Origin of the sequence: Proteus vulgaris (genome assembly GCF_016239305.1) — a bacterium.
In the GTDB taxonomy this organism is placed as follows: Bacteria; Pseudomonadota; Gammaproteobacteria; order Enterobacterales; family Enterobacteriaceae; genus Proteus; species Proteus vulgaris_C.
In genome coordinates this window covers 1-57671 of the sequence record NZ_JAEHOQ010000002.1, presented here as the reverse complement: position 1 = coordinate 57671, position 57671 = coordinate 1, and the positions used below count along the sequence as shown (strand labels likewise).

Here is a 57671-nt window from a genome sequence, read left to right as displayed (position 1 = left end):
CACATAATATTTGAAGATGTTTTATATCACCAGACCAGAAACGTGATTGCCACTCCCCATTTTTAGCGCTACGGCGTTTTAATAGTGCTTGGTCATTCTCAATAATTAACGAAAGAGTATCAGAAAAATGAATAGTAATAGAGCCAAATAGTTGCAACTCCAGCTCAATTAAAAATTCATTAATTGTGGGGGCATTATCAGCAATACCCTGCCAATATGTTGGTTTTTGTCTGAGTTGTTGTAACTCTTTTACGGGTTGTTGATAAAGCCTCCCTTCTTTTATGTGTAATTCACGAGGGCAAGTCATTTGATGTATCCAGCCATTAGTAATTGTCGGTTGATACATTTCCTCACCATCAGGAACCCCCATCCAACCAAATAATAAACGTCTGCCATTCGCTAATGTTGTTTGGGGTGCGTAAAACTCAAAACCTGCATCTAGTTCGATTAAATCACCATGCTGAAATTGCAATGTTGAATAATCAAAATCCCCTATTAGATAAGCACTAGGATGCGAATTTAAAAACCGTTGTTGTTCTCTTTTTATACCTTGAGGACATGTTAATAAAATAAAGTGATCATCTAGCTCAAAGAGATCTGGGCATTCCCACATATAACCCGCATCAGCTAACCCGCCTAAATAACTTCCAGCTAATTCTCCCACTAATCGCCAGTGATAAAGCGTCGATGCACAATAAAGTAAAACTTTACCTTGTTTATCTAAATTTTGTGCACCTAATACCATGTACCACATATCATTATATTGCCAAATCTTTGGATCACGGACATGACCACTATAACCATCAGGCAGCCCTAAGACAGGCCCTAACTTATCAAAACCTCCCTGTTGATTTTCAACGGCTAAACATTGCCATGCAGTGCGAGATCCATCTTCAAATTTGACATTACCGGTATAACAAAGGGTTAATTGCCCTTGGTGGAACACTGCACTACCTGAATAACAGCCATCTTTGTCATAAAATTCATCAGGTAGTAAAGCAATTGGTTGGTGTTGCCAAGTAATCAGATCCTTTGAACGCCAATGCCCCCAACATTTATGTTTATGCTCGCAAGACAAAGGGTTCCATTGATAAAATAGATGATAATATTCGCCATCAAAACAAAATCCATTAGGATCATTTAATAATCCGGTTACTGGCGCTAAATGCCAATGTGGATAATATTTATCTTTTACAGCTTTAGTGCTATTACGCATAACCGACTGTAAAATCGCAGATAACCCTTCGTTTTTGTTCATTTATGCAGACTCCACTTTGTATTTCAGCAAAAGAGAGATAACAAACGCCGTCACAAAGGCAATCACAAGGCCAATAATATAATTCATAATTGAACCGGCTTGCACGATTGCAATACCAGGAATAGCGGTCAATCCTACGGCTGTCATATAAACATGTGAGCCTACAACCCAGGCACCACCAGCAGCACCACCAATTAAAGCCGCAATAAAAGGTTTTCCATAACGTAAATTAATCCCAAAAATTGCAGCTTCAGTTATACCTAACATAGCTGAGAAACCAGAGGGGATTGTAATGGCTTTAATTTTTGCATCGTTGGTTTTAAACCAAACGGCAATACAAGCACCACCTTGAGCAATATTCGCCATTGCCCAAATCGGCAATAAAAAGTTAACTCCAATATTAGGGTTACCTAATAAACCCGCCTCGACAGCATGAAAACTATGATGAATACCCGTAATAACAATCACAGAATAGAGCCCGCCAAAAATCAGCCCTGCTATCCAACCCGCCTGTGTAATTAAGGTACTTAATAGTAATGAAATACCATCACCTAAAAGGCGACCAATAGGCCCTATTACTAATAACGCCACAAAGCCCGAAATAATAACGGTTAAAAATGGCGTGATAATTAAATCGAGAGCATTAGGAACAACTTTACGTAATTGTTTTTCCAACACACTCATAAACCAGACGGCAAGCAATACCGGAAAAACAGTACCTTGATAGCCAATCATTGCTACTTCTAACCCAAAGAAATTCATGGTGTTAAAACCAGCAGCAACTCCCCAGGCATTAGTTAATGCAGGATGCGTTAAAATTCCACCTAATGTAGCACCAAGATAAGGATTTCCGCCAAACTCCTTGGCCGCAGTAAAACCTATCAAAATAGGTAAAATAATAAATGCCGCAGAGCTACACATATCTAACATGATATACAGTGCATTATCAGGACTTACCCACTGGTTAGTTTTCATTAACCCGAGTAATCCCATTAATAAACCTGACGCCACAATGGCAGGAATAATAGGCACAAAGATATTAGAAAGCAGTCTAGCTATTCGCTGAAATGGGTTAAGCTTTTTGGCGGCAATATTTGCCGCCTCAGATTTACTAGATTCACCGATACCTGCTGCGGCAATAAAGGCGGCATGCACTTTATTGACTAAGCCAGTACCAAAAATCACCTGAATTTGTCCTGCATTACTAAAACACCCTTTTACACCTTCTAATTTATTGATTGCTTCTTTATCAGCTTTAGTGTCATCGACTAATACAAGTCTTAAGCGGGTAGCACAATGCGCCGCACTGGCAATGTTTTCAGCGCCTCCCAATAAAGGCACTAGTTGGCGAGCAATATTCTCAATATTCATCATAGCCTCGGTAAGTCTTGCTTCGTTTATAAACGAACATTAATAGTAATTAGAAAAACTAAAACGGTTTAGCTAATAATATGATTAAATAAAAACCTATCTTAAATGGCAATAAATATACGAATAAAAGCGCTTTATTTGTGATCTAAACGACAAAAAAGATGTATTTTTAGTCTTATTTAGATGATTAAAAGGAAGTCGAAAAAATCCAACTGCTAAACAAATTATTTTTTATTTAGCAATATAAATTAATATAATGTTAAATAATTTTATTTTAGAAAAAAATATTCCTTTCATTAATTTTATTGGCAAATAATCCAGTTAAATCTGACGGATAGTACATTATTATTTCGCCCATTCTCTGTTATCAGTAACATTATAATACTTCATTAATCGCTATATATTATATTACACTTCGATATTAATGGATTGATTAAATTTAACTAATACAAAAACTTAAGTTAACCTTAAAAATTGGTAACGCTTGTAATAAATCACTTTTCTTTGATGTAAAGCAACTACAACTTTTAGAAAATACGTAGTATCCACATTAACAGTTGGGTTTTATTGCCTACGTTAAAGTGCTTATTTTTTAACAACAATAACAATAATTATTTCTTTATAAGCTTGTTAGCTTCTTTTTTTTCTTAAAAATATAAATAATCAAGTGAGTAATGTATGAAAAACATCAAAGAGATGGCGTTACTTTCCACTCCCTTATCTCGCCGTCGTTTTGTAAAAACAGGTGCTGCGGGTGGTTTAGCAATAACTGCTGGGGGATTATCTCTCCCCTTTAATCAAGCCATCGCCACCGAGACAAAACCGACAACGAACAGCGAAAAAGTGGTGTGGAGTGCCTGTACAGTAAACTGTGGTAGTCGATGCCCATTACGTATGCATGTTGTTGATGGTGAAATTAAATATGTAGAAACCGACAACACTGGTAATGATGTCTACGAAGAATTACACCAAGTTCGCGCCTGTTTACGTGGTCGCTCAATGCGTCGTCGTGTTTACAATCCTGACCGTTTACGCTACCCCATGAAACGAGTGGGTAAGCGTGGTGAAGGTAAATTTGAACGTATTTCATGGGATGAAGCCTTCGATACGATTTCAGATACCATGAAACGTTTGATTAAAGATTATGGTAATGAATCTATTTATTTAAACTACGGTACTGGAACATTAGGTGGCACCATGACGAAGTCTTGGCCACCGGGGGCGACATTAATTGCTCGTTTAATGAATTGTTGTGGTGGTTATCTTAATCACTACGGTGATTACAGTACGGCACAAATCGCAGCTGGATTAAATTACACCTATGGTGGCTGGGCGGATGGTAATAGTCCTTCAGATATTGAAAACACCAAACTGGTTGTGATGTTTGGTAATAATCCAGGTGAAACACGGATGAGTGGTGGCGGTGTCACCTATTATGTTGAGCAAGCCCGTGAGAAATCTGATGCGCGAATGATTATCATCGATCCGCGTTATACGGATACTGGTGCAGGCCGTGAAGATGAGTGGATCCCTATTCGTCCGGGAACTGATGCCGCATTAGTCAATGCATTAGCGTATGTCATGATCAAAGAAGACTTAGTTGATAAGCCTTTCCTAGATAAATATTGCGTAGGTTATGATGAAACCACTCTACCAGAAGGCGCGCCAAAAAATGGTCACTACAAAGCTTATATTTTAGGTGATGGCGCAGACGGCCAGCCTAAAACGCCAGAATGGGCAGCGCAAATTACAGGTATTCCCGCTTCTCGTATTGTGAAATTGGCTCGTGAAATTGCGATGGCAAAACCTGCTTATATCACTCAGGGTTGGGGACCACAGCGTCGTTCTAATGGTGAATTAGCCTCTCGTGCGATTGCAATGCTCTCTATTTTAACTGGTAATGTGGGTATTAACGGCGGTAATACTGGTGCTCGCGAAGGCTCTTACAGCATTCCTTTTGTTCGTATGCCTACCTTCACTAACCCTGTCACCACCAGCATTTCTATGTTTATGTGGACGGATGCAATCTTACGTGGTCCAGAAATGACGGCAACACGTGATGGTATTCGTGGTAAAGATAAACTGGATGTGCCTATCAAAATGGTTTGGAACTACGCAGGTAACTGTTTAGTTAACCAACATTCTGAAATCAATCGTACTCATGACATTCTGCAGGACGATAAAAAATGCGAAATGATTGTGGTGATCGATAACCATATGACAGCATCTGCTAAATATGCCGATATTCTACTTCCTGATTGTACTGCATCAGAGCAAATGGATTTCTGTATGGATGCATCGGCGGGTAATATGGCGTATGTAATTTTTGCTGATCAAGCAATTAAACCTCGCTTTGAAAGCCGTAATATCTATGAAATGACCAGCGAAATTGCAAAACGCATGGGGGTTGGTGAAAAATTCACTGAAAACAGAACTCAAGAAGAGTGGTTACGTCACCTTTACGAACAATCTCGTCAAAACTTACCTGAACTTCCAACTTTTGAAGAGTTCCGTACTCAAGGGATCTTCAAAAAACGCGACCCTGAAGGCCATCATGTTGCTTATCGCCAATTCCGAGAAGATCCTGAAAACAACCCATTAACGACACCATCAGGTAAAATTGAGATTTATTCTTCTCAACTTGCTGACATTAAAGCGACATGGGAACTGGCATCTGACGATGTCATTGATCCACTGCCGATTTATTCTGCTGGTTTTGAAAGCTATGGTGATCCGGCAATGGAAAAATATCCATTACAAATGACGGGGTTCCACTATAAATCACGTACTCACTCAACTTATGGCAACGTAGATGTTTTAAAAGCTGCATGTCCACAAGAAATATGGATAAACCCTGTTGATGCATCAAAACGAGGCATTAAACACGGTGATTTAGTGCGTATTTATAACGATCGTGGTGAAGTTAGGATCAACGCAAAAGTGACACCTCGTATTTTACCCGGTGTAGTCGGTTTAAGTGAAGGTGCTTGGTATAACCCAGATAGTAACCGCATTGATCACGCAGGTAGCATTAACGTGTTAACGACACAACGCCCTTCGCCACTTGCCAAGGGTAATCCTTCTCACAGTAATCTTGTTGAAGTCGTCAAGGCGTAAGGAGTCTGGTTATGTCAACGCAATATGGTTTTTACATTGATTCAAGTCGTTGCACCGGCTGCAAAACCTGTGAACTGGCGTGCAAGGATTTTAAAAATTTATCCCCTGATGTCAATTTCCGCCGTATCTATGAATATGCTGGTGGCGATTGGACTGAACAAGACGGCGTTTATACACAAAATGTTTTTGCCTATTACTTATCCATTTCATGTAACCACTGTGACGATCCTGCTTGTGCAAAAGTTTGCCCAAGTGGTGCAATGCATAAACGTGAAGATGGCTTTGTTGTCGTTAATGAAGATATTTGTATAGGTTGCCGCTATTGTCACATGGCATGTCCTTATGGCGCACCGCAATTTGATGAAGTCAAAGGTCATATGACCAAATGTGACGGTTGCTATGAGCGTGTAGCTGAAGGCAAAAAACCGATTTGTGTTGAGTCTTGCCCACTACGTGCATTAGATATGGCACCGATTGAAGAATTACGCGCTAAATACGGTGATTTAGCTGAAATCGCCCCACTTCCTTCAGCAAAATACACCAAGCCAAATATTGTCCTTAAATTAAATGCCAATAGCCGTCCTGTGGGTGATACCACTGGTCATCTGGCAAACCCAGAGGAGGTGTAAGATGGTGGGATTGCATGAATGGCCACTGATGTTCTTTACTGTTATCGGGCAAAGTGTTGCTGGCGCTTTTGTTATTATGGGATGCGCCATTCTTTCGGGTAAGCTTTCTCCCGAAATGAACAGAAAAGTACATTACAGCATGTTTGGTCTTTGGGCATTAATGGGAATCGGTTTCTTATTATCCATGATGCACATGGGAACCCCATTACGCGCATTTAACTCATTACTTCGTCTTGGTCACTCATCATTAAGTAATGAAATTGCCAGTGGTTCGATTTTCTTTGCCTTGGGAGGTATTTACTGGTTATTGGCTGTACTTAATAAAATGCCTGCTGCATTAGGTAAATTATGGGTCGCGCTGGTTATGGTATTAGCCGCATTATTTATTACAGCAATATCTCACGTATACCAAATTGATACCGTTCCAACGTGGTATACCAGCTACACTACATTTAATTTTGTGCTAACCGCCTTTATCGGTGGCCCTATTTTAGCAGCTCTTTTGTTGCGTATTGCAGGTTTTAACCTCAATTGCATCAGCACATTACCATTATTAAGTGTTATCGCGATTGTTGTAAGCGCTATTGTGGCAACATCACAAGGCTTTGAATTAGGTTCTATTCAAACCTCTGTACAAAAAGCTGTGGATTTAGTGCCTAACTATGGTGCTTTAATGGGAACTAAATTAGTAGCTTTAGTTTTAGGCTTAAGTTGCTGGATTGCACCACTTCTGCGTAAAAATAACCCTTCTGTTGCTTTATTAGCGTTGGGCTTTATTTTAGTGTTTGCCGGTGAGTTTATCGGACGCGGTGTTTTCTATGGTTTACATATGACGGTCGGTATGGCGGTCGTTGGTTAATTAAAAGCGCTGCCTTTAAACCGCTGTAATAGCCAAAAAGCCCACGCTTTTTATCTGTTATGGCGGTTTTCCTTTTATAATGCGGTATCACTCTTTTTTAATCTTCGTCATTATGTTTAGATAGAAAATCGCATATAGTAAAGACAATAAATCTAAGCGGATTATAAAAATATTATGGAACAACAACTTATTACTGACATTTCTCTCACCGCCCGTATTTTAGGTGCGGCGTTTTATTATGCACCCACAGAAAAAAGTGACATTGTCGAACTACTGTCGAGTCAAAAGTGGATTGAAGAATGGCCTTATGGCAGTGCGGAAGAAAAACAACGTATTGCAAGCCTACTTTCACAAACTTCATTAAATGAAGAAACTTTAGCACAAGCGTATCAGCGTTTATTTGTCGGCCCTTACGCACTTCCAGCGCCGCCTTGGGGCTCGGTCTATCTTGATCATGAAAATGTATTATTTGGCAATTCAACATTAGATTTACGTGAATGGATGCTAGAAAATGGCATTGATATTGCGTTAACTCAAAATGAGCCTGAAGATCACTTTGGTTTAATGGTAATGATGGTGGCATGGATTGCAGAAACTCGCCCTGAAAAACTCAATGAGCTATTAGCAGAACACCTTCTGCCGTGGGCTTATCGTTATTTAGAGAAGTTATCTTTGCAAGGGGCATTCCCTTATTACGAAGGTTTAGCCATGTTGGCGACATTAACGCTCAAAAGTTGGCAGTCGCAGTTAAATGTTATCCCCGCTGAAAAACAATTGTTTTGTTGATTAATAATAAATAGTAAAAATAAAAAGTCCTAAAAGTATCTAATTTTTTGCAGTTACTTTAGTTCTCTCTTTTAGGACTTTTATTTATAGAAAAATTGACTTCGTTAAGATTGCTTTGACCAATATTGATAAAGCTCGGGTTGCATTTCATCTTCAGTTTTTATCTGTACAAATTGAAGGCCTTCTTGTTGTTCTGGTAACTTTCTTAATACCTTGGCAATACTGGCTGTCGATAGTCCGTATGGCTCTGCATCCTCATTAGAATAGGCATAAAAAATTTTAGAAATTCCCGCCATACGCATTGCGGCAAGACACATTGGGCAAGGTTGCCCACTGGCATAAACGACACAATCATCTAATTTTGTTCGCCCTAATACTTTACCTGCTTCCCGTAATGCTAATAATTCAGCATGGGCTGTGGGATCATTCGTCGTTATTATTTGATTAACGGCACTTGCAATCACTTGACCATTATTCACAATGACCGCGCCAAATGGCCTTCCACCTGCTTTCACATTATCCATTGCAAGCGATATGGCTTGTTGTATAAATTGATTATCTGACATTATTTTGCCCCCGCTTGTTCAAGTATATTAACAATGTTTGTATAGCCTTTATCTTTAGCTAAGGTTAAAGGTGTATGGCCAGAGCCATCGGTAAGGTTAACATTAGCTCCACCTTCAATAAGTAAAGTCACAATCTCTTCATATTTTTGACTACCATCACCTAAAATAATTGCTTCGATTAAAGCCGTCCAGCCTAAACGATTAATATGATCAACATCTACACCAGCATCAATCAATGTTTTTACTGTTTTTACATGGCCTCGCTCAGAAGCAGGAATTAATGCTGTTCCACCGTAACGATTAACACTTTTAAGCGAGGCGCCATGCGATAACGTTAATTCTAAGATCTCCTGTAACCCTCTTGCACCCGCATAAAGATACGGTGAATCATGAATAGCATCACGGGCATTAACATCTGCACCATGCTCAATCAGATATTTTGCAACCTCAATTTGGTTGGCATGTGTGGCCGCCATTAGCGGTGTGCGTAACTTTAGATCACGTTGTTCAATATTTGCACCTTGTTCTATCTGACGTTTTAATTCAGATAAATTTCCCTCTTGCGCCAGTGTAACTAGGTATGCCTTATCAGAATTTGCCATCGCTTTAACCATGCAGATAGATGAAATGATTAATAAGCTTAAGAAGTATAAAAACCATTTGGTCTTTAGATAGAGAGTATTCATTCAATATCCCCTAGAGAGTGCTAATTTCTATTCACTTAATTTAAACCTAACTTAGATCTAACAAAGGCATGACATTATTTCAACCAATCAAGGAGTCAATGAATCACCTATCAGCCATTTTTATACTTTTTTTACACCACCCATCCCTTTTTTATCAACATCTTTACAGCCCATTAAGTACGCTCACTAATCTAAATAGTAAAAGGATTGTTCTGATGCTGATATTCGGTGCTGTGACATTGTTTTTTTGATTACACTATTTGTAATGAGAAAAATACTTGGGGGATTATTTGGCTCGCCTGATTGAAGGTGATTTGCCTCATTGGGTTATTCAAACTGAATCATGTTATTTGGCGTTGCTGTGGTTTTAAAACCTATTACATGTTTGAAGGCCTAATTTTGTTGAACATAGCCATTATTTACGCATTTATATGGGCCATCTGCGTCAAAAATTAGAAGCCGATCCCACATATTCTGTACACTTAATAACAGAAACGGGGATCAGTTATCGATTTATGCCTTAACTGAGGCTACTTGAGGATGGGTAAAGTTAATCTATTAATTAATCAGCTTTCTTGTTTATACAATATATACATACCTAATCCTCGCAATATCTCACCTGACCAAAAACCATAAAACATACCATTATCGCTTCCAACTCTTACTGCTGGGGACCAACTGCCATTCATGGGGCTTGTTGGAGACACAACCTTATAATGTTCAATAAGTTCAGTAACCGATTTTTCAATAATCCAATCTAATTTACTGTTTTCACACCCAGACATTGCTGCGAAACAAAGGCCACATAGCCACAACCCAGTCATATGACCGACAAAATTTCGATTTTCTGGTGGTGGAAAATCTGCAGGAAATTCACAAGGAAATCCACCGACTTTTTCAAAGAAATGAATAAGATAATCAACCCAATTATTTGTAAATTGAATAAGGTTTTCAGGAATGCTTTTCTGACATAAAACTAATTCATACCATGCTCTAGCGGCTGAGGCAAAAGCCCGAGGTTGATAGCCTGCCCAAGCATCACTCCCCCAATGATTAAAAATAAAGGTATCGGCCTCACCATATTCAACGTTATCCCAGCGATCCCAAACATAGGCCATAGCAACAGGCCCTTTTACCTTAAACTTATCTTCATAAGCCTTTTGGGCATCAAACAGAAACTGACACATATTTTCTAAATGAGTTTGTGAATTTTCTTCATGGATATAAATAAAAGGATGTTGATAGCCAGGATAAGGTAATCCACGCCATGAATCGAATTGAGAGGAATCTTTTGTAGAATTATTGGAAAAAGGAATAATGCCGGGGGTATAAGCGAGTCTATTGAGATCATTATAACTAATATCACAATCACCAATAAGCCCTTCAAAACTATCATCACCTGATAAGGTTATTGAAAATTTATGCGTCCAACCATCAAGATCATTAAAATGAATGGGGATATCGTTAAAGCAATACCAAACAAGTTCTGAGCTATTCTCTTTTTCAAATTCATTTATAGCAAGAGTAACGCTAGATACCGCTTGTAATTTTGGATATTTGGGCTTAATTTCGCTATCAGAGTAATAAGGTTGATAAGTCGTTAATGCAAGAGTTTCAGGCGTTAGCTGAATGGTGGACCACTTACCTCCTGTTATAGGTAGTATCCAATGCCAACGCCAAGATTCAGCATCATAAATAATAATCTCCCATTTACTTCTAGCCAATTTATACGTAAATGATGTCGGAACCGCCTTTTCTTCTTTTGTTAGCCAAAAACCCACCATCATTTTACTATTATTTTTAAGTTCCACGTGTTGTACAACGGCTGAACGGCCATCAATAACATTATCCTCAAACTCAAATAAAGTTTTGATATCTTCACCAAGTTCAACATACCCTACATCATTAACAGTAAGATATTCAATCTCTTCATTTTTTTGAATAAACGAACTCATACTGAGTTCATATTTTATTACGTTACTATTCGTAGAAGTATGAGGAAGTGGTAAAAACCAATTTTTCACAATATTACTGCTTTTTTGTGGAATAATGCCCATATTAATTCTAACGTTTAATGGCGCTTTATTTTTATCTACTCCCCCTACATTAATGGTTATTTTAGAGTTCTTATCAATTTTTTTTGAAATACTTTGTTGCTCTAAAGTCACCGTAGCATTTCCATCCGTTTTTATTCTAATAAACCCCTCTTTATCCCTATCAAGAGAAATATGGCGATTTTTGGGATAATGATATTCATAGGAGATCCCATCAGTAAACGGGCTTAATTCGGTAGTAGATTGTCTGAAGAACTTATCGTTAGAATCAATATTTGCATATCTCATGCACATTAATGCGCTATTTCGCCAAGCTAACCAATAACGGCGTTCATTCGTTATTTTCCATAATGTATAACTTGCCTCTAAAAACCACTCTTCTGCATCAGCAGCATTTCCATAGTTTCGTTTATCGATAATAGGGATATTAAGAGGCCTATTATGCCATGCCATATTTCGTTTTATCAGAAAGCCACCTTTCTCTACAGGTTGAATATTTGCATGACACAATTTCCATAATCCATTAATTGGCGATGCCATTTTTACATAGCCTTTGGGTTCAATCGCATTTTTTTCTAATACATTACCTTGCTTATCAATTTTTCGTCCGTATAAATCAATCAACCATGCTAATTCAACAGATTCACCCTTTTTACTCCAATTAATACTGCCATCATTATTAAGTCCGACAACTCTGGCATTTATATTTGAATAAGATAATACGCCACGATAGGCTTGTGTCACTATATCAAGGTATTCTCCCCAATAAGACGCACCATGAGGTATTTGACATATACCATCAACAAACATAATTTCGGTATCAACAAATCCTGAATTAGTAGGTTCATCAAAGTTAATTGGCCAATTAGATAACGTGGGCTCTTTACCATTAATAATCCATTGGCTTAACCATCGATTATGAGGAGGATCGGGGATTGCTTGATCTTGATAGAAATATTTAATATAGGCATCAAAGCACCAAATTGCTTTATCTAACCAATATTTATCTTTTGTTGCCTTATATACATAAAGATAACCCAATATTTGTAAGGATTGACCTTCCGTTGTTGCATCTCCATTAGGCTGTGATTCTAAACGTGTATATCCTATTGTATGTCTATTATTTGATAAAACACCATCAAGGTTAAAGACAAAATGTTGTTTACTTCTATCCATTGTTAAACCGGTATTATTGTCTAAGAATCGTTGATGCCCAAATAACAAATTATAGACAGACATTAAATTATCATTCTGATACATGCATACCTCCACCAATAAATCGCCCCAACCACTTCCCATTAAGTGCAATAAACTGGATCATATCAATAGCATCTTTATTCCATGATAATAGAGGCTTACGGCCTAAGGGCCATAATACATCATCAACAAAAGCTACTTGATTTGCACCTGAGCCTTGAGTGATATGAAGTAAAATTTGAGAGCCTGATGTCACTGTGGGAAGTTGAATAAATGTCATCGGTTCATTAAGCGTTGTGGTATACCAAGCATTTATAGAGTAAGGTAAATATAATTTATCTCTAATTGGTTTAATATCCATTATATCTATACCAATTTGTTCTTCTTTATTAAATTTACTTTCTCTTGTTGCTATTTTAAATATTCTTGTTACTTTCATAAGATCAACCTTAATTTAAATACTTTCAAAATACTCGATAAAAAATACATTAATTTCATTGTTCTGATCGTAGACAAGGTTATTTACTAATGAGTTTTACTTAATGCCTTACCATAAATATATTATTTACCCTTGCAAATATTATTTATTATAATCTAACAATTAAGTAAAAATACCAAGAAGAGATATTTTAATTAATAAAAAACCTATTCCCTTCTATATTTAATAATAGAAGAAAATAGGTTAACTTATCGATTAATATTTAAATTTTATTAGGCCATAGCCGAAATGGTTTTTCTAAAACGTAACAAAGCCAATAAGAAAAATACAGAGCCAATAATAATTAAGACAATAAATTGAGGCCACACAATTGAGAAATCAGCACCACGATATAAAATGGCTTGAGCTAAACTCACGAAGTGTGTCGTTGGCATTGTTTGCATTACATCTTGTACAAACTGAGGCATACTTTCTCGTGATGTCATACCACCAGATAACATATTTAATGGTAGTAAGACCATAATCATCAACAAACCAAATTGTGGCATTGAACGCGCCATTGTACCTAAGAAAATACCAATGGAGGTTGTCGCAAATAAGCTTAAAGCAACACCACACATAAACAGTAAAACCGAGCCTTCAATAGGTACATTAAGCAAGGTTTTTACCACTAAGACTAACGACATTACCGATGCCAATAGTACAACCAAACCCATTGACCATATCTTAGAAAGCATAATTTCAAAGGGAGTTACAGGCATAACCAGTAAATGCTCAATGGTTCCGTGCTCTCGCTCTCTTATTAATGCGGCTCCTGTTAATACTATTGATAACATAGTGATATTATTGATAATTGCCATCACAGAACCAAACCAAGATTGTGTTAGGTTAGGGTTAAAGCTCATTCTTACTTCTAAATCAACAGGTAATGGATCGTTAGTTCTGTTTTTGGCTAAAAAGGTTTTCGCCTCTCCCATTACAATATTTTGTATATAACTATTACCTAAAAAAGCTTGGCTCATTCGTGTCGCATCGATATTAACTTGTATTTCCGGTTTACGACCTGCTAAAAGATCGCTCTGAAAATTAGGTGGGATATCTAATGCAAACGTATAAGTACCTCTATCTAATAGACCATCTATTTGCTCAGGAGTGATATCTGCTGGTGGCAAAAAATAAGGCATATAAAAACTATTTACAATACGTGCAGATAATTGTGATTTATCCTGATCAGCAACTGCAATAGGCGCATGATGTAATGAACCCGGTGTTACCGTTGCTGATGAGTAAATCGATACGGTAAAAGCAAATACAATTAATGCCAGCATTGCCTTATCACGCGAGAGACTTCGTAGCTCTTTTATACCTAAGTTAAATACATTTTGCATTGTGTGCCACATTTAAGCCTCCTGCTTTTTCAAGAAAAAGACACTTAGCCCAACTACAATAGGGATGGTAATAAGCAAAGGAATAAAAGACCAAGGTAAATCAAAGAGATTTAATCCTTTAGAAAAAGTCCCTCTTGCGATAGTTAAAAAATGAGAAGTCGGATAAATATGCCCTATCCATTTACCAATACCTTCGAGTGATGAAACAGGATCAATAATTCCTGAAAATTGTGTCGCTGGAATTAAGGTAATAATTGAAGTACCAAAAATAGCGGCAATCTGGCTTTTCATGAAGCAAGAAATTAATAACCCCATTCCTGTTGCGATCGTAATATAGAGCAATGCCCCTAAAGAGAGCGTAAGCATACTGCCTTTAAAACTGACGCCAAATACAAAGACCGAAAGCGCACAGAGCATAAAAAAGTTAAACATTCCCAATAAGATATAAGGAAATTGTTTACCTAATAAAAACTCAGCTTTGGTAACAGGTGTAACATAAAGATTAATAATAGAACCCAGCTCTTTTTCACGTACCACACTCAATGCACTTAACATTGCAGGGATCATCATTAATAAAAGTGGAATAACAGCAGGTACAATAGCAGGTAAGCTTTTTACATCAGGATTATAACGATAACGTGTTTCGATATTAATCGGTGATAATTTATCAACCACGTTTGTTGGTTGACGCATTGCCATATCAAGCATCCATGTTAAGTGCATTGCCTGAATATAACCCCGTACTGTTTCAGCTCGATTTGGCATCGCGCCATCTATCCAAACTCCTATTTTTACAGTATTTCCCTTTGCAACATCACGAGCAAAATTAGGCGGAATTTCAATTGCAACCGTGATATCACCACTACGAAGTCGACGTTCAAGCTGGTCATAATCAGTGATTGGTGCTTTTTCAATAAAATACCGAGAGCCTGACAGGTTTTGGCTATATGCTTGACTTAAACCCGTTTGGTCTCTATCCATAATACCAAAGCGTAAGTTTTCAACATCCATGCTAATCCCATATCCCATAATAAACATCAGGATCACCGTTCCTAATAACGCCAATGTTAGACGTACAGGATCACGGCGCAGCTCCATACCTTCACGAATACTATAGCTAAATAAACGTCGTAGACTAAACCGTTGCTTTAATGCTTTTTCTGCACTTTCATCACTAGATGCAGGAAGTTGCAAGCTTTTTTCATCAAGTTCAGGTGTTTCTTGTTCGCCTGATGCTTTTTTAAGGTAATCAATAAAGACTTCTTCAAGTGTATCAAATTGGCTATTTTTAACTAAATTTGCAGGTGTATCTGTCACTAATACTTTACCTGCATGCATAAGTGACATTCGGTCACAACGCGCTGCTTCATTCATAAAGTGAGTTGAGATAAAAATAGTGACACCGTCACGTCTAGATAGATCAACCATCAAGTTCCAGAACATATCTCGCGCAATGGGGTCAACTCCTGAAGTGGGTTCATCCAGTATCAACATTTCAGGTTTATGGATAACAGCGACAGCAAGCGACAAACGTTGACGAATACCTAATGGCAAACCATCGGGCATTATTTCTTCTACGTCAGTTAAATTAAAACGCTCACTCATGTCCTTAACACGCTGAGGAATTTCCTCTTCTGGAATATGAAAAAGTTTGGCATGTAATTCTAGATTTTGTCGTACCGTTAATTCACTATAAAGTGAAAAGGCTTGTGACATATACCCCACTCGACGACGAGTTTCGATATCTTTAGGATCAACTTCTTGACCAAATAACCAAGCTCGCCCTTCACTGGCTTCTAACAATCCCGTTAGCATTTTCATTGTGGTTGATTTACCACAACCATTTGATCCCAAGAAACCAAAAATTTCGCCTTTAGGAATACGGAAGCTCACATGATCAACCGCAACAAATTGACCAAAACGCATGGTTAAATCTTTAGCTTCAATAGCAATCACATCATCGTCGCTTTTATCTCTTGGAGGAATAATAACTTTTTGATGATTCTTTTTCTTTTCTTCAGGTAATAATTCGATAAAAGCAGCTTCTAATTCATCCGTATGAGTTTGTGCTTTTAACTCATTGGCATGACCCGTTGCTAAAATTTTTCCAGCATCCATAGCGACAAGCCAATCAAAGCGCTCAGCTTCTTCCATATAAGCAGTCGCAACTAACACGCTCATGTTTGTTTGGCGTTTACGTATACGATTAATTAACTCCCAAAATTGTGCACGAGATAAAGGGTCAACTCCCGTTGTCGGTTCATCCAGAATAAGTAATTCTGGATCATGAATTAATGCACAACATAAACCCAATTTTTGTTTCATCCCGCCTGAAAGTTTACCTGCGGGTCTGTCGCGAAACGGCGCTAACCCCGTACTTTCAAGTAAGTCATTTATACGTTCTGCTCGTTCTTGTTTTGATTGACCAAACAGGCGACCAAAAAAATCAACGTTTTCAAAAACAGAAAGTGTGTGATAAAGGTTTTTACCTAATCCTTGTGGCATATAAGCAATACGAGGACAAACAGCCCTTCGGTGTTGAACATCATTCATATCACCATTTAAAACGATTACTTGCCCTGTTTGAATTTCTCTGGCTCCCGAAATAAGAGAAATTAAGCTCGATTTACCTACACCGTCAGGGCCTATTAGGCCGACCATTTTTCCTGCTGGAATAGTCAATGTCACATCATCAAGTGCTTTGGTATCGCCATAATGTTGGGATACATGAGTCAATTCAATGATATGAGAATGACTTTGCGTTCTCATTATTTGACTCATTGTGGTAGTTTCACCTCTAAATCAGTTGGCCAAGATTGATTGTTATCTAGTCGAATATAAGCACGACCTGGTAATCCTGTTTTTACATATTCAAGATGTTTTTCAAGTAATTCAGGTGAAATTCTTGCCCTTACACGAAACATTAGTTTCAGTCTTTCATTATCCGTTTCAACGGTTTTAGGCGTAAATTGGGCAACACTAGCGACATAAGTCGTTTTTGCAGGAATAACAATATGAGGGGCTGCATCTAAAATAATATGAACGTCACTACCTAAAGCGGCTTGACCTGCAGCTTCAGTTGGTAAAAAGAAGGTCATATAAACATCACTTAGATCAACCATATTTAACACACGACCGCCAGCACCTAAAACTTCGCCAGGCTCAGCAACACGATATTGAACACGACCATTACGAGGGGCTTTTAAAATACTGTCATCTAATTCAGCCATGATGCGTCTTTCTGTTGCTGTTGCGGCATCTACTTTTGTTTTTGCTTGAATAATACCCGCTTTTGCCGATTCAATAGCCGCTACGGTTGCAGTTTCCTGTGCTTTGGCTGCTTCAACAGCTGCTCTTGCCCCTTCAGTTCTGGCAATATCATCATCTAATTGTTGAATAGAAATAGCATTGGTTTTCACTAGTGCACGAGAACGATTGAGTCTTTTTTGTGCTGCATCCAGTTCAGCAATACGTTGACGAACCACCGCTTGAGCGGCAAGCTGTTCGCTGTTACGTTGTGATAATGCCGATTGAGCAGTAACAACACTGCTTTTGGCTTGATTTAATTGTGCTTGAACTTCATGAAGTTGTTCTTTAAGTGTACGAGTATCCATGTTGGCTAAAACTTCACCCGCTTTAACAAAATCACCTTCTTGAACTAAAATAGAGTCTATTCTTCCTGGACTTTTTGTTGATATATCAATTTCTGTTGCTTCTATTCTCCCATTACTTTGAGCAAATCCAGAAGGAAGTGTCGGTGCTTGAGATTTCCACCAAAAAACACCGGCCGCAATTATCGCGATAAGAATAATACCGTAAACAAAAAAACGACTCTTTTTTTGATTTTTCATATAAATTATTTAACCTTCCTTTAGCCATAAAATAATACCCAAAATGTGTTTATCTGCTGTATGTCAGAAAATAGTTAAATAGTTAAAACTGATTAATTTTTTATTTTATCTATATTTAAAAATAGTTCATTTGCATTAATAAAGCTAACTCATACCTAATAAAAAAATAAAATATTAAAAGCTAACCTTATGAATTATAAATATTATGTCATTATAATAGAGCCTTAACTTAAATTAATGTAGTACTTTTATCACAGAATCCATCATCCCTTTTTGATTGTTCGAGGAAGCACACAATTTGTATATAAAAAACACCTTTTTATTACATTCAAATACAAACGAAATAATAACAATTGGTTATCAAGTGTTTATCAAAATAAAAACGACATTCGTATTTTTATTTTCTTTTAGAAAATAATTAATTATCAGTTAACTTCAATATAACCCTCAGTGGCAATAGGTTGTATTTATTATATAAATTAATTAAAACCAGCTTTTAGCCACTATTTTAAATAAATAGAAATAATCAGTAAAAATAGCATTGTTATTTTTAAAGTTTAAATTAGATTTATTATCACTATATTTAATAGATTACTTTTGATATAAAAGCAATATCTAAATAACATAACCAATTGAATATATTGTAAAATAAATCCTAAAAAAATCACTCTATGACAGAGATCGACAAATCAAAAATAAATCCAAGTGTTCAGACCACTTATGCTTTAAAATTTTTATATAGTGATTATTGCAGTTAGTTATTACACCCAATTTATGTAATTAATTAGAACTTAGAAACACAGCGGTAAGAAAATATATGAAAATATCAAATTAATTTTAATCTAAAATAAGAAGGGTTATATGAATAATATTAAGTATAAACTCGCCACAATGACACTCTGCACTCTGTTTGCCACCTCTGTTTTTGCTAATAATCAATCCCCTATTCGTCTTGTTATTCATGGGGGTGCAGGCACAATTACTAAAGGTACGATCACCCCTGAACAAGAAAAAGAATATAAAGAAAAACTGACTGAAGCATTAAATGCGGGATATACAGTATTAAATAGCGGAGGTACTAGTATAGAAGCAGTTCAAAAATCTATTAACGTAATGGAAGATTCCCCTCTCTTTAATGCTGGAAAAGGTGCTGTTTTTACACATGACGGACGCAATGAACTTGATGCTTCTATTATGGATGGAAAAACGCGCAATGCCGGCGCTGTTGCTGGAGTCACTACAGTTAAAAATCCTATAAATGCCGCTATTGCGGTAATGGAAAAAAGCCCTCATGTTTTAATGGTATCAAATGGTGCAGATCTTTTTGCTAAAGAACAAGGACTAACAATTGTAGACCCTTCTTATTTCCGTACTGAATATCGCTGGCAACAACTTCAAAAAGCGATAGAAAAAGAACAGGTCGTTTTAGATCACGATGGAAAAACAGCTGCACTTTTTATTGATCCAATGATGTACGATTATAAATATGGCACAGTAGGTGCCGTTGCACTTGATCAACATGGTAATTTAGCCGCAGGAACTTCAACTGGCGGAATGACTAATAAACGTTATGGCCGAGTGGGCGACTCCCCTATTATTGGTGCTGGAAACTATGCCGATAATGAAACAGTTGCTGTATCCGCAACGGGTTCTGGTGAAATGTTTATCCGCACATTAACTGCCTTTAATATTGCTGCCCAAGTTAAATATCAAAATTTACCTTTAGAAAAAGCGGCACAGAATGCACTTGATGAAGTTAAAGCTATTAATGGAAGTGGTGGTGTTATCGTATTAGATAAATCAGGCAACTATACGATGAGTTTTAATTCTGAAGGTATGTATCGTGGCACAATTGGTAATGATGGAAAACCGGTTGTTGCTATCTATAAAGAGTAAATTTAAATAGTCGTTTTTCTATTTCGTACCCAATTTCTCCCTTGTTTTTAAACAGAGAAAAAGTGAAGATCTTGGGTACGATACCTTATCTAATCCCCTGTTACTCGTAATATTTCCTATCTTTTTTTGAAATAAATTTATTTTTAATTTTAGCGCTAACTCAACTCGGTTGCTATTCATACAAACCATGTTCAATTAACACACTGATTGATGGTAAAACAAACACGATCTGCTCTACTTATTAAAATGATCCTTTGAAAAAGTAGCTTTTTTCTTTTTTGGATCTGTTAGAATATTCATCATGGTTATGTTGATTTAATAAGGAAATCACAGTGAAATTTCACCACGACGATCAGGATTTAACACCTGAAACATCGCTAGTGCTGTCTGAAAAACAAGCATTATTGGATCTGAATACAACATTCACCTCACCATCCCACACGGATCCAGCAATGGCTTATTTAATGAGTTTGGGATCGAAACGTAGTCGTCAAACGATGGGATCATTTTTAACTATTGTTGCCAAAATGATTGGTTTTACTTCTCTTAAAAATTGCCAATGGGGTGCACTTCGTCGTCATCATATCCAAGCTATTATTGATATGTTATCTAATGCCAACAAAGCCCCTGCCACAATCAATACTTATCTTGCTGCATTAAAAGGTGTTGCCTTAGAAGCATGGGCAATGAAACAGATGGATACTGAAAGTTATCAGCATATCCGCCAAGTTAAATCTGTCAGAGGAAGTCGATTACCTAAAGGTCGCGCATTAACAAGTCATGAAATTCGTGCTTTATTTAAAAGTTGTGAAAAAGACAACTCATCGAAAGGTTTAAGAGATGCGGCAATATTAAGTGTGCTATTGGGGTGCGGATTACGCCGTTCAGAAATAGTCGCTATTAATTACGAGCATATTCAATTTCGTGATCAAGCCTTTCTTGTCAGAGGTAAAGGTAATAAAGAAAGAATGTCTTATATGCCCGATGATACTTGGGATCGTGTTCAGTTATGGATTGATGAAATAAGAGGCACTCAAGATGGCCCTCTTTTCACTCGAATTCGTCGTTTTGACGATGTAACAACTGAACGAATAACAGACCAAGCTATTTACTATATTTTAGAAACTCGCCAGCAAGAAAGTGGCATTGATAAATTTGCGCCTCATGATCTCCGAAGAACTTTTGCTTCCGCAATGCTTGATAATGGCGAAGATATTGTGACTGTAAAAGATGCAATGGGCCATGCCAGTATAATGACAACTCAGCGTTATGACCGACGAGGAGATGATCGACTAAGAAAAGCAGCTCGCCATTTACGTTTTTAACGTTTTATTTTTTAATAACTTACTTTTGATAAAATCAAATAGAAATCCCAAATTATTAAACTGATTATAATTTGGGATTTATTATTACTTACAATTTATCTGAAAGGTGGTTCATTAAATGTTCTCAATTTTCGAGAGTGTAAGTTACTTTCTTCTTGCTTAAGTAACTCAATAGCTTGAATACCAATTTGCAAATGTTCTGACACAGCCCCCTCATAAAAATGATTCGCTTGGCCAGGTAATTTAATTTCACCATGTAATGGTTTATCAGATACACATAATAATGTGCCATAAGGAACACGAAAACGATAGCCCTGTGCTGCAATAGTGGCACTTTCCATATCAACAGCAACCGCACGACTTAAATTAAATCGTCTGGCTGAAACCGAAAAACGTAATTCCCAATTGCGATCATCCGTTGTAACTACAGTTCCTGTTCTTAATCTTTGTTTTATTTCATGTCCTGGTTTTCCACTGACTGCTTTAGTGGCGTCATAAAGTGCACGTTGTACTTCTGCAATATTTGGGATCGGGATATCTGGTGGTAAAACATCATCTAAAATATGATCATCACGTAAATAAGCATGGGCTAAAACATAATCACCAAGTTGTTGGCTTTCACGTAATCCGCCACAATGACCAATCATTAACCAAACATGGGGCCGTAAAACTGCCAAGTGATCACAAATTGTTTTCGCATTTGAAGGACCAACACCAATATTAACTAATGTTATTCCGGGGCCTTCTTTTGCGATCAAGTGATAGGCAGGCATTTGATATTTCTTCCAAGTTAAATCTGATATTAATTTTTCAGGATCAACGGTTTCTGCCGTAATTCGTTGAAACCCAGCGCAGGAAAGTGCGCAATATGGACTATTTTTATCCGCAACTTGATCACATGCCCAACGAACGAATTCATCGACATAACGATTATAATTCGTATATAAAATATAGGGTTGAATATCTTCAGGCAATGTTCCAGTGTAATGTTTTAAACGTGCCAGTGAGAAATCAGTACGTAAAGCATCAAAATGAGAAAGTGGCAATATTTCCCTATCACAAATTAAACCATCGGTAATTTCATCACCAATTTTAGATAGATCAGTTGTTGGAAAATATTTTGCTAAAGAGGCACTCATTTTTCTATCAAAACCAATACCTGTTCCATCAATTACAAAAGGATAAGGGATCTCTTGTTTTGAGGCGCTGACTTCAAAAGTTGCATGATAGGTATCAGCAATAAGTTGTAATTGTTCTGACAAATAGTTTTCAAATAAAGCAGGATTAGTAATAGTAGTGGAATAAGTACCTGAACGAGACAAACGTCCATAAGCTCTCGTTTTATCTTCTGTTTTTATTTCACCTGACCAATATACTGTTAATTGAGGATAAGCAAATAACCCTTCAGCTCTTTGCTTTACATCAGGTAATGTTCCATTTTGTGCATAATCAACAATTGCATTACGTAAAGCGTCAACGGCGCTTTGATATTGCTGTTTTAGTTTGATAATAATATTTTGAATTTCAAGGTAATGAAGTTGTGACATAAAAAGAGCCTTTTGCTTATTATTGATTTATAGCCATCATAGCAAGAAGCTCTCTTTATCCCAAGATCAAGATTTTAATAAACTATATTCAACTTTACTTTCATTAGAAAAAACGGTTAGTTTTTTTATTAGGTCAGGATTAAATTCAAATTTGATATTCATACTTTCTTCCAGCAAAGCAAATCTATTTTGTTTATAATTAAATTTATCACCAATACTATCTTCCATTCTTTTTACTATTTCATTTTGATATTCAGCTAATGCGGCATCTAACTTTTCTCTTGACATAGGAGCATCAACAAAATTTTTAATGTATAAATTCATAGAGTTATAATCAAAGTCATTTAAAATAACACCTGATAGCTGACTTACTTTTTCAATATCAGACTCTATAATTTCCTTTTTATTGTTAACAGTTATAGTATATATGTTATCTTTCTTTTCTATATTAATAGATGTCTTTCCTGTAAAGGGCGAGTACATTGAAGCAATAGGCTCATATTTTTCAAAAGAATCTTTTATTATTGGAAAAATACCTTGATTAAGCAATTCAAAGATAATCATAGTGTCTTTATTATTTAATGATTTAAATTTATCTTCTAATAAAGTAATGTCAGATATATTTTCACTATTGAATTTCAAAACATATCTTGAAATATCTTTCGCTACCTGATCTCTCAGTTTTTCATAATTATGCTGATACGTGGAATCATATATATTTTCGATTAATTTCTCAGTATCAATGTTGACTAAAAATTTTTTACTATTTTCTTTTAAATATTCATATTTATCATTGAATGTTCCTTTTGCTTCAAAGGCATTAAGAGTAAAGCTTTTTTCATCAAGATGATTTTTATTATTAATACACTCCATAAGAATTGCTCTAAATGCTATAAATTTTTTCTCATAATCTTTTATGTCATTACTTAATGTAGATAATTTATAGTAATTATTAATAAATGCATCTAGTTCTTCACTACTATAATTTTTTAAATCCAAATTAAGTTCATTCTTTATAGTTTCAATAAATGGTGTAATATCACTGTTAAATTCAATAAAACCATCATTAAAATCAATCATATAAGATATGGCATCATTATCCAATTTATATTGAAAATTATTTCTATACTGCTCTCCAGCAAGTTTCTTTAAATGAAAAAAATCTCTGTTTTTTTCTAGGGTTGTTGTTTCTTGGCTAAAATAAACATTCTTAATTAAGGTTAATACTTTTTTTCCTGACTAAATCCAAACCAATCTTTTATTTTCCCCCAAATACTCATTATATCAGATGGTGAATTATCTGATAATTTACTTATTTTTTCCTGACTAATATTCGCATTTAAAATTTTCATGTTAATTTTTATTTCCATCTTAAGCAAATGAAAAATAAAGATAATAAAAAATAAAATTTTTTAATATAAAAAAACACCACAAAACCATGCTTAATTAAATACAAATAATATTTTACTTAAATATGTGTTTTAAAAATCACACTGATAGCAAGCTTAATACAATAGGCAGTGTAATTGCTGCAAACATTGTTTGAGAAGTAATAATCCCAGCCATTAGTTCAGAATCCCCGCCAAGTTGTCGAGTTAAAATATAGGAAGTAGGCGCAGTAGGAATAGAAAAGAAAATAACTAAAAGTATTGTTACCAGTGGTGATAAATCAAGAAGATAGGCAATACCATATGCTATTACCGGTACAATAAGTAAACGAGTCACAGTATTAATGCTAATCATTTTACTTTCTGCTTTTAACGTTGATAGATGTAACGCTGCACCAATACAAATTAGACCTAAAGGTAAACTGGTTGCGGCTAATAACTTAAGAAATTGATCACTACCCAAAGGAAGCCCTATTCCAGATAAATTGATCACTATTCCTATAATGCAAGAAATAATTAAAGGATTTTTAATAATAGGTAATGCCAATTGACGCAATGTTACATTTTGCCCAGCCGTTAAACAAAGTACGGAGGTCACATTTGATAGTGGAACTAACGTTGCCAATATTAATGCAGCTATCCCTAATCCCTCAACACCAAATAAATCAGCAACAATCGCTAAACCTAAATAAGTGTTAAATCGAATATTACCTTGAACAATTGCACCAAAACGCCCAGCATGCCAACCTGTAATTTTTTTCAATACAGTACATAATAGAGTGATAATAATGACCACAGAAAAAATAGCCCCAGCAAGGTGGGGTAATTGAGGATCAGATAAAGGTGCATTTGCTAGGCTATTGATCAGTAACGCAGGAAAAAGTAAAAAGTAATTTAGCTTTTCAGCACCGACCCAAAAAGCAGGTTCAAACGTTTTATTTCTTCTTAAAATTGCACCTAGCGCAATTAACGCAAATAAAGGCCATAACGTTAATAACACATTTTGCATAATATTTATCCTAAAGATGTCTTGATACTTTACAATATCGTAACATCAGAGCGATTGCTATTTTATGTTGTTAATACAATAACCAACTCAAAATATGATAAAAATATACCAATATCGCACTTTCAGAATAGCATTTTTTATTCTAAGCTCATTACGTACAAACTTTCTTTTTATGAGCATAAAACCCAAAGCTAATCTAAATCAATGTACATTCGATAACAATGGAGGTTTGCCTTTGCTAAACTTGAATAATAGTCGCGCTCTTCTAATGCTTTAAAACCTTGTTTTAAATAAAATATTACTGCGTTAGGTGTTGCGTCCAAAAATAACCTTTTTTGCCCTCTCTTTATTGCTTCATGTTTTAACTGTTTTAAAATAAGTCCTGCAAATCCTTTCCCCATATATTCTGGCAATGTAAAAATCGCTTCAGCAAAACCTGTTTTGACATCTAAAAAACCAGAAGCTACAGGAATTTTATATTCTTGGTAATCAATCACATAAAATGGATTATCGAGAATAGCTTGTCGATATCCATCTGGCATTTCATCGGGTGTCCAAGCAGCTAAAATATCTTTTGGGTAAACATTTTCACAGCCAAATCGTAGAGCTTGATTTCGTAAATACCACAATCGTTTTGCTTCCTGTGGTTCAGCAAGTCTAAGTTGAATCATACTCATTTCCGTCTTATTCATTAGAATTAAATGCCTCAAAGCAGTGAAAAATTTTATTCTAATAGTGCATTTTAAATTTTTTAGTGTTACTTTTTTCTAGAGCATGATATGTTTTTGTAGAAGGAATAATGTAAGGAAATCTTATGCCTAATTCAATATTACCTTCACCAATAAAAAAAACCTCCTCTTTTGTTGCTGGTTCCGAACTTCCTTTTTATTATCAATTCATATCCACCTCAATTAGAGAAATCTATTTTTCAAAAATTTCACTTATTTACCATAATAGATATCAAATCGAAAATACACATCCAAAGCTAATTCTTTGTAGTCATCGGAACAGTGCTTTTGATGGTTACATTGCATTGAAGGCATTTCCTAAAGCTCAGGCTTTAGCATCAATACAATTATTAAATAGTTACATAATGAAGACTTTTTTCACGGGTATTCCCGTAGTTAGAAAAAAGGATAGACAACGTTTAGGTATAAATGCAAATATATTTTCAAGCCCCTCAGATGCAGCAATTGCACATATAAAAGCAGGTGGAGATCTACTTTTATTTCCAGAAGGCAGCAGTGAGTGGGGTTTTCAGCCATTACCTTACCAACGAGGAGCAGCAAGAATTATTAGAACATTAATCAGTGAGGGAGTAGATTTTGATATTATTCCTATGGGATTGTTTTATATAGCTCCTGATAAATTTAGTTCAAAAGTTGAGGTTTATATTGGTGAAAATATATGTATAACCTCACAAAAAGATAATTTATCAATCAGAGAATGGGAACAAAATATTCATACAGAAGTAACTACATCACTAAATAAAATCTCTGTTAATTGCCCAAACATTGATATTTTTGAGAAAGCATCAGCCTATGCTTTTAATAAAAACAAGGACGGTGATTCTTATGCTGAATCCTTTATTGACTATCAAAACAATCTATCACAATCAAATAATGACAATCAAAATATAGAAATAAATTCTCAATCTTCTATATTAATTTGGCGTTATATTTCATTTTTATTTATGTATATTTTATCCCCAATATTACTTTCATCATTTATTGCATCTTATTTTGCTGATGCCCGTAATACCGTTAGCTTCTTTAAAATATTAGGTGGTGCTATTGCCTCAGCAATTTGGCTTCCTATCTTAGTCATGCTCCTATTCTTTTCCCCCTTATTTATTGGTATAAGCTTAGTTAGTGCACTATTCGGCTTCATATTGATAAGGAAGAAAGGCGCCCAAATATGTTAACGACTAAAGCTAGGATGCTTTTCAACCACCTATTCTCTGTACAACTCTTTATTATTTGGGGACTTGGCACTTATGGTAGTTGGTTAACTCATGCTACCGAGATGCTAACGCCTATTTTCTTAGGTTTGTTCTTATGGATTTTATTGGTTTTTGTTGGATATAAAAATCAACATTCAACATATCATTCACGATTTTATTGGTTAGGTTTGTTACAACTGATTGTATGCTGGACTATTTTTCCCTTATTTAAGTCAATTCGCTATGGATTATACCAATGGAGTTTTGATGATATTTTATATACTTTGGATAAATTCTTATGGTTTGGAAAAAGCTTACCTGAATGGTCCATTTTTTTACAATCAGGATGGTTAAGTGAATTTCTTTCTTTTTGCTATTTTAGTTTCTACTTTTTGATTATTGGCAGCGCCCTTTTCTTCTTTTTTAGCCAGAATAACACACTGACTAAAAACTATTTTTTCGGTTTAATGCTGATGTATTTTTTTGGTTTTATTGGTTACTTCACTATTCCAGCCGCAGGCCCTTACTCTGCATTCCCTTCTGATTTTAACTATCCTGTTTACTCTGGCAGCATGACACTATTTCTGACTGATCTCGTTGATAAAGGCATTACAGGAATGGATGTTTTTCCTTCATTACACACAGGGATAACGCTCTATATTGTTGGTTATTTCTATTTGTCTGGTTATCAAAAAACAGCTTATTGTTTATTTCCTATCCTAATAGGGCTGATTTTGGCAACTGTATATTTACATTACCATTATGGCATTGATGTTATTGTCGGTGCTTTACTTGCATTATGGGTGCTTTACATCACTGGTAAAAATAATAAGGTCGAATATGGAACTCATTTATAAAATTAACGAGCCTATTGCTTCAGAAGTTTCTATTAGCGGAGGTAAAGGTGCAAGTTTAGCGAAAACCATTCAATCATTGCCTGTTCCTGATGGTTTAATTCTTTCTTGCCAAGCTTATCAGCTATTTATTACGCCTTTGCTCCCTAAAATTAATCTTTTATTATCAGATAAAAAGCAAGAAATTGAATCAGTTAGTAATAATATTCGGCATCTTATTTTACAAGCACCTATGCCTGAAAATTTAATTCATTCTCTAAGCACAATGTTAAATAGTCTTCAGCTGAATGATGTCGCTTTGGCCGTACGATCATCCGGAACATTGGAAGATATGCCTGGAGCAGCTTTTGCTGGCCAGCATGACACGTTATTAGGAATTAAAACGTTACCTCATTTGCTAGACGCCATTCGCCAATGTTATGCCTCTTTATGGCATACTCACGTTATGCTCTATCGCCAGCATTTAAATTTACCGCATACTCAAGCATCAATGGCTGTTGTATTGCAAAGAATGATTGATGTTCAAAAAGAAGAGGCTGCAGGCGTTGCTTTTTCTGTTGATCCTGTTCAAGGTTCTCTTTCTACCGTATTAATTAATGCAGCCTTCGGTTTAGGTGAAACCGTAGTTGCAGGTGAAGATCCTGTCGATGAATTTCTCGTTGACAGAGAAAGCTTAGAATTAAAGCAAACAACAATTTCTCAAAAAATAAATGCCATAGTGATGATTAATAATGGCACTAAAATTTTACCTCTCGAACCTCAAAATCAATCTATACCTTCTTTAACACCTGAACAGTGTAAACAAGTGGCTGAGCTGGCTATTTTAGCCGAAAAATATTTTGATTTTCCACAGGATATAGAGTGGGCATTTCATGACGGTAAATTATGGCTTTTACAATCACGAAATGTAACACAAATAGCCCCAATTTGGACTCGCGAGGAATCAGCAGAGAGATTTCCTAATCCAATTACACCGTTAACTTGGGATATGTGTGAAGCAGGTTTTCATTCATCATTAAATTTTAGCCTTAATCTTATGGGGCTTCCTTCATTTAATGGTAAGTGGTTTGGTATGCAAGATTACTATATTTATGGTAATCAAAATGCAGTTTCTTTGTATAGTAATCGGCTTCCAACCTCAATGATGAATGATTTACCTACCCTATTAAAATCTTTGCCTGAAATAGCGCAAAAATTTAGTTGGGTACAAGAATTACCTATTACTTGGATGCGCGATTTAGATAAATATTTAATCTCAATCGGAGCATTAATGAATGAACCATTAGAAGACAAAAACTTGTCCCAATTATGGGATTATGTGCAAAGAATTAATAAATTAGGTGCTGATTACTTCTTACCTAATATTGCTATATCCTTGACCCAACGCTCTCTCTATTCAGCATTAATGGCCTTGTTAAAACTCTTTTTTAAAGAAGAAAAATATGCACATACTGCATTCGACAATTTAATTGCAATGTCTGAAACTAAGACAGGGCAAGTGAATGCGGAACTTTGGACTCTTTCTCGTTATGTTCGTCAGCAACCTAAACTTCTCAAGCTTATAACATCTATTATTCCCGAAAGCATTATGCAAGAAATTGAAGAATGCGATCCCCATTTCCACCAGCAATTCTCCTTATTTTTAGCAAACCACGGCCATCGAGAATTAGATTTTGATGCGTATCATCCAACTTGGTTAGATGCGCCACACATTGTATTGACTCAAATTAAGGCAATGGCAGATTTAACTGATGATAAACAAGCGGATGATCCATTAGGTAAAAAAATTCTACAATCAGAAACTGAATTTTCAATTATTTCTGATGCTCCCGAAGAGTTACGTTTTTTCTTACAAGAGATTATCCGATTAGCTAGAGTTTATACTGCACTTGATGACTTAGAGCATTATCAAACAACACGATTGGCCTTACCTATGCGTCGCGGATTAAAAGCATTAGGAGAGCGACTAGTTATTCGTAGTGTTTTAGACTGCCCAATGGACATTTATTTCGCAAATGAACAACCTTTAGCTGATGCAATTCTTGCAGATACCCCTAATGAGTGGAATCAGCTACGCCATCATATATACCAAAATAAAGCTGGGTATTTAAAAGCAAAATCAGTTACCCCACAATGGGTTTATGGCGAAGATGGCAGTGATGAAATTAATACAAATGAGCACCTACTAAAAGGGTTGGCTGGAAGTGCGGGCATTATTGAAGGTGAAGTTTATCTTGTTCATGGCCCTGAAAATTTTGCCGAATTTCCACAAAATGCCATTTTAGTTGCAAGAACGACCAATCCAGCTTGGACAGCACTTTTTTATCGAGCCTCCGGCATAATCACAGAAAGCGGTGGACCATTATCTCATGGTGCTGTTACTGCCAGAGAATTAGGATTACCAGCTATTATGGGCGTTCGTAATATATTGAATATTTTAAAGAATGGGCAAAGAGTGAAAGTTGATGGGCAAAAAGGAGTTATTGAGATTTTATCTTAAATTTTTGAAAAGTCATTCGCCTTGTTTAGAAAAAGTATCTAGAAAGATGCTTTTTCTAATTTTATATAACATATTTTTAACTAATTATTTTCTTTGGGATCTTTATTAATGTCGATATCGACTTTATAAGCAGAAGGTGCAAGTAAGGCAATCAACCCACCTATTAATAAAATAACAAAAAATACCATCAACACGTTTGGTGCATTAAAGAGTAAATATGGCATTAATAATATAGGGCTAATAGTGAAGATAAGTGAAATAATGACTGGATAACTTATACCAATATCTCTAACTCGTTGTGATAAAATCAAAGTGAATATGTAAATTTGTATTATTAAAAATACGATTTCAATTAAACCATATGGAGTAAAAGAAAATTGATAATAAAAGACACTTCCAATTATTGAATCCACACTATCAGGGTAAAGTAATATATACCATCGATATACTAAGTTTTCGACAATAGCAAATAAAATTGACCAAGCAATTTCTAAACCTAAGAAAGAGAGTCTTCCACGTCTTTGTTGTTTCCATTGATAAGCAAGTTTAGCTTGCATCATAAATCCCTTCATTTTTTAAATGGCAATCTTTATCTTTTTTATCATAATACACTTAATACCTTTCTCCAAAAAAATGTTATTTTAAATTAGCGTTAGCACAAAAATACCTTTAATATCTAATGATTAGTGTAATAATATGTTTTATTATCTTTTATAATAATTAAATATTTAAGGATTTATTATGCTATCTATTCAGACAACCCGTTTAGCCCTTCTTCGTTAAAAATACTTATCACTTAACAAGAAGGGCCTAAAAAATGAACTATGAAAAAATCGATTTAGAGCAATGGAATAGAAAAGAACACTTTTTACATTATCGTCATAACTTGCAATGTGGTTTTAGCTTAACAACAAAAATAGATATTACTGCCTTAAAGAGTGTAGTAGCTAAAAATAATCTTAAGCTTTATCCTGCAATGGTCTATTTGATTGCGAAAACGGTTAATTATTATCCTGAATCTAGAATGGCAATCAAGGATGATGAATTGGTTATTTGGGATTATGTCAATCCTGCATATACGATTTTTCATCCAGAAACGGAAACTTTCTCAGAATTATGGAGTAACTATTTTGAAGATTGGTGTTCTTTTTTAGAAGGATACAGTCAAGATTATCAAAAATATAAAGATAATCTGAATCTATCTGCAAAACCTAACTTACCTGAAAATCATTTCTGTATTTCGATGATCCCATGGGTAAGTTTTGATGGATTTAATTTAAATATTGCTAATGTAAGAGATTATTTTCCTCCTATTTTTACTATGGGAAAATTCACTCAACAAAATGATAAATTTTTATTACCAATATCCATTCAAGTACATCATGCTACTTGCGATGGTTTTCATATAGCAAGAATGATTAATAAACTTCAAGAGTTATGTAATGAGTTTTCAGGTTAATCATATTGATTTTTAAATAAATAACTTGCTCTTCTATCAATTAAATAAAAGAGCAAGTTATTAAAATAAATCTTTTAAGTATAAGCTAAATTATTATCGAACCTGTTTATTTATCCATTTAATTTCTTCATTGGTAAATCGGATATTGCTTTCTTGATTTGTATCAATATCTTGTAAAATCTTATCTTTAATTAATTTACTGACAGGAACAATAATATTGAAGTGATCACCATTTTTAATATTATATATTTTTAATGGGATGTCATGCATCATTGCAACGGTACGTAACTCATTAAATTCATTCCAAAAATAGTCACGACCTTCGAAATAAAATGTTGGTGTTTTTATCGATTTAATATAACGATATACTGAGCGAACATTAAATTCTTCTTCGTTATTTATATCAAAAGGTAATTCAACTATCATATTTCCTTCAGCTCGTAATTTAAGATCAGGTATTCCGCCCAAAGAAAAAACCGCTCTAAATTTATCACTATACTCACTCGCTAATAATGCTCGTGTTCCGCCAGTGCTATGACCAACTACATAAATACGTTTAGGATCAATATAAGGTAATGATGCTAAATATTCTCTAGCAGAATCTAAATCTTCCAGTTCACCATAAAACATTTCATAACGACCAGGATTAGTATTTTCACCACGAAAAGATGGGATCATTAGCACCATATTGGGGTCACGGAAAGTAGCCCCTGTTTGGTCATTATCAACCGGTTTAGGTTGCCAAAAGTAATCATCTCCCCCTATTCCACCGTAACCTCCATTTAGCCAGATCACAGCAGGTAACTTCGTTTTTTTATTTGTCGGAGGTGGTGTTAAATAGGCATACATATCACCGGGTTTAGCGGGATATTTAACAACATTAAATATTTCTGATGGCGCTTCCCAAGGTGGATCAATATTATCAAAACTGTCATTTATAATATGAGTTTTAAAACGCTGATGCGCTTCAAATAAGGTTTCATCACGAACTTCGATATCTGCATTGACAGAAAAAGAGCTAACACTTACCAAAGAAAAAAGAAGTGCAGGAACAATTTGTCTAAAACTCATCATTTTTATATTCATATCAATCAACTTCCCTATAGATTATTTAAGTCGTGAGATAATAGCATAGGTTGTTTGGGGTTGATGAATAGAGATTTTTCGATAAATTAAAAATTGAAGATAGAAAAAAAGCATCTCAATTGAGATGCTTTTTACAATACTAACTAGTTTATTTTTAAGTCTAGTTTGCTTATTTTGCAGTCGTGCGAATCAAGTAATCAAATGCGCTAAGTGAGGCTTTAGCACCCTCGCCGGCGGCGATAATGATTTGCTTATAAGGTACTGTTGTACAGTCACCCGCAGCAAAAACACCTTTAATATTGGTTTCACCACGAGCATCAACAATAATTTCACCCATCTTATTACGCTCAACAGTACCTTCTAACCACTGTGTATTAGGTAATAAGCCGATTTGAACGAAAATACCTGCTAGCGCAATATCGTGCATAGAATCATTGGTGCGATCTTTATATTTTAGACCAGTTAATTTAGTACCATCACCATACACTTCTGTAGTTTGAGCATTTAAGATAACCTCTACATTGCTTAAGCTACGCAGTTTTTTCTGCAATACAGCATCGGCTCTCATTTCTGGCGCAAATTCTAATACTGTGACATGTTCGACTAAGCCTGCTAAGTCAATTGCAGCTTCAACACCTGAGTTACCACCACCAATTACAGCGACTCTTTTACCTTTAAATAGTGGGCCATCACAGTGTGGACAATAAGTTACACCGCGAGTACGGTACTCATTTTCACCGGGAACATTCATATTTCTCCAGCGAGCACCTGTTGCAATAATTAAGCTACGGGTTTTTAAAATTGCACCTGATGCTGTTTCAATTTGGTGTAATTCCCCTTCTGATGCGCCCGGGATTAAACGACTAACTGTTTGGCTATCAATCACATCCACTTGGTAATCATCAACGTGAGCTTTTAATGCACCTGCAAGTTTTGCACCTTCTGTTTTTGGTACAGAGATATAGTTCTCAATATCAACAGTATCAAGAACTTGACCACCAAAGCGCTCACCAATAAGACCAGTATTTAAACCTTTACGTGCTGAATAAACAGCAGCTGATGCACCTGCAGGGCCACTACCAACAATCAATACATCAAATGCATCTTTTTGGTTTAATAATTCCGCAGTACGCTTTTCTGCATTGCTGTCTACTTTGTTAACGATTTCAGCTAAAGTCATACGACCTTGACCAAACTCGTTACCATTTAAGAATACAGCAGGAACGCCCATAATATTACGTTCCTGAATTTCATTTTGGAACATGCCTCCGTCGATCGCTGTATGTGTGACCTTCGGATTTAAAATCGCCATTAAGTTTAATGCCTGAACAACATCAGGGCAGTTATGACAAGAGAGCGAATAATAGGTTTCGAAATGAAACTCACCGTCTAACTGACGAATTTGTTCAAGTAATTCTTGTGCTTCTTTTGATGGGTGACCACCGGTTTGCAGTAATGCTAAAACCAATGACGTAAATTCATGGCCTAATGGCGAGCCTGCAAAACGAACACCGGTTTTTTTTCCTGGGTTAGTAATAAGAAAAGATGGTTTACGTACATTAGCGTTATTATCTTCACGATAAGTGACTTTATCGGATAATGGTTCGATTTCTTTTAATAGCGCTTGAATATCAGCTGAATGTTTACTGTCGTCTAATGTTGCTACTAACTCAACTGGCTGGGTTAATCGTTCTAAATAAGCTTTCAATTGAGCTTTTAAATTATTATCTAACATTTTTGCACCCTCAATAAAATCGGGTGCCGAAACACCCGATAAATAACTTTTTTAGTGGCTTAATTCTTATTTAGATTTTGCCAACTAAATCTAGTGATGGAGCTAAAGTTGCATCACCTTCTTTCCATTTTGCAGGGCAAACTTCGCCTGGATGGCTAGCTACATACTGAGCAGCTTTAACTTTACGTAGTAGGTCTGATGCATCACGACCAATACCTTCAGCTGTGATTTCAATTGCTTGGATGATACCTTGTGGGTCAACAACGAAAGTACCACGGTCTGCAAGACCTTCGTTCTCACGCATATTTTCGAAGTTACGAGTTAATGCGCCAGTTGGGTCACCAATCATACCATATTTGATTTTACCAATAGTTTCTGAGCTGCTGTGCCATGCTTTATGGGTAAAATGTGTATCGGTAGAAACTGAGTAGATTTCTACGCCCATTTTTTGGAACTCAGCATAATGATCCGCTAAGTCACCTAATTCGGTTGGGCACACAAAAGTGAAGTCTGCAGGGTAAAAGAAGAAAACGCTCCATTTGCCTTCGACGTCCTTTTCAGTCACTTCTACGAATTGACCGTCTTTAAATGCCATATTTTTGAATGGTTTGATTGGGGTATTAATTAAAGACATTGTATTTCCTCCTGTTTGGTATGGGAACTAATGTACCTATTCCACTTGAGAATAGCTAATACATTCCTACTATCAGTTCAATAGGTTTTACCTAATGAGTTGAAGAAATTGATAGAGATAGGTTAACGAAATGTAGCTATTAAAGCAACAAAACAACAATGACCGTATGCCTTATTTACTATCAACTACTCTCTCTATTTAATATCCTTGCCTTAAATGGCGATATACTTACAACATTATGAATTATAAAAATAATAACTCAACCTATCACAGATTAGCTCAATATTATTGTGCTAATTTAGCCGGCTTAAGAATAGTATATGTACACTTAAATGCTGCTTTTTGAATACGATAAATATCTTGGCTATCCGTTGTGGATTGAACGACCGCATCACCCGGTTGAAAGCGTTGCAATTCTCCCCATGGAGCTTTCATTGCAAAAGCTGGTGTAGATACTGGCACAATAAAATAATTCATTTCGATCCCTTTCGGGATAAAAGGTTGATAATCATTAGGATAAGACACTAAATTAATTTCATTCTTTTCTACAGTATTGTAACGTTGAGCAAATTTAGCTTTTCTTACCAATATTTCTTCATTACCTGTTTCTGGACAGATATTTTGCACTACCCAATCCCCCACTTTTGCAGGTTCAGAGACCGTTTCAACACCTTCACCTTTAATAATGGTTGTGATGATTTCGCCTTCTTTAGCTGGCCTTGCCAATACAGGTTTGGTTTTAATAGCAACACCTGTGATCCCCGCTTGCTGAGCTTGAGTAAAATAAGCTACTCGCTCTTTTTTTGGTAATTGTGAAAGGTCATCTGCAGATACGAAGAAAGGAATTAAGGCCAAACCTATTAATAGTATTTTTATTCTATGGTTCTTATAGATCTTGTTATTACCCGAATAGCTGTTTTGTGTATTGAAAGGCATTGAATTGTTTCCTGCTAAATATTAATCGTACTTAAACACGTTATTTACATCTGTAATCGTTAAACCGATTATGGCAGGAAATAAAACAATGGCACGAGTAAAATCAGTTATCTAGCCGAGAAAGATCAAAAAATCGAGAGATCTCACAACTTAAAAAAGAGAACATGTAATTAAGGGGAAAAGGTTCAAGCAATTAAGTAAAGCGTTAAGATTCCTTTCATTAAATCTATTAGCCTTCCTTTTATCAGGTATTTGAGGTTTTATATGCTTATCGCTATACATATATAAAGAGAGAAAGACTCCAATTAACAACAGTACGTTAAAATTTGAAGTCTTTAGGTATGGGACTAATGCCTAATTTAAAGTATCAAAAATAAAATTAAAATAGATACTTAAAGCGAATACGAGCTCCGTAACGATCTTTATCGCTACTATGTACATTTATCTCATCTTTGCCATCTATCCGCGAATAGTAAGCACCTAGATAGGTTTTAAAATTATCCATATCTAAGATATTAGGCAACTCATAAGAAGCAAATACTGTATTGATATTGTACTTGCCAGGATTAAGCGTTAAATAGGTTTCATTTTGCTCATTATTTCCACTTGTTTGATAATAAGCTTTAATATCATTATGTGCATAGATATAACCTAATTGGAATTTACGCCACAACACATTACTACCAATTGAAAAATCATTTTCGTCTTTAGCATCAAGATAAGCAGCACTTAAATTTGCAACAATGCCATTAATAGGATCATCAGTTAAAGTATCCCATTTTAACGTTAGACCATAACCAGTACGACGTGATTGATCTTGGAATTTCCCATTTTCATCTTCGTAACCATAAGCTTTACTTATTACGTTTGCGTCTATTGCACCTGCAATTGTTAAGTTATCTTTCTGCCATGCAACAACCGGTCGCATATAAATAACATTTTTACGATTATCAAGTTTACGCCCATGATACTCGCCATCTTTAAAAACAGAAGTTCCGTCTTCAATTAACGCATTTAACTCAAAATACCAGTCGTTATAATGTGTGTTAACCATCATGCTACCACCATCACTACTACGGCCTCGCCCTTCTTTCATCATATAAATATAACCAAAGCCATCACCATATAAATCATTTGCAGTATTACCTGAATACTCGACGAAAGTATCTTGATTTAAAGGGAACATATCATAAGCTTCATAACGGCCAATTTTATATTCCCATTTATTATGTTGACCAAAGTAAAAGGCAGCATCGTCTAAATTCATTTTACCTGTCATGTCTGCCATAGGCTGAACACGAAAACCAGCATAATTACCGTTTTTTAATTCTCGCTCACCATCGATTCCGATTAAAATACGCCCGTTAAGTGACCACTTTTCATTATCATCAAAGTCTTTTTGCTTACCGGACATCATTCTCATTGATGTTAATTGACCTTTTTTACTTGCCGCATCAATATTATATTCAACATCGCCATACAATTTGAGATCGCCCCAATTTGTATTAGTAGAGAAAAAACCTGTACCTTCTTTATTGTTTGTATTAGCAAGCTGAACTGACTGTTTTTGTTGAAGTTCATTTAGCTGAGCCTGAGCGATATTGGCTTTGGCTTGAGCCTCATTTGATTGCTTTTCTAATATAGTAATGCGTTGCTCCATATTAATTGAAGTAACGTTATTTGTAGGTTTTCCTTTAGATTCATTATTTGAATTCATGAGTTGTTCAAGACGAGCAGCTTTTTGCTCTGCCACAGCTGCTCTTGCTTCAGCCGCATTCGCACGTTGTTCTAATGCATTTAATCTTGCTTCAATAGCTCTTATGTCAGTTTGTGCATTAGCACATAACGGTGTAGCGAATATCAAACTTATCACTACAGATAACGCTTTCACTTTCATTCGAATATTCCTAAGTTAGCAAATGTTGATTCAACAGGTACAGCAAATACATAACAATCAACTTAGTTGATCGATTATTCTATTTGATGAGCGTATTGTTATTTTTATGCGGCGATACTTTTATAAATATCAACCGCTTATTCGCATCGTTATTTCTATTCTTAACAATAAATAAACCACTATCTATGTTACCTTTCTCTTATTTATGCGCATTAAACGCACGTATTATCAAGTAAGGTATACGTTTGAAATAATGCACTTATTCTCGTTTAAGTGCTTACGAACGTTTATTATTTTAATTTGGTATTTTATTGTTATTACAAGCATATCTCTGGTTTAGGTTTTCTATTTTTATAATGGCTTACTAACCTAAATAAAATAATCGCTAATGTGGAACATTTCCACAATCATTTGTGATTTTTTTGATATCAGTACAATAACTGAAGAAAAACGCCATAAATAGCCATCAAAAAATGATGACTTACAAAAAATAAAGGTAGTGATAGCTAAGATAGTAATTAGGAAGTAAAACGAATTTTATAAGGAAATTATTGGGTTCTGTTATTTAAAAACCATTTTGTAAAGCAGTCGATGGGAAGGAACAACCGATAGAAGAAAAACTGACAGAGGTCATATCATGATAACCTCCGTCCATCATTATCATATTCTGCCAGGTTTACGTAATGCTCTACGAAAGTAGGAAACTGGCATTTTAGGGCAAATCTGTTCTTTTACCGCTGGATTATTTTCCAAATCCTCTTTTGCTATTTCATTATGTCTTCTTGTATTTTGTGGTTGAGTATCTGTTTTATTCATCTTCTCTTTCCTCTGAGATCAATGCCTCATTAATAGCTTCAATTTTCTCAACTGCTTCATTAAGAATAGAAGCAATACGTTCCGCTTTTTCCACAGAGAGCTCTTTTAATACCAGTTTATGGCGTAATACAGCCTTTAATTTTCCAACAGCAGATTCAATCTCTTCTGAAACCCCTCCCGCGTTTTGAGACAAGTCTCTCGCATAAGCAAGTTTTCTTTGAATATTGACATCTATTTCCTGATGTTCAGCTAAAAATGCAGAGCCTTCTGGTGTAATACTGTAATTTTTACGACCTTTTTCAGCAATGCTGGCAACCAGTAGATCTTGTTCTTCAAGTAATGTTAGTGTTGGATAAATAACACCGGGGCTAGGTACATATAATCCTGAAGAGGCTTCATCTATTTCACGAATAATTTCATAACCATGACTCGGTTTTTTCGCAATCATACTGAGCAATAGAACTCGTAAATCACCATGATCAAACATACGTTTTAATTGGCGACCTTTACCTCGTCCACCGCATCCACGACCGCGTTGTTTACCTTGTCTTTCAGAATTATGTTCCCCATGACAACATTCACCACGACCGTCATGTCTGTGACCATGTTCGCCATGACGGCATTCACCGTGGCCTTCATGTCCATGACCATGTTCGCCATGACGGCATTCACCGTGGCCTTCATGTCCATGAGCATGCTCACCATGACGGCATTCACCGTGGCCTTCATGTCCATGAGCATGTTCGCCATGACAGCATTCGCTGTGATTTCCATGGTGTCGACCTTGTTTACCTTTACCTCCACAACCTCCTTTTCCGTGACCATGACTACCATGTTCACCGTTTTCGGCGCGCTGTTGATAAAGTGAATGTAATGCTCGAATCATCATAAATATTCCCTCATTGTTTTAGATATATCGAATTTATACAATGCAATATAAACCGATATATCTAAATGATCAAGCTTTAGATATATCTAAATATATTTTATCTTTAACAACATGATTTATTTATGATTAATTCGTATAAAACGAGATAGTATTATGAATGATTCTCATTCTCTAACTTGCTTTTATGTGCTATCAATGAAAATAAAAGAAGAAAAAATCAAAATAGATATAAAAATGAATTCTAAGTAAGTCGTTATCGCTCTATTTTGGTTAGTACCACAGTGAGGTATTAGGATGTGTCGTCTTAATTTTTAGTTTTATTAGTCTACTTTCCTTACTATCAGACTAATGTTCACTTTTATTCAGCCACTCATCATGTTGTTCTTGATCTTCTTATCCCTTATTACAGGCTAAAATGCCATAACCCAAAAACTGATCATAGGGAAAAGTAAAGACAAATTGATGGCTACAAGCAGTAAAGAGAAAATAATAAGTGACGATGTCACTTTCTTTATAAAGAGGACAATTAAATGCAGACAGTGAACCACCAAAAAACGAAGATAATGAGATATCACTCATTTCTTCATTTTTTAGGATATTTTTAATGATAAAAAGTTGTTGTTATAACTATCTATCTAACGCAGATAAAACGACCTTCTTAATATATTGGTACCCTGCCTCAATTTGTTGTTTATCACCTATCTGCGTACTTTTTATGGTAAGTTGTAACAGACTTAAATGCTTGATTGTTTCCCACTCATTTTTATCAAGATCACACTCATGACAAAACTGTGTGGGTGCATCATCACTATTACGAGCACAAAGTGTAAGTAAACTTAAGTCTTGCCTATAGTGACTTTTTACAACTAAGTTTTCATATATTTCTTTATTCAACTTATTTTGTGTTTCTAAACACGTATTCCCTCTTTTCACAATTGCAAAATTTAATTTATTAAAATCGGATGCTGATAAAACTCGAATAAAATAGTGCTCCCCTTCTTTTTCAAAGGCTTGAGCTTGATTAAAAAATTGTTCAAGTTTGACTCGTGTTTCCCATTGAATTTGGGCATATTTTCCATATCCCGATAAAGTAAAGGGATAGAGTTGATGCACACTCCACATCGAAGCCACTGCAGGTGCTGATTGAATACCATCAATTTCGGGAACACCATCAGCTTGCTCTGGGCATAATCTTGGTGGATTAGTGAGAAAACGGCTCATGCGTGCATCTTTAATACATACGACTCCCGTGGGATAAGGTGAAAAACCAGCTTGAAAAGGCTCAAAAGAGACAGAGTCAGCGAGAGAAAGTTGTGTGACGCTCTCATATATTTCTGGCGTTAGTTCAAGTAGAGGTGCTTCTTTTTTTAATTTTTTGCACAACGTCTTATAAGGAATAAGTTCGTAATTATCATCAAGAAACAAGCTTTTCATATAGCCAAATTGAGAAGCATCAATATGAATATAAAAAGAGTTTTTGTATTTTTCCTCACACTCTTTTCTTAATTCAAAAAGTGGTTTTAACTTATCAATACTGCCATAAGATGGGGAGCCTAACATACCAATAATACCCAAAATAGGTTCACCCTGTTCAATAAGGCGTAAAACAATACTACGCATTTTTTCAGTATCTGTTTTAAATGATCTATCAATGGGCAATGCAATAAGGTTGTCATATCCTAATCCCAATATGTCCATTGCTTTTTTCCAAAATTCAAAACGTGAAATAGGGACAAGTAATTTTCCTAAATGCATTGTTTTTGTCATGCCTGTTCCCCGGCATGTCAAATAACTAACATCATCAAAAATCTCACGTTTATGGAGTTGTTCACCCATAGCTAGAATATCTGAGATAGACATATTGAATAACTCAAATGCTTTTTTATCTGCAACCAAATCTCTTGATTTAGGATGACGGGCAATAGCCATTGGTAATGTTTTTAAATTTCTAAGTGCCCATAATATTTCATAGCACGCAAGGGTATGGCTTGTTGTGATATGACCAAATACATCTTTTGATGAAAAACCAATTAATTTGCAGAGATCATCTATAATTTTCTTTTCTTGTTGTTTTTGTAAGGGTGAGTGGTGATTAAAAACATTGTCTGAATTGTAAGCCAATGCAGAAAGATAGCCGAATTTAGCCAACTGCATCACCTGTGAATGATGATGAGAAAAATAAGGCTCAATATCTGATTGAGTAAAATTACTTTGCTGTTTTAGCGTCTCTAAAATATTGTCATAAGCATTATCTACTGCTTTTTTTTCAATTGTACAATTTTTTATTTTAGTCTCTAAATTATCACTATTATTTCTTTTTGCTTTATTTGCATTAGGAAAAGAATACTCACTATTCATTAATATTTTTGCCATCTCTCGATGATAACATGCTAGGGTATCAACGGTTCGGGTATGGTATACACGCTCTGTAGCACTCAGACAGGTTTGTTTATGATTTGCCATCATCGCACCTATATATAAATTTTTGTTATTTGTTTTAATGAGAATTGTGTTTATTAATCGTAAATAATTAATCTCTATTCAAATGATATACTACATGATGAGTAAGAATCTTCTTTATTTTATTGATATCAGTTAAGATTTTTTCAATTCAATCTAAAGTTTTCTCTATTTAATGATAAATGATTTAGTTTTATTTGTTAGTTTCTTTATTTTATTATTAATTTTGATTTAAGTTACTTTTCTGCCAATGTGATATTATTTTTACTAAGGTTAATACTTAAATCTACCTTAATTAGAATAAATGAATATTTCTATCGCCTAACATCCATTAAAAGGGATAGATATTAAATTTCATGCGCCACCAAAAATATATTTATTTAATTGTTATTCATTTTTACTTCAATATATAAAAAACACATGTTCAATTGAACATGTGTTTTTCGGAATATTCGCTTTTTTAAACAAAAAAAATCATCATTTCTTATAACAAATAAGATTTAATACTCTTAGTTACTATCATTTAAGTTATAAGTCGTACTTTCTAGCATAACTTTACCAATTAAATCACCAGACTCCATTAACTGATGAGCTTTTCCCGCTTCTGTTAATGGAAAAATGGCATTAATTATTGGCTTAATTTTACCTTCAGCAATCAATGGCCACACATGTTGTTTTAATTCTTGTGCAATGTGTGCTTTTTCTTCTACTGAACGAGAGCGCATCGTTGAACCAGTATGAATTAATCGTTTAATCATCATGGGCATCATATTTAAATTTTTAGGCATCCCTTTCATCATGCCCACTTGAATTATGCGTCCAAATTTGCTCGCAACTTGATAGTTCTTCTCGACATAATCGCCACCGATAATATCAAATACAACATCTACCCCTTTGCCGTGAGTTAGCATCGGAATTTCTTTAGCAAAATCGGTCTGTTTGTAATTAATGACATAGTCTGCACCAATTTTGTAAGCTACTTCCATTTTTTCTTCTGAGCCAACGGTTGTATAAATGGTCGCTCCTATAGCATGAGCGATCATAATCGCTGTAGAACCGATCCCAGATGTTCCACCATGTATAAGGACTGATTCGCCCTGCTTTAGCTTGCCTAGCTGGAATAAATTGGCCCAGACGGTAAAGAAATTTTCAGGTAATGCCGCAGCTTCAATATCCGTTAAATTCATGGATGGTAATACGATATCTTCATGCGCAATACAATATTGAGCGTAACCACCACCCGCAACTAAAGCGCATACCCGCTCACCCAATTGCCATTTAGTACAGTTTTCACCTAAAGCCACTACTTCTCCAGCGACTTCAAGGCCCGGAATAGGTGAAGCATCTGCTGGTGGCGGATAGCTTCCTTGCCTTTGAAAAATATCAGGTCGATTAACACCTGAGGCTGCAACTTTAATTAAAAGATAATGAGGAGGAAGTGAAGGAATGGGTGATATTTTAGCTTGTAATTTGTCTATATCACCAGGTTCTGTAATAGCAATCTCTAACATGTTTGCAGGTAAAACAGTATTCATCATATGCTCCCATTTAATTTGTCCACTCTCAGATTTTAACGCTAATTAAGCTGTTTCTGTCACTTATCTTATTTATTTCAAGAAAAGTGTTCGCCTATTGAGCAATAAATCAAGTGTATTTAAAGGAAGATTATAACCAACCTTGCTTCTGATGTTGTATGCAAATCGGACACAATGTTGCGTCAGCTTTCCATGATAAAAAAGCTAACCGACATTTTTCACAGTGTGCATCATAATAATGATAAAAAATGGGTTCGTTATTTTTAGCAACATGTTCTTTAACATGAATAGATTTAGGAAAACAAACGACTTCACAATTCATACAACCAGTGCAACGTTTTTCATCTAGTGTGAATATATTGTTTTCGAGTTCAATCGCACCTTCATCGCAGACTTTGGCGCATGCGGAACAAAGAATACACCTTTCGTTATCTAACTGAATCTGGAACCAACTATCTTCTGGATATAGTTGTTTTCTTGCATTTAATCCTGTTCTTACTTGGTTTTTATTTAATGGTTTTTCATCGAGTTTTTGACGAAAAAGCATAAAACGACGTCCACTATCAATATCAGTAGGTTCCGTGATCATTAATTGCCAAATAGGCTCTTGTAATGTTTTTAGTTGCAGATTTAAATTCGCTAAAACAGGAAGCCATTTATCCACTAAAGGTTGTGCTATTTTCATTCCTCTAATGTGATATTGACGATGCCACACTAATAACTCTTCTGTGCTTGCTAGTGGTTCATCATAATTAACAACAAGATAATTATCCTGATATGTTCTTTCATGAGGTGCAATGTTTTCTATTGCATCTACAGGGCAAGTAAATAGGCAATTACCACATTGAAAACAGCGTTCATTATCTATTTTTACATCTAAGTGACCAAAAGTGATAGCGCCCACAGGGCAAACTTTAGAGCAGCTATCACATAGGCTTTGTTTGAGGCGTTTTCTAACACATTTATCATTAATAATTGGTTCAGGAGGAAGATCCACCTTAATAAAACGCCTCATACATCACTACTCCACTACTTTACAATAAAGAATGCAAAACGATTGAGAATTTCTGCAATCAGTATTATTGCGCTACTTGCTAATACCATACGCAATCCTGAAGTAAATACAGCATTACGATATTTCCATACGCTGTATCCCATCATTAAAATGCCAAGAATTGACAAAATCCATGCAGATATTCTTAATCCGAATGTTTCATTATACGCAATGATAGGCGTATGAGGGAATGTTATTGCATCATTTGTTGAAATGACTGATGACATCCATTCTAAATAAAAGGGTTGCTCTGCCATTCGTAATGTCATTGCAAGAAAAATAACGACTAATGCACTGATTACAATTTTTTTTGCTAGTTCACTATTTACAAAGGCTTTAACACGAACTGCTGTTATTAATAGTGCTATAGTTGCCCCTGTTGAAAATAGTGCGCCTATAAACATAAAATAAGTATTAATGTGCATCCATGTCAGCATCGAAGTGTTGTAATACAATGATGCCATACAAATTATATCAATGATGCCAAGTAAACCAATAATCGCTAATAAGGTTTTGTTCATTTTCCCTTTAATCAAAACCACTAAGGTATAAAGGCATAATGCACCAAGATAAACGGCGGCAAATATGATTTCACGACTCAACCATGATGAAGAAATATGGCGCAATGCATGAAAAGCATTCCATGGATATCCCATATGTAGCGTTGATGCTAATAATCCTAAACATCCTAAAATAGCGGCAGTTAATAACACGGGTCGCATAGCAACCGTGGCTCTTTGATTACCAATTTCTTTTTCCAGCCAACAAAAATAAAGAGCTGAGAAAAGAGTCACGCCAACAGAACTCTGGACGAATAAAGTAAAGGTCACTAATGGCCATTCATTCATGCTTGAACTCCTCCCTTTTTCGTCGCACCAGTATGGGGCTTGATAACTAAATTTGGATTTGTCATCGTAAAGTCAGGTAATCCTTGGACTTGGCTTAAATGTCCATATTTTGCTCTTAACTCTTTAATCTTGCCGAATTTAATCGCATTTAGTGGGCATGTATCAACACAAATTGGATTTTTACCTTCTGATAGTAAATCGATACAAAAATCACATTTTGACATTTGCCCGGTCTCTTCATTCATTTGTGGTGCACCATAAGGACATGACCACGCGCAATAACCACAACCTACACATTTAGATGTATCAACACGAACAATGCCATCACCTTCACGTTTGTGCATTGCTGTTGTAGGGCAGTTTTTCACACAAACGGGTGATTCGCAGTGGTTACAAGAAATAGTTAATGTATATGCAAACACATTATTAACTAGGCCACCTTGTCCTGTTGGTGCAAAACCGCCCCCTTTTACTTCATAAATACGGCGAAAACGGCGACCAACGTCTAAATTGTTTTTATCTTTACATGCTACTTGGCAAGCTTTGCAACCAGAACAACGAGAGGAATCAATAAAGAAACCGAGCTGTTCATCGCTCACCGGTGCATATTCTTTAAAGTCACTCATGCTTTGGCTACCTCAACTAAAACAGTTAAATGTGAATTACCATGTGATAATGGTGTCATTCGTGTCGATGTTAAAACGTTAGGACATCCACCATGATCAACCCCGTTTTCATCGGGAGCCCACCAAGCGCCAGCTTGTAAACCAACAACACCAGGAATAATACGTTGTGTTACTAATACTGGAATTTCAGTGATCCCGCGATCGTTATAAATACGCACCATATCACCATTTTTGATGCCTCTATTTTCAGCATCAATTGGATTTATCCACGCCTCTTGACGTTGTGCTTCTTGTAACCAAGGATTGGCATACTGTGTTGAGTTAGCTCGGTTTTTTCCTTTCCAAGTCAACATTTGCAATGGATATTTTTCTGCTAATTTGTCTTCAGGACCTTCAATTGCAGGTACATAATGAGACAAAGCCGGAATATCAGGATCATTCATGTCATAAAGACGTTTAGAAAAAATCTCAATTTTACCTGAAGGTGTCGGGAATGGATTATTTTCAAAGTCATTAATGTTTTTTTCAAATGCAACAAAAGGAGCATCTTTAAAAAGATAACGGCGTGTTTTTTGTAACTGTTCAAAATTAGGGAAATCAGGTCTATCTTTAAAACGTGCTTTGTTGATATCAACAAGGTGGGCAATCCACTCTTTCTCACTACGACCTTCAGTGAAAGCTTCTTTTACACCCATTTTTTCAGCAACTTCTGTAATCCATTCATAATCAGAACGGCGCTCAAAAGCGGGCTCAATAACTTTTTCAGAAAGTAGGAAATAATTACCTGTTCCCCATGTATTTCCGATGTTCCAACGCTCCAAGAAACTGGTTTCAGGTAACACTAAATCAGCATATTTTGCAGAAGGTGATAAATAGAGATCACTGACAACAATAAATTCTACTTTTGAATCATCTGCTAATAACTTCGCTGCCGCATTCACATCGGGATTTTGGTTAACTAAATAATTACCCGCTAATGAGAAGATCATCTTAATATTAGTATCAAGCTTATCTGCATCAAGAAGCCCATCTTCAGCACGAACTTTACTTGCATCTTCAACAGCCTGCATCCAATTCATAATAGAGATTTTGGCTTTTACTGGGTTTTCGCCAATATTAGGTCCACGCATAGATTGACGGTTACCAATACCACCATATCCAGCGGCCCATGCCCCCTTTTTACCAACGTTTCCTGTAATAGCAGCGAGTAATGACGAGCCTCTGGCACTACGCTCACCACAAATATGACGTTGAGGCCCCCAACCTTGAATTAATGCGGCTGGTTTCGTCATGGCATATTCGCGTGCAAGTTGACGGATGGTATTGGCGGGGACTTTTGTGATGTTCTCCGCCCATTCAGGTGTTTTTTCTATGCCATCTTTTTTACCAGTTAAATAAGCAACCAATGATTCATTAGCGGGAACACCTTCTGGCATATGTTCTTCATCAAAACCGATAACATATTTATCAATAAATGGTTTGTCATGAAGATTTTCGGTGACAATGACATACATCATTGCATCCATTAAAGCATTATCTGTCGTTGGTAAAAGCGGTATCCATTGATCAGCGAGAGATTGGGCGGTATCAGAATAACGAGGATCGACCACAATAAATTTAGTACCATTGTTTTTCATCTTTTGAAAATAATGGTTAGTATGCCCAAAAATAGTTTCATTAGGATTATGACCCCATAAAATCACTAATGGTGTATTTTCAAGGGTATCGAGAGAGCTACCTGTTTTTGCAATACCATATGTATAAGGCGTTACCTTTAAGGTGTTACCCAAACTGACTGAATGGTAATAAGGAAGATACCCTCCCGTTAAGTTAAAGAGTTTCTTCATCATAGTATCACCAGAGAAGATCCCCCCTGTTACTGCTGTGCTCACTGTTAAAAAACGACTTGCTGCACCATGTTTTTCCGTTAAACGTGTCACATTTTCTGCAATGAGCGTTGTTGCCTCATCCCATGAAATGCGTTCAAATTTACCTTCACCACGTTTACCAACCCTTTTCATTGGGTATTTCAATCTATCAGCATGATAAGAAAATTTGCGATAACCTCGTCCGCGCACACATGCCCTCATAATAGGCATGGCTTCATCTAATTCATTATCCGGTCTAGTGGTAATACGAGTAACAATACCTTCTTTTATATGTGCTCGAATATCACACTTACCACCACAGTCAAAAGTACTGCATGTAGCAACAACAGTGGCGGGCTCTGCATCATTTCGTGCGATAGGTAAGCTTTTATCTGTATTAGCTTGTGCATTTCGTGCGAAAAAAGGCACAGTAACTAATGCCGCACTTGCTTGAACAAAATGGCGACGACTTAAAGACATCACTCCTTTGTTTTTTTCACTTTTTTCTATTTTTTTCATTAGTTTATCATTCTCACATAACAACTCTCATCAGTGAAAATAATAGGGTATAGGGGTAAACCCTCATTGATGTATATCAACACCACTTAATAGGTAATAGAATGTTTCGATTTTTCATAATTCTTTGCAATTTCCCCATTTTTTATAAGGAAAAGCTAATTCAAGGTAGCATTAAGTTGTATCAAAAATACATCTAGTTAACTTTACTTATTTTTTGTTAAGAAAATAAAGAGTTATGTATAAAAAACACGAGTTTAAGATAAAGCCGTAAATTAAATGTCAATATAAAGATAGAAAATATTGAAGCACACCTTCATTTTTGGCTTTTGGCGAGGATAATTTAGTAATAGCACTATAATTTCATTAGAAAATCGAATAATATACCAATTGAGTATAGGGTTAGCGCAAATTGTTCTAAATAAGCTTTTAAACGAAACATTGTTTTTATCAAGATACATGTTTTGTTACATTCAGAATTATTTCTACACGTATCGTTATTCCCCTTACCAATTACTGCAATATGTGTTAAAATTGACGCATATCAATATTTTTATTTGTAATGAGCAAGCTTATGATCCCAGAAAAACGCGTCGTTCGCCGAATCCAATCTGGCGGTTGTGCAATCCATTGTCAGGATTGCAGTATTAGCCAGCTCTGCATCCCGTTTACTTTAAACGAGCATGAGCTTGATCAACTCGATAATATTATCGAGCGTAAAAAGCCCATCCAAAAAGGTCAAACCTTGTTTAAAGCAGGTGATGAGCTGAAATCACTTTATGCCATACGTTCCGGTACAATTAAAAGTTATACCATTACGGAAGAAGGCGACGAGCAAATAACAGGATTTCATCTTGCTGGTGATTTGGTTGGATTTGACGCCATTATTAATACTGAACACCCTAGTTTCGCACAAGCCTTAGAAACATCAATGGTTTGCGAAATTCCATTTGAAACTTTGGATGATCTGTCAGGCAAAATGCCTAATTTACGTCAACAAATGATGCGCCTGATGAGTGGTGAAATCAAAGGTGACCAAGAGATGATCTTACTGCTATCGAAAAAGAATGCAGAAGAACGTTTGGCCGCTTTTATTTATAACCTCTCTCGTCGTTTCGCTCAGCGTGGCTTTTCTCCTCGTGAATTCCGTTTAACCATGACACGCGGTGATATCGGTAATTACTTGGGGTTAACCGTTGAAACGATTAGCCGTTTATTAGGTCGCTTCCAAAAAAGTGGTATGTTAAGCGTTAAAGGCAAATACATTACCATTGAAGATGGTACGCTATTAAGTGAATTAGCAGGCAAACTTCCTTCGTCAGCTGAAGTTTAATCTGTTACATTTCACTCGCTAATTTTATAACGGGGCACACAAATTTGTGTCCCGTTTTCTATTTTGTACTATTGCATTTTATCTTCTTGGGTTATCTTTAAATTGTAGATGGATAAATCCAGCCCTAAAGAGGATATTACAATGGAAAAATATCAAAACCTTCTCGTTGTCATTGATCCTAACCAAGATGACCAACCAGCACTTCGCCGTGCTGTCTATATCGTTCAGCGTAATGGTGGGCGGATAAAAGCTTTTCTACCTGTTTATGATCTCTCCTATGACATGACAACCCTTTTATCTCCCGATGAACGCAACGCAATGCGTAAAGGTGTTATTAGTCAAAAAGCAGCTTGGATCAAACAGCAGTCTCGCTATTACCTTGAAGCCGGCATAGAAATTGACATTAAAGTCATTTGGCATAATCGCCCTTATGAAGCCATTATTGAAGAAGTTGTAGCTCATCAACATGACTTACTCATAAAAATGGCTCATCAACATGATAAATTAGGTTCACTTATTTTTACTCCTCTAGATTGGCAATTACTTAGAAAATGTCCTTGCCCTGTTTGGATGGTTAAAGATAAAGCGTGGCCTGAATACGGTACTATTGTCGTAGCAGCAAATTTATCAAATGAAGAATCTTACCATGATGCTCTTAATCTAAAACTTATCGAATTAACAACTGATTTATCTCATCGCATACAGAAAAATCCTGATGTTCATCTACTCAGTGCTTATCCTGTCGCACCAATTAATATTGCGATTGAGTTACCTGATTTTGATCCTAATCTTTATAACAATGCACTTCGTGGTCAGCATCTTATTGCGATGAAAGAACTTCGTCAGAAATTCTGCATCCCAGAAGAAAAAACACATGTTAAAGAAGGATTACCAGAACAAGTTATTCCTCAAGTTTGTGAAGAGTTAAATGCGGGTATTGTTGTTTTAGGTATTTTAGGAAGAACGGGACTTTCAGCGGCCTTCTTAGGAAATACTGCAGAACAACTGATAGATCATATCAAATGTGATTTATTGGCCATCAAACCCGACGGTTTTACCTGCCCTATTACAGTTGATAGCGATCACGATTAAACTTATTAGTGTGTATACCAATAAAAAGCCAGTCAGAAATTTGAATTGACTGGCTTTTTACTATTCACTATCTGTATCTATTACAGCGCTTTTAAAATTGCATCTACGCTAGCTTTAGCATCGCCAAATAACATTTGCGTATTCTCTTTAAAGAACAGAGGATTTTGAACCCCTGCATAACCTGTATTCATTGAGCGTTTAAACACAATGACGTTTTGTGCTTTCCATACTTCTAATACTGGCATACCTGCAATTGGGCTATTTGGATCATCTTGTGCTGCTGGGTTTACCGTATCATTAGCACCAATAACTAAAACAGTATCAGTATCAGAGAAATCATCATTAATTTCATCCATTTCTAATACAACGTCATAAGGCACTTTAGCTTCCGCTAACAATACATTCATATGGCCCGGTAAACGCCCTGCTACTGGGTGAATACCAAAACGCACTTTCACACCACGTTGACGCAATTTCTCAGTGATATCATGCACTGGGTATTGTGCTTGAGCAACCGCCAATCCATAACCTGGAGTGATAATGACAGAAGTTGAATTTTTCAGCATATCAGCGACTTCTTCAGCCGTTGTTTCGCGATACTCCCCCATTTCACCTTCTTCAGTTGGAGCTGAGCCATCAGTACCAAATCCACCTGCTATTACGCTAATAAAAGAACGATTCATCGCTTTACACATAATATAAGAAAGGATAGCACCTGAAGAACCCACTAATGCACCCGTTACAATTAAAAGGTCATTGCTCAACATAAAGCCAGCTGCTGCTGCTGCCCATCCTGAGTAGGAGTTCAGCATCGAAACAACAACTGGCATATCAGCACCACCTATCGATGCAACTAAATGCCAACCAAATGCTAATGCAATTACAGTCATTACGATGATTAAGAAAACTTGTAAGCCAACACTGTCTGTTTTAACAAACCAAACCATCAATAAGAAAGAAACAACTAAAGCTGCTAGGTTTAATTTATGGCGATTAGGCAACATCATCGGCTTCGACGACATTTTTCCACTTAATTTACCATAAGCAACAATTGAACCTGTAAATGTAACAGCACCAATAAAGATCCCTAAAAAGACTTCTGTTAGATGAATATTCACCATTACAGGATCCATTGCCGTGTTGTGGTCAAGATAACTGTTAAAACCTACTAAAACAGCCGCTAAACCTACAAAACTGTGTAAGATTGCGACTAATTCTGGCATTTGAGTCATTTCGACTTTTTTAGCTAGACGAATACCAATAACAGCACCGATTACCATTGCAATAATGATCCAACCTACATTGCCAGCATAAGGCCCGAAAATAGTTGCGAATAGTGCAATCGCCATCCCTGCAATACCAAAGTAGTTACCTTGTTTAGAGGTTTCATGCTTTGATAAGCCGGCAAGGCTAAAAATAAATAATATCGCGGCGACAATATATGCCGCTGTAACAACTCCGCTGGACATAATTGTCTCCCTTATCCTTTACGGAACATTTTCAACATACGTTGAGTAACAGTAAATCCACCAAAAATATTAATACTCGCAATTAAAATTGCGACAAACGAAAAGAGGCTAACCCAACCACCGCTCCCAATTTGAAGTACTGCACCGACAACAATAATGCCTGAAATTGCGTTTGTAACTGACATCAATGGTGTATGTAATGAATGACTAACATTCCAAACAACGTAATACCCCACCACACAAGAAAGCGCGAATACCGTAAAGTGAGATAAAAACTCTTTTGGTGCAACATTGGCAAGCCATGCAAATAGTAAGAAAGCAATAGCTAATAAACCGTATTTCTTCCAAGGTGAAACGGGTTTAGCAACAGGTTTCTCTTGTGGTTTCGCAGCCGGTGCAGCTTTAGGCTGTGCTGAAACTTGAATTGGTGGTGCTGGCCATGTTACTTCACCAGCACGAATAACGGTAACACCTCGAATAACAACATCATCAAAATCAATGTTGATATTGCCGTCTTTCTCTTTACAGAGTAATTTCAGTAAATTGACTAAGTTAGTACCGTAAAGCTGAGACGATTGTGCCGGCAAACGAGCCGCAAGATCAGTATAACCAATAATTTTCACACCATGCTCTGTCGTAAAGACTTCATTAGGCACAGTATATTCGCAGTTCCCCCCATTTTGGGCAGCAAGATCGACAACCACACTCCCTGGTTTCATTGAATCAACCATTTCTTTCGTAATTAAACGAGGTGCCGGCTTTCCTGGGATTAATGCGGTTGTAATGATGATATCAACATCTTTTGCTTGTTCTGCAAATAACGCCATTTCAGCATCAATAAAGGCTTTTGACATTACCTTCGCGTAACCATCACCACTGCCAGCTTCTTCTTTAAAATCAAGCTCAAGGAACTCAGCTCCCATACTTTGAACTTGTTCTTTAACTTCAGGGCGAGTATCAAATGCACGAACAATTGCGCCAAGGCTTCCTGCTGCACCAATCGCAGCAAGACCTGCAACACCCGCACCAATAACCATCACTTTAGCTGGTGGTACTTTACCAGCAGCAGTAATTTGCCCCGTGAAGAATCGACCAAATTCATGAGCGGCTTCAACAACAGCACGATAACCAGCAATGTTTGCCATCGAGCTTAATGCGTCAAGAGATTGTGCACGAGAAATACGTGGCACACTATCCATTGCCATAACGTTAATGTTCTTTTCAGCTAGTTTTTCGAGCAATGCCGCATTTTGTGCCGGCCATATAAAGCTCACTAACGTTGCGCCTTCTTGTAATAGTGCTATTTCATTATCAAGCGGTGCATTTACCTTCAAAATAATGTCTGATTGCCAAACATTTTGGAGGTCGAGGATCTCAGCACCAGCTTCTTGATAAGCTTTATCTTCAAAGCTAGAAGTAATACCAGCACCGTTTTCAATTGCGACTGTAAATCCTAATTTTATGAGTTGAGTTACTGTGGCAGGTGTTGCCGCAACCCTTGTTTCATTAGAAAGTCGCTCTTTGGGTATACCAATTCGCATAATTTTCCCTTCTTATCCATAGAGATCTGTTAAAACTTCTCCGTTAACTTCACATTCATGCAAAAAAAATGTTAAAAATAATAATATGCATGCTATTAATCGGAGCTCTAATAACCTACTGAAAATAAAACCAATAATCTATATCTGTGTAAAGCTAAAATTGAACTTAATTGGATCATTTCAGTCGAAAAGGCATATTTATGAATTATTCACTGTATTCAGGTAAATATCTGGTAACATATACTGGTCATTTGACTCTGTGGTGATTCGCTAAATAAAATAATGCGACAAATGCTATTATTACATGTAATAATTAATCTCTATGTGATAAACCACTACGTTCAGCACATGACCAATATTAATTGCGCAAGGCGGAAGGATTTTGTATGAAGCTGAAAACCTCAGTCATCGCAGCAGCGATGTTGTCTTTAACTAATATCACTGTTGCGCAGGCTGCTCAGGAATTAACACCCGAACAAGCTGCAGAACTAAAACCATTTGAAAGAATTACAGTTATCGGTCGTTTTAACGCTATTTATGAAGCCGCTGATGCGGTATCTCGTCGTGCGGATAAAGTCGGTGCTGATAGTTTCTATATTCAAGGTCTCGATGATATTAGTGATAGCGGCAACATGAGTGTTACTGCAGATCTATACCATAAAGATGCACCCAAAGCAGAAGCAGAAAGCTATCGTGTTTTTCATGGCGTAACTGAATTACCAAAACCTGAAGCAATTCTGTTACAACCATTTGATACTGTTTCTATCCGTGGTTATTTCCCAACAACCCCTGATATTAACGATGCAATTGCAAAAGCGGCTGCTAAAAAAGGTGCTGCATCATTCTTTATTGTACGTAATATATCGACGAATGATGGTGGTAACCAAGAAGTTACAGCTTATATCTACAAAAAAGATGCACCTAAACGTGCTATTCAAGCACCAGAAGCAGTTGTTCCTTATGATTCTGATGCAGGTCGCGCACTTATTGCAGAAGGTGGAGCCGCTGCCAATAAAGTTGAGAAACCAGGTCTTGCATCAAACACTGATTTTGATAGAAGCGTAGGCACATTTGCTGATACACAAACTTCAGGTGCAAGTGGTCGTTACACGGTCACATTACCTGATGGTACTGAAATCCAAGAAGTCAACAAAGCTGCCGCTGCGTTAATGGATCCTTTTGATACCATTACATTTAGCGGATACTTTGTAAACTCACCAGAGATTTCTTATCAGGTTGCTAAACGTGCGGCCGCAAAAGGTGCTAAGTATTACCATATTACAAATGAATGGCAAAGTGATGGTGGTACAGTCACTATTACTGCTGACCTATTCAAGTAATAAAACTTCCTAATTAATAAAAACCTTGCTTATGCGAGGTTTTTTTTTACTCAAAATATAATCAAACAAACCATATCTTATGAAAGTGCATAATTTTTATGATTTAATGCATAGACAACCAAGTCAACTCTCCGTAAAATCTCGCTGTTTTTTAGTGTTTTTATCTTTATTTAAATTTGAGATATTCATATTTATTCTATTTACTGACCAAAAAACAAGAAAATACGCTATTTATTTACAATTTTAATCACGTAGGTAATTATCCTTGAATAAGAAACTTGGCTTAATATCACTCACCGCGTTAGTGTTAAGCTCAATGGTTGGTGCAGGTGTATTCAGTTTGCCTCAAAATATGGCTGAAGTTGCTAGCCCTGCTGCACTGATTATTGGCTGGGTGATAACAGGTGTTGGGATCCTCTTTCTTGCCACGTCTTTATTGCTTCTCTCTCGCCTTCGACCTGATCTTGATGGTGGTATTTTTACTTATGCTAAAGAAGGATTTGGTGAGTTTATTGGTTTTTGCTCTGCATGGGGTTATTGGGTCTGCGCTGTTGTCGCTAACGTTTCCTATCTTGTTATTGTTTTTGCTGCCTTCAGTTTTTTTACAGACTCTCCTGAAAATATCATTTTTGGTGATGGTAATACTTGGCAGGCCTTAATTGGAGAGTCCATATTACTTTGGGTTGTTCATTTTCTTATCTTGCGTGGTGTACAAACAGCCGCCAGTATTAATTTAATGGCAACAATGGCAAAACTTATTCCGTTAGGATTATTTGTTATTGTCGCCCTATTAGCTTTCAATATGGATATATTTACCCTTGATTTTCAAGGAATAAATATGGGTATCCCTGTTTGGGACCAAGTTAAAAATACAATGCTGATTACGCTATGGGTATTTATTGGTATTGAAGGTGCCGTTGTCGTTTCAGCTAGAGCTAAAAATCGACGAGATGTTGGGTTAGCAACCGTACTTGCGGTTGTTATTGCTCTGATTATTTATATTCTTGTGACGCTTTTATCGCAAGGTTTAGTCAGCCAAGCTGAATTAGCAACAATGAAAAACCCGTCAATGGCTCCTCTTCTTGTACAGCTGATTGGTAGCATGGGTGAAATAATTATTGCAGCAGGTCTTATTTTATCTGTTTGTGGTGCATATTTAAGCTGGACAATTATGGCTGCAGAAGTTCCCTATATCGCAGCATTGCATCATTCATTCCCTAAACAGCTCGGTAAACAAAATAAAAATGATGCACCCTCATCTTCATTATGGTTTACCAACTTGGCTGTTCAATTCTCTTTAGTATTAATTTGGCTAACAGGAAGTAACTACAATACATTGCTGACTATCGCCTCAGAGATGATCCTTGTTCCTTACTTCTTAGTGGGTGCATTTCTATTTAAAGTTGCCATTGCACGTAGTAGCCGTGCTCTATTACTGATAGCCATACCTGCAAGTATATATGGTTTATGGTTACTTTATGCGTCTGGTGTTATTAATTTATTGTTATCTGTTGTGCTTTATGCACCTGGTATCTTAATGTTTTTATATACACGTAAACAATATAAAGACAATAAACCCTTACTTTTGGGTGAAAAGATCCTATTAGTACTGGTGTTATTTGGTGCTATGCCTGCATTAGGTTACTTAGCTTTTTACTAAAATCACGCTTAGAGGTGCTATAAAAATCGTACCTCTTTTCTTTTTCTTTAGCTTTTCTTCTCATGCTTGTCTCTATTAAAAATCTTATTTTGTTAAGCCACTAATTTTCCCCTGCTAAGCTGTTATTTTTTACACAGATAGTTAGGTGCTTATAATTTAATAAATATATTGTATGTTGTAACTAATAAAGAGATAACTATAAATTAGCAAGAGCA

45 protein-coding genes and 1 pseudogene (1 of these 46 running past the window's edge) are annotated in these 57671 nt (G+C 36.1%); 15 read left to right on the top strand and 31 right to left on the bottom strand.

All coding sequences use genetic code 11. The features are described from left to right. Nucleotides 1–1258, bottom strand: partial view of a sucrose-6-phosphate hydrolase gene (locus JEP40_RS01770; protein WP_198622178.1) — the 5' portion only. 149 nt of this gene lie to the left of the window's left edge; only the first 1258 of its 1407 coding nucleotides appear in the window; its start codon is at nucleotides 1256–1258; the stop codon falls past the left edge of the window. Continuing rightward, entirely contained in the window at nucleotides 1259–2629 is a 1371-nt protein-coding gene (locus JEP40_RS01765) for a sucrose-specific PTS transporter subunit IIBC (protein ID WP_198622177.1), read from the bottom strand. 678 nt (nucleotides 2630–3307) lie between these two features. Here JEP40_RS01765 and dmsA point away from each other — a divergent pair. From dmsA to dmsD, 4 genes are all read left to right on the top strand, one after another. Further along, nucleotides 3308–5746: a dimethylsulfoxide reductase subunit A gene (gene dmsA / locus JEP40_RS01760; protein WP_198622176.1), complete on the top strand. Its 2439-nt coding sequence runs from the start codon at nucleotides 3308–3310 to the stop codon at nucleotides 5744–5746. 11 nt (nucleotides 5747–5757) lie between these two features. Continuing rightward, on the top strand, nucleotides 5758–6375 hold the full coding sequence (locus JEP40_RS01755; protein ID WP_198622175.1) for a DMSO/selenate family reductase complex B subunit: 618 nt from the start codon (nucleotides 5758–5760) through the stop codon (nucleotides 6373–6375). A gap of 1 nt (nucleotide 6376) precedes the next feature. After that, entirely contained in the window at nucleotides 6377–7234 is an 858-nt protein-coding gene (locus JEP40_RS01750) for a DmsC/YnfH family molybdoenzyme membrane anchor subunit (protein ID WP_198622174.1), read from the top strand. A gap of 174 nt (nucleotides 7235–7408) precedes the next feature. Beyond that, nucleotides 7409–8020 (top strand): Tat proofreading chaperone DmsD, encoded by a 612-nt coding sequence (gene dmsD, locus JEP40_RS01745; RefSeq protein ID WP_198622173.1) that lies wholly within the window; start codon nucleotides 7409–7411, stop codon nucleotides 8018–8020. Nucleotides 8021–8124: 104 nt separating this feature from the next. Here dmsD and JEP40_RS01740 read toward each other — a convergent pair whose 3' ends face one another. After that, nucleotides 8125–8586 (bottom strand): nucleoside deaminase, encoded by a 462-nt coding sequence (locus JEP40_RS01740; RefSeq protein ID WP_198622172.1) that lies wholly within the window; start codon nucleotides 8584–8586, stop codon nucleotides 8125–8127. After that, nucleotides 8586–9272: an ankyrin repeat domain-containing protein gene (locus JEP40_RS01735; protein ID WP_198622171.1), complete on the bottom strand. Its 687-nt coding sequence runs from the start codon at nucleotides 9270–9272 to the stop codon at nucleotides 8586–8588. Before JEP40_RS01735 ends, JEP40_RS01740 begins: the two co-directional genes overlap by 1 nt. Before the next feature lie 392 nt (nucleotides 9273–9664). On the opposite strand from JEP40_RS01735, the pseudogene JEP40_RS01730 reads away from it, so the two are divergent. Beyond that, nucleotides 9665–9796, top strand: a pseudogene (locus JEP40_RS01730) (two-component system response regulator KdpE); the annotation flags it as partial. 42 nt (nucleotides 9797–9838) lie between these two features. On the opposite strand, the gene JEP40_RS01725 reads toward JEP40_RS01730, so the two are convergent. The 5 genes from JEP40_RS01725 to JEP40_RS01705 form a co-directional block, all read right to left on the bottom strand. Beyond that, nucleotides 9839–12586 (bottom strand): phage tail protein, encoded by a 2748-nt coding sequence (locus tag JEP40_RS01725; RefSeq protein ID WP_198622170.1) that lies wholly within the window; start codon nucleotides 12584–12586, stop codon nucleotides 9839–9841. Beyond that, entirely contained in the window at nucleotides 12573–12962 is a 390-nt protein-coding gene (locus JEP40_RS01720; protein WP_198622169.1) for a hypothetical protein, read from the bottom strand. The genes JEP40_RS01725 and JEP40_RS01720 overlap by 14 nt, the downstream gene beginning before the upstream one ends. 272 nt (nucleotides 12963–13234) lie before the next feature. Next, nucleotides 13235–14362 carry an ABC transporter permease gene (locus JEP40_RS01715; RefSeq protein ID WP_198622168.1) on the bottom strand — a complete coding sequence of 376 codons (1128 nt, stop codon included), beginning with the start codon at nucleotides 14360–14362 and terminating at the stop codon, nucleotides 13235–13237. Further along, a complete protein-coding gene (gene rbbA, locus JEP40_RS01710) occupies nucleotides 14363–17119 on the bottom strand; it encodes a ribosome-associated ATPase/putative transporter RbbA (protein ID WP_198622352.1) in 2757 nt (918 codons plus the stop codon). An 8-nt stretch (nucleotides 17120–17127) separates the two neighbouring features. Next, nucleotides 17128–18201 (bottom strand): HlyD family secretion protein, encoded by a 1074-nt coding sequence (locus JEP40_RS01705; RefSeq protein ID WP_198622167.1) that lies wholly within the window; start codon nucleotides 18199–18201, stop codon nucleotides 17128–17130. A gap of 861 nt (nucleotides 18202–19062) precedes the next feature. Here JEP40_RS01705 and JEP40_RS01700 point away from each other — a divergent pair. Together JEP40_RS01700 and JEP40_RS01695 are read left to right on the top strand one after the other, a co-directional pair. Further along, the gene (locus JEP40_RS01700; protein ID WP_198622166.1) at nucleotides 19063–20097 is read left to right on the top strand and encodes an isoaspartyl peptidase/L-asparaginase family protein; all 1035 of its coding nucleotides are present in this window, start codon (nucleotides 19063–19065) and stop codon (nucleotides 20095–20097) included. Between the two features lie 332 nt (nucleotides 20098–20429). Then, nucleotides 20430–21422, top strand: coding sequence for a tyrosine-type recombinase/integrase (locus JEP40_RS01695; protein WP_198622165.1), 993 nt, complete (start codon nucleotides 20430–20432; stop codon nucleotides 21420–21422). Nucleotides 21423–21517: 95 nt separating this feature from the next. On the opposite strand, the gene JEP40_RS01690 is transcribed toward JEP40_RS01695, so the two are convergent. The 5 genes from JEP40_RS01690 to JEP40_RS01675 form a co-directional block, all read right to left on the bottom strand. After that, a complete protein-coding gene (locus JEP40_RS01690) occupies nucleotides 21518–22969 on the bottom strand; it encodes an AMP nucleosidase (RefSeq protein ID WP_198622164.1) in 1452 nt (483 codons plus the stop codon). Nucleotides 22970–23035: 66 nt separating this feature from the next. Then, the gene (locus tag JEP40_RS01685) at nucleotides 23036–24049 is read right to left on the bottom strand and encodes a hypothetical protein (RefSeq protein WP_198622163.1); all 1014 of its coding nucleotides are present in this window, start codon (nucleotides 24047–24049) and stop codon (nucleotides 23036–23038) included. A 140-nt stretch (nucleotides 24050–24189) separates the two neighbouring features. After that, nucleotides 24190–24321 carry a hypothetical protein gene (locus JEP40_RS19170; protein WP_269814744.1) on the bottom strand — a complete coding sequence of 44 codons (132 nt, stop codon included), beginning with the start codon at nucleotides 24319–24321 and terminating at the stop codon, nucleotides 24190–24192. Between the two features lie 136 nt (nucleotides 24322–24457). Next, nucleotides 24458–25366: an AEC family transporter gene (locus JEP40_RS01680; protein ID WP_198622162.1), complete on the bottom strand. Its 909-nt coding sequence runs from the start codon at nucleotides 25364–25366 to the stop codon at nucleotides 24458–24460. Nucleotides 25367–25557: 191 nt separating this feature from the next. Continuing rightward, on the bottom strand, nucleotides 25558–26043 hold the full coding sequence (locus JEP40_RS01675; protein WP_198622351.1) for a GNAT family N-acetyltransferase: 486 nt from the start codon (nucleotides 26041–26043) through the stop codon (nucleotides 25558–25560). Between the two features lie 137 nt (nucleotides 26044–26180). On the opposite strand from JEP40_RS01675, the gene JEP40_RS01670 reads away from it, so the two are divergent. The 3 genes from JEP40_RS01670 to JEP40_RS01660 are packed head-to-tail and all read left to right on the top strand — an operon-like array spanning nucleotide 26181 to nucleotide 30662. After that, nucleotides 26181–27290: a glycerol acyltransferase gene (locus JEP40_RS01670; RefSeq protein WP_198622161.1), complete on the top strand. Its 1110-nt coding sequence runs from the start codon at nucleotides 26181–26183 to the stop codon at nucleotides 27288–27290. After that, nucleotides 27284–28165: a phosphatase PAP2 family protein gene (locus JEP40_RS01665; RefSeq protein ID WP_198622160.1), complete on the top strand. Its 882-nt coding sequence runs from the start codon at nucleotides 27284–27286 to the stop codon at nucleotides 28163–28165. The genes JEP40_RS01670 and JEP40_RS01665 overlap by 7 nt, the downstream gene beginning before the upstream one ends. Then, on the top strand, nucleotides 28149–30662 hold the full coding sequence (locus JEP40_RS01660) for a PEP/pyruvate-binding domain-containing protein (protein ID WP_198622159.1): 2514 nt from the start codon (nucleotides 28149–28151) through the stop codon (nucleotides 30660–30662). Before JEP40_RS01665 ends, JEP40_RS01660 begins: the two co-directional genes overlap by 17 nt. Before the next feature lie 80 nt (nucleotides 30663–30742). On the opposite strand, the gene JEP40_RS01655 is transcribed toward JEP40_RS01660, so the two are convergent. Beyond that, complete coding sequence (locus JEP40_RS01655; protein WP_232799120.1) at nucleotides 30743–31222, bottom strand: hypothetical protein; 480 nt, start codon at nucleotides 31220–31222, stop codon at nucleotides 30743–30745. 257 nt (nucleotides 31223–31479) lie between these two features. Here JEP40_RS01655 and catA point away from each other — a divergent pair, with 257 nt between their 5' ends. After that, nucleotides 31480–32121, top strand: coding sequence for a type A chloramphenicol O-acetyltransferase (gene catA / locus JEP40_RS01650; protein ID WP_198622158.1), 642 nt, complete (start codon nucleotides 31480–31482; stop codon nucleotides 32119–32121). Nucleotides 32122–32214: 93 nt separating this feature from the next. Here the strand turns inward: catA and JEP40_RS01645 are convergent, their stop codons facing one another. The 14 genes from JEP40_RS01645 to JEP40_RS01580 all read right to left on the bottom strand — a co-directional run bounded on the left by JEP40_RS01645 (nucleotide 32215) and on the right by JEP40_RS01580 (nucleotide 49024). Continuing rightward, nucleotides 32215–33207, bottom strand: coding sequence for an alpha/beta hydrolase family protein (locus JEP40_RS01645; protein WP_198622157.1), 993 nt, complete (start codon nucleotides 33205–33207; stop codon nucleotides 32215–32217). A gap of 169 nt (nucleotides 33208–33376) precedes the next feature. Continuing rightward, a complete protein-coding gene (gene ahpF, locus JEP40_RS01640; protein ID WP_198622156.1) occupies nucleotides 33377–34942 on the bottom strand; it encodes an alkyl hydroperoxide reductase subunit F in 1566 nt (521 codons plus the stop codon). A gap of 70 nt (nucleotides 34943–35012) precedes the next feature. Further along, nucleotides 35013–35576, bottom strand: a complete 564-nt coding sequence (ahpC, locus tag JEP40_RS01635) for an alkyl hydroperoxide reductase subunit C (protein ID WP_006536680.1) — start codon at nucleotides 35574–35576, stop codon at nucleotides 35013–35015. A gap of 285 nt (nucleotides 35577–35861) precedes the next feature. Further along, nucleotides 35862–36512, bottom strand: coding sequence for a hypothetical protein (locus JEP40_RS01630; RefSeq protein ID WP_198622155.1), 651 nt, complete (start codon nucleotides 36510–36512; stop codon nucleotides 35862–35864). Between the two features lie 379 nt (nucleotides 36513–36891). Continuing rightward, nucleotides 36892–38409 carry a carbohydrate porin gene (locus JEP40_RS01625; protein ID WP_198622154.1) on the bottom strand — a complete coding sequence of 506 codons (1518 nt, stop codon included), beginning with the start codon at nucleotides 38407–38409 and terminating at the stop codon, nucleotides 36892–36894. 660 nt (nucleotides 38410–39069) lie between these two features. After that, a complete protein-coding gene (locus JEP40_RS01620; RefSeq protein WP_198622153.1) occupies nucleotides 39070–39225 on the bottom strand; it encodes a hypothetical protein in 156 nt (51 codons plus the stop codon). Further along, entirely contained in the window at nucleotides 39218–40114 is an 897-nt protein-coding gene (locus JEP40_RS01615; RefSeq protein ID WP_198622152.1) for a PadR family transcriptional regulator, read from the bottom strand. The genes JEP40_RS01620 and JEP40_RS01615 overlap by 8 nt, the downstream gene beginning before the upstream one ends. 393 nt (nucleotides 40115–40507) lie before the next feature. Beyond that, on the bottom strand, nucleotides 40508–40693 hold the full coding sequence (locus tag JEP40_RS01610; RefSeq protein WP_198622151.1) for a hypothetical protein: 186 nt from the start codon (nucleotides 40691–40693) through the stop codon (nucleotides 40508–40510). A 48-nt stretch (nucleotides 40694–40741) separates the two neighbouring features. Further along, complete coding sequence (locus JEP40_RS01605) at nucleotides 40742–42577, bottom strand: pyridoxal-dependent decarboxylase (protein WP_198622150.1); 1836 nt, start codon at nucleotides 42575–42577, stop codon at nucleotides 40742–40744. Nucleotides 42578–43083: 506 nt separating this feature from the next. Continuing rightward, nucleotides 43084–44112: an NAD(P)H-quinone oxidoreductase gene (locus tag JEP40_RS01600; protein WP_198622149.1), complete on the bottom strand. Its 1029-nt coding sequence runs from the start codon at nucleotides 44110–44112 to the stop codon at nucleotides 43084–43086. Between the two features lie 127 nt (nucleotides 44113–44239). Beyond that, on the bottom strand, nucleotides 44240–45124 hold the full coding sequence (locus JEP40_RS01595; RefSeq protein ID WP_198622148.1) for a 4Fe-4S binding protein: 885 nt from the start codon (nucleotides 45122–45124) through the stop codon (nucleotides 44240–44242). A 14-nt stretch (nucleotides 45125–45138) separates the two neighbouring features. Next, entirely contained in the window at nucleotides 45139–46011 is an 873-nt protein-coding gene (locus tag JEP40_RS01590) for a dimethyl sulfoxide reductase anchor subunit family protein (RefSeq protein ID WP_198622147.1), read from the bottom strand. Further along, nucleotides 46008–46637 carry a DMSO/selenate family reductase complex B subunit gene (locus JEP40_RS01585; protein ID WP_198622146.1) on the bottom strand — a complete coding sequence of 210 codons (630 nt, stop codon included), beginning with the start codon at nucleotides 46635–46637 and terminating at the stop codon, nucleotides 46008–46010. Before JEP40_RS01585 ends, JEP40_RS01590 begins: the two co-directional genes overlap by 4 nt. Next, nucleotides 46634–49024 carry a DMSO/selenate family reductase complex A subunit gene (locus JEP40_RS01580; protein WP_198622145.1) on the bottom strand — a complete coding sequence of 797 codons (2391 nt, stop codon included), beginning with the start codon at nucleotides 49022–49024 and terminating at the stop codon, nucleotides 46634–46636. Before JEP40_RS01580 ends, JEP40_RS01585 begins: the two co-directional genes overlap by 4 nt. 571 nt (nucleotides 49025–49595) lie before the next feature. On the opposite strand from JEP40_RS01580, the gene JEP40_RS01575 reads away from it, so the two are divergent. Together JEP40_RS01575 and uspE are read left to right on the top strand one after the other, a co-directional pair. Then, the gene (locus JEP40_RS01575) at nucleotides 49596–50354 is read left to right on the top strand and encodes an FNR family transcription factor (protein WP_072068170.1); all 759 of its coding nucleotides are present in this window, start codon (nucleotides 49596–49598) and stop codon (nucleotides 50352–50354) included. Nucleotides 50355–50495: 141 nt separating this feature from the next. Further along, on the top strand, nucleotides 50496–51446 hold the full coding sequence (uspE, locus tag JEP40_RS01570) for a universal stress protein UspE (protein ID WP_198622144.1): 951 nt from the start codon (nucleotides 50496–50498) through the stop codon (nucleotides 51444–51446). A gap of 80 nt (nucleotides 51447–51526) precedes the next feature. Here uspE and pntB read toward each other — a convergent pair whose 3' ends face one another. Both pntB and pntA read right to left on the bottom strand, forming a co-directional pair. Next, nucleotides 51527–52915: a Re/Si-specific NAD(P)(+) transhydrogenase subunit beta gene (gene pntB, locus JEP40_RS01565; RefSeq protein ID WP_072068172.1), complete on the bottom strand. Its 1389-nt coding sequence runs from the start codon at nucleotides 52913–52915 to the stop codon at nucleotides 51527–51529. A gap of 11 nt (nucleotides 52916–52926) precedes the next feature. Then, complete coding sequence (pntA, locus tag JEP40_RS01560; RefSeq protein WP_198622143.1) at nucleotides 52927–54456, bottom strand: Re/Si-specific NAD(P)(+) transhydrogenase subunit alpha; 1530 nt, start codon at nucleotides 54454–54456, stop codon at nucleotides 52927–52929. A 386-nt stretch (nucleotides 54457–54842) separates the two neighbouring features. Here pntA and ydgH point away from each other — a divergent pair, with 386 nt between their 5' ends. Together ydgH and JEP40_RS01550 are read left to right on the top strand one after the other, a co-directional pair. Continuing rightward, nucleotides 54843–55796, top strand: a complete 954-nt coding sequence (gene ydgH / locus JEP40_RS01555; RefSeq protein WP_198622142.1) for a DUF1471 family protein YdgH — start codon at nucleotides 54843–54845, stop codon at nucleotides 55794–55796. Between the two features lie 265 nt (nucleotides 55797–56061). Next, complete coding sequence (locus JEP40_RS01550) at nucleotides 56062–57456, top strand: basic amino acid/polyamine antiporter (RefSeq protein ID WP_198622141.1); 1395 nt, start codon at nucleotides 56062–56064, stop codon at nucleotides 57454–57456. Nucleotides 57457–57671: the final 215 nt, after the last annotated feature.

Coding starts and splice junctions, on each gene's coding strand:
- JEP40_RS01765 (WP_198622177.1), bottom strand. CDS start 2,629: ATGAATATTGAGAATATTGCTCGCCAACTAGTGCCTTTATTGGGAGGC.
- dmsA (WP_198622176.1), top strand. CDS start 3,308: ATGAAAAACATCAAAGAGATGGCGTTACTTTCCACTCCCTTATCTCGC.
- JEP40_RS01755 (WP_198622175.1), top strand. CDS start 5,758: ATGTCAACGCAATATGGTTTTTACATTGATTCAAGTCGTTGCACCGGC.
- JEP40_RS01750 (WP_198622174.1), top strand. CDS start 6,377: ATGGTGGGATTGCATGAATGGCCACTGATGTTCTTTACTGTTATCGGG.
- dmsD (WP_198622173.1), top strand. CDS start 7,409: ATGGAACAACAACTTATTACTGACATTTCTCTCACCGCCCGTATTTTA.
- JEP40_RS01740 (WP_198622172.1), bottom strand. CDS start 8,586: ATGTCAGATAATCAATTTATACAACAAGCCATATCGCTTGCAATGGAT.
- JEP40_RS01735 (WP_198622171.1), bottom strand. CDS start 9,272: ATGAATACTCTCTATCTAAAGACCAAATGGTTTTTATACTTCTTAAGC.
- JEP40_RS01725 (WP_198622170.1), bottom strand. CDS start 12,586: ATGTATCAGAATGATAATTTAATGTCTGTCTATAATTTGTTATTTGGG.
- JEP40_RS01720 (WP_198622169.1), bottom strand. CDS start 12,962: ATGAAAGTAACAAGAATATTTAAAATAGCAACAAGAGAAAGTAAATTT.
- JEP40_RS01715 (WP_198622168.1), bottom strand. CDS start 14,362: ATGTGGCACACAATGCAAAATGTATTTAACTTAGGTATAAAAGAGCTA.
- rbbA (WP_198622352.1), bottom strand. CDS start 17,119: ATGAGAACGCAAAGTCATTCTCATATCATTGAATTGACTCATGTATCC.
- JEP40_RS01705 (WP_198622167.1), bottom strand. CDS start 18,201: ATGAAAAATCAAAAAAAGAGTCGTTTTTTTGTTTACGGTATTATTCTT.
- JEP40_RS01700 (WP_198622166.1), top strand. CDS start 19,063: ATGAATAATATTAAGTATAAACTCGCCACAATGACACTCTGCACTCTG.
- JEP40_RS01690 (WP_198622164.1), bottom strand. CDS start 22,969: ATGTCACAACTTCATTACCTTGAAATTCAAAATATTATTATCAAACTA.
- JEP40_RS01685 (WP_198622163.1), bottom strand. CDS start 24,049: ATGATTGATTTTAATGATGGTTTTATTGAATTTAACAGTGATATTACA.
- JEP40_RS19170 (WP_269814744.1), bottom strand. CDS start 24,321: ATGAAAATTTTAAATGCGAATATTAGTCAGGAAAAAATAAGTAAATTA.
- JEP40_RS01680 (WP_198622162.1), bottom strand. CDS start 25,366: ATGCAAAATGTGTTATTAACGTTATGGCCTTTATTTGCGTTAATTGCG.
- JEP40_RS01675 (WP_198622351.1), bottom strand. CDS start 26,043: ATGAGTATGATTCAACTTAGACTTGCTGAACCACAGGAAGCAAAACGA.
- JEP40_RS01670 (WP_198622161.1), top strand. CDS start 26,181: ATGCCTAATTCAATATTACCTTCACCAATAAAAAAAACCTCCTCTTTT.
- JEP40_RS01665 (WP_198622160.1), top strand. CDS start 27,284: ATGTTAACGACTAAAGCTAGGATGCTTTTCAACCACCTATTCTCTGTA.
- JEP40_RS01660 (WP_198622159.1), top strand. CDS start 28,149: ATGGAACTCATTTATAAAATTAACGAGCCTATTGCTTCAGAAGTTTCT.
- JEP40_RS01655 (WP_232799120.1), bottom strand. CDS start 31,222: ATGATGCAAGCTAAACTTGCTTATCAATGGAAACAACAAAGACGTGGA.
- catA (WP_198622158.1), top strand. CDS start 31,480: ATGAACTATGAAAAAATCGATTTAGAGCAATGGAATAGAAAAGAACAC.
- JEP40_RS01645 (WP_198622157.1), bottom strand. CDS start 33,207: ATGAATATAAAAATGATGAGTTTTAGACAAATTGTTCCTGCACTTCTT.
- ahpF (WP_198622156.1), bottom strand. CDS start 34,942: ATGTTAGATAATAATTTAAAAGCTCAATTGAAAGCTTATTTAGAACGA.
- ahpC (WP_006536680.1), bottom strand. CDS start 35,576: ATGTCTTTAATTAATACCCCAATCAAACCATTCAAAAATATGGCATTT.
- JEP40_RS01630 (WP_198622155.1), bottom strand. CDS start 36,512: ATGCCTTTCAATACACAAAACAGCTATTCGGGTAATAACAAGATCTAT.
- JEP40_RS01625 (WP_198622154.1), bottom strand. CDS start 38,409: ATGAAAGTGAAAGCGTTATCTGTAGTGATAAGTTTGATATTCGCTACA.
- JEP40_RS01620 (WP_198622153.1), bottom strand. CDS start 39,225: ATGAATAAAACAGATACTCAACCACAAAATACAAGAAGACATAATGAA.
- JEP40_RS01615 (WP_198622152.1), bottom strand. CDS start 40,114: ATGATGATTCGAGCATTACATTCACTTTATCAACAGCGCGCCGAAAAC.
- JEP40_RS01610 (WP_198622151.1), bottom strand. CDS start 40,693: ATGAGTGATATCTCATTATCTTCGTTTTTTGGTGGTTCACTGTCTGCA.
- JEP40_RS01605 (WP_198622150.1), bottom strand. CDS start 42,577: ATGGCAAATCATAAACAAACCTGTCTGAGTGCTACAGAGCGTGTATAC.
- JEP40_RS01600 (WP_198622149.1), bottom strand. CDS start 44,112: ATGATGAATACTGTTTTACCTGCAAACATGTTAGAGATTGCTATTACA.
- JEP40_RS01595 (WP_198622148.1), bottom strand. CDS start 45,124: ATGAGGCGTTTTATTAAGGTGGATCTTCCTCCTGAACCAATTATTAAT.
- JEP40_RS01590 (WP_198622147.1), bottom strand. CDS start 46,011: ATGAATGAATGGCCATTAGTGACCTTTACTTTATTCGTCCAGAGTTCT.
- JEP40_RS01585 (WP_198622146.1), bottom strand. CDS start 46,637: ATGAGTGACTTTAAAGAATATGCACCGGTGAGCGATGAACAGCTCGGT.
- JEP40_RS01580 (WP_198622145.1), bottom strand. CDS start 49,024: ATGAAAAAAATAGAAAAAAGTGAAAAAAACAAAGGAGTGATGTCTTTA.
- JEP40_RS01575 (WP_072068170.1), top strand. CDS start 49,596: ATGATCCCAGAAAAACGCGTCGTTCGCCGAATCCAATCTGGCGGTTGT.
- uspE (WP_198622144.1), top strand. CDS start 50,496: ATGGAAAAATATCAAAACCTTCTCGTTGTCATTGATCCTAACCAAGAT.
- pntB (WP_072068172.1), bottom strand. CDS start 52,915: ATGTCCAGCGGAGTTGTTACAGCGGCATATATTGTCGCCGCGATATTA.
- pntA (WP_198622143.1), bottom strand. CDS start 54,456: ATGCGAATTGGTATACCCAAAGAGCGACTTTCTAATGAAACAAGGGTT.
- ydgH (WP_198622142.1), top strand. CDS start 54,843: ATGAAGCTGAAAACCTCAGTCATCGCAGCAGCGATGTTGTCTTTAACT.